Annotated in this window: 70 protein-coding genes (2 of these 70 running past the window's edge); 10 read left to right on the top strand and 60 right to left on the bottom strand. The window is 40.1% G+C overall.

The window, feature by feature from the left end; all coding sequences use genetic code 11:
* From nuoL to ABVT42_RS07285, 20 genes are all read right to left on the bottom strand, one after another.
* Positions 1-508, bottom strand: the 5' end (the start) of a protein-coding gene (gene nuoL / locus ABVT42_RS07190; protein ID WP_353874098.1) for an NADH-quinone oxidoreductase subunit L. It extends 1,460 nt beyond the left edge of the window; the window shows 508 of its 1,968 coding nt (coding positions 1-508); the start codon lies at positions 506-508; the stop codon falls past the left edge of the window.
* Between the two features lie 8 nt (positions 509-516).
* Entirely contained in the window at positions 517-822 is a 306-nt protein-coding gene (gene nuoK, locus ABVT42_RS07195; RefSeq protein ID WP_353874097.1) for an NADH-quinone oxidoreductase subunit NuoK, read from the bottom strand.
* Positions 819-1,469 carry an NADH-quinone oxidoreductase subunit J gene (locus ABVT42_RS07200; RefSeq protein WP_353874096.1) on the bottom strand — a complete coding sequence of 217 codons (651 nt, stop codon included), beginning with the start codon at positions 1,467-1,469 and terminating at the stop codon, positions 819-821. The genes nuoK and ABVT42_RS07200 overlap by 4 nt, the downstream gene beginning before the upstream one ends.
* 118 nt (positions 1,470-1,587) lie before the next feature.
* Complete coding sequence (gene nuoI / locus ABVT42_RS07205) at positions 1,588-2,079, bottom strand: NADH-quinone oxidoreductase subunit NuoI (protein ID WP_353874095.1); 492 nt, start codon at positions 2,077-2,079, stop codon at positions 1,588-1,590.
* 23 nt (positions 2,080-2,102) lie between these two features.
* Positions 2,103-3,155: an NADH-quinone oxidoreductase subunit NuoH gene (gene nuoH / locus ABVT42_RS07210; protein ID WP_353874094.1), complete on the bottom strand. Its 1,053-nt coding sequence runs from the start codon at positions 3,153-3,155 to the stop codon at positions 2,103-2,105.
* Positions 3,152-5,341 (bottom strand): NADH-quinone oxidoreductase subunit NuoG, encoded by a 2,190-nt coding sequence (gene nuoG, locus ABVT42_RS07215; protein WP_353874093.1) that lies wholly within the window; start codon positions 5,339-5,341, stop codon positions 3,152-3,154. Before nuoG ends, nuoH begins: the two co-directional genes overlap by 4 nt.
* Before the next feature lie 7 nt (positions 5,342-5,348).
* Entirely contained in the window at positions 5,349-6,620 is a 1,272-nt protein-coding gene (gene nuoF, locus ABVT42_RS07220) for an NADH-quinone oxidoreductase subunit NuoF (protein WP_353874092.1), read from the bottom strand.
* 3 nt (positions 6,621-6,623) lie between these two features.
* Entirely contained in the window at positions 6,624-7,202 is a 579-nt protein-coding gene (locus ABVT42_RS07225) for an NADH-quinone oxidoreductase subunit NuoE family protein (RefSeq protein WP_353874091.1), read from the bottom strand.
* Positions 7,202-8,455, bottom strand: a complete 1,254-nt coding sequence (locus tag ABVT42_RS07230) for an NADH-quinone oxidoreductase subunit D (RefSeq protein ID WP_353874090.1) — start codon at positions 8,453-8,455, stop codon at positions 7,202-7,204. Before ABVT42_RS07230 ends, ABVT42_RS07225 begins: the two co-directional genes overlap by 1 nt.
* A gap of 355 nt (positions 8,456-8,810) precedes the next feature.
* Positions 8,811-9,452, bottom strand: a complete 642-nt coding sequence (locus ABVT42_RS07235) for an NADH-quinone oxidoreductase subunit C (protein ID WP_353874089.1) — start codon at positions 9,450-9,452, stop codon at positions 8,811-8,813.
* A gap of 10 nt (positions 9,453-9,462) precedes the next feature.
* A complete protein-coding gene (locus tag ABVT42_RS07240) occupies positions 9,463-9,978 on the bottom strand; it encodes a NuoB/complex I 20 kDa subunit family protein (RefSeq protein ID WP_353874088.1) in 516 nt (171 codons plus the stop codon).
* The gene (gene ndhC / locus ABVT42_RS07245) at positions 9,969-10,325 is read right to left on the bottom strand and encodes an NADH-quinone oxidoreductase subunit A (RefSeq protein WP_353874087.1); all 357 of its coding nucleotides are present in this window, start codon (positions 10,323-10,325) and stop codon (positions 9,969-9,971) included. The genes ABVT42_RS07240 and ndhC overlap by 10 nt, the downstream gene beginning before the upstream one ends.
* A 290-nt stretch (positions 10,326-10,615) precedes the next feature.
* On the bottom strand, positions 10,616-12,169 hold the full coding sequence (gene lnt, locus ABVT42_RS07250) for an apolipoprotein N-acyltransferase (protein ID WP_353874086.1): 1,554 nt from the start codon (positions 12,167-12,169) through the stop codon (positions 10,616-10,618).
* Positions 12,170-12,257: 88 nt separating this feature from the next.
* Complete coding sequence (locus ABVT42_RS07255; RefSeq protein ID WP_353874085.1) at positions 12,258-13,112, bottom strand: HlyC/CorC family transporter; 855 nt, start codon at positions 13,110-13,112, stop codon at positions 12,258-12,260.
* A gap of 173 nt (positions 13,113-13,285) precedes the next feature.
* Complete coding sequence (locus ABVT42_RS07260; protein WP_353874084.1) at positions 13,286-15,922, bottom strand: TonB-dependent receptor plug domain-containing protein; 2,637 nt, start codon at positions 15,920-15,922, stop codon at positions 13,286-13,288.
* A gap of 265 nt (positions 15,923-16,187) precedes the next feature.
* The gene (ybeY, locus tag ABVT42_RS07265; protein ID WP_353874083.1) at positions 16,188-16,661 is read right to left on the bottom strand and encodes an rRNA maturation RNase YbeY; all 474 of its coding nucleotides are present in this window, start codon (positions 16,659-16,661) and stop codon (positions 16,188-16,190) included.
* Positions 16,662-16,680: 19 nt separating this feature from the next.
* Complete coding sequence (locus tag ABVT42_RS07270; RefSeq protein WP_353874082.1) at positions 16,681-17,694, bottom strand: PhoH family protein; 1,014 nt, start codon at positions 17,692-17,694, stop codon at positions 16,681-16,683.
* 78 nt (positions 17,695-17,772) lie between these two features.
* Positions 17,773-19,101: a tRNA (N6-isopentenyl adenosine(37)-C2)-methylthiotransferase MiaB gene (gene miaB / locus ABVT42_RS07275; protein ID WP_353874199.1), complete on the bottom strand. Its 1,329-nt coding sequence runs from the start codon at positions 19,099-19,101 to the stop codon at positions 17,773-17,775.
* Between the two features lie 328 nt (positions 19,102-19,429).
* Entirely contained in the window at positions 19,430-19,705 is a 276-nt protein-coding gene (locus tag ABVT42_RS07280; protein ID WP_353874081.1) for a hypothetical protein, read from the bottom strand.
* 119 nt (positions 19,706-19,824) lie between these two features.
* Positions 19,825-21,351, bottom strand: coding sequence for a S41 family peptidase (locus ABVT42_RS07285; RefSeq protein ID WP_353874080.1), 1,527 nt, complete (start codon positions 21,349-21,351; stop codon positions 19,825-19,827).
* 273 nt (positions 21,352-21,624) lie between these two features.
* Here ABVT42_RS07285 and ribA point away from each other — a divergent pair, with 273 nt between their 5' ends.
* The 7 genes from ribA (at position 21,625) to panC (ending at position 27,976) form a co-directional block, all read left to right on the top strand.
* Entirely contained in the window at positions 21,625-22,209 is a 585-nt protein-coding gene (gene ribA / locus ABVT42_RS07290) for a GTP cyclohydrolase II (RefSeq protein WP_353874079.1), read from the top strand.
* Between the two features lie 68 nt (positions 22,210-22,277).
* Positions 22,278-23,579, top strand: coding sequence for an aminopeptidase PepB (pepB, locus tag ABVT42_RS07295; protein WP_353874078.1), 1,302 nt, complete (start codon positions 22,278-22,280; stop codon positions 23,577-23,579).
* 19 nt (positions 23,580-23,598) lie between these two features.
* A complete protein-coding gene (gene pcnB, locus ABVT42_RS07300; RefSeq protein ID WP_353874077.1) occupies positions 23,599-24,957 on the top strand; it encodes a polynucleotide adenylyltransferase PcnB in 1,359 nt (452 codons plus the stop codon).
* Positions 24,957-25,517 (top strand): 2-amino-4-hydroxy-6-hydroxymethyldihydropteridine diphosphokinase, encoded by a 561-nt coding sequence (folK, locus tag ABVT42_RS07305; RefSeq protein WP_353874076.1) that lies wholly within the window; start codon positions 24,957-24,959, stop codon positions 25,515-25,517. The genes pcnB and folK overlap by 1 nt, the downstream gene beginning before the upstream one ends.
* Positions 25,514-26,170, top strand: a complete 657-nt coding sequence (locus ABVT42_RS07310; RefSeq protein WP_353874074.1) for a deoxynucleoside kinase — start codon at positions 25,514-25,516, stop codon at positions 26,168-26,170. The genes folK and ABVT42_RS07310 overlap by 4 nt, the downstream gene beginning before the upstream one ends.
* Before the next feature lie 37 nt (positions 26,171-26,207).
* Entirely contained in the window at positions 26,208-27,008 is an 801-nt protein-coding gene (gene panB / locus ABVT42_RS07315) for a 3-methyl-2-oxobutanoate hydroxymethyltransferase (protein WP_353874073.1), read from the top strand.
* A 116-nt stretch (positions 27,009-27,124) separates the two neighbouring features.
* Positions 27,125-27,976 (top strand): pantoate--beta-alanine ligase, encoded by an 852-nt coding sequence (gene panC / locus ABVT42_RS07320; protein WP_353874072.1) that lies wholly within the window; start codon positions 27,125-27,127, stop codon positions 27,974-27,976.
* A gap of 89 nt (positions 27,977-28,065) precedes the next feature.
* Here the strand turns inward: panC and ABVT42_RS07325 are convergent, their stop codons facing one another.
* On the bottom strand, positions 28,066-28,830 hold the full coding sequence (locus ABVT42_RS07325; protein ID WP_353874071.1) for a complement resistance protein TraT: 765 nt from the start codon (positions 28,828-28,830) through the stop codon (positions 28,066-28,068).
* 105 nt (positions 28,831-28,935) lie between these two features.
* Complete coding sequence (locus ABVT42_RS07330) at positions 28,936-29,268, bottom strand: hypothetical protein (protein ID WP_353874070.1); 333 nt, start codon at positions 29,266-29,268, stop codon at positions 28,936-28,938.
* A 369-nt stretch (positions 29,269-29,637) separates the two neighbouring features.
* On the opposite strand from ABVT42_RS07330, the gene phaR reads away from it, so the two are divergent.
* Positions 29,638-30,075, top strand: a complete 438-nt coding sequence (gene phaR / locus ABVT42_RS07335) for a polyhydroxyalkanoate synthesis repressor PhaR (RefSeq protein ID WP_353874069.1) — start codon at positions 29,638-29,640, stop codon at positions 30,073-30,075.
* 495 nt (positions 30,076-30,570) lie between these two features.
* On the opposite strand, the gene ABVT42_RS07340 is transcribed toward phaR, so the two are convergent.
* The 3 genes from ABVT42_RS07340 to ABVT42_RS07350 form a co-directional block, all read right to left on the bottom strand.
* Positions 30,571-31,335, bottom strand: a complete 765-nt coding sequence (locus ABVT42_RS07340; RefSeq protein ID WP_353874068.1) for a DedA family protein — start codon at positions 31,333-31,335, stop codon at positions 30,571-30,573.
* Positions 31,336-31,963: 628 nt separating this feature from the next.
* Positions 31,964-32,377, bottom strand: a complete 414-nt coding sequence (locus tag ABVT42_RS07345; RefSeq protein WP_367023579.1) for a helix-turn-helix domain-containing protein — start codon at positions 32,375-32,377, stop codon at positions 31,964-31,966.
* Positions 32,378-32,383: 6 nt separating this feature from the next.
* Positions 32,384-32,647 carry a hypothetical protein gene (locus ABVT42_RS07350; protein WP_353874066.1) on the bottom strand — a complete coding sequence of 88 codons (264 nt, stop codon included), beginning with the start codon at positions 32,645-32,647 and terminating at the stop codon, positions 32,384-32,386.
* Between the two features lie 332 nt (positions 32,648-32,979).
* Between ABVT42_RS07350 and ABVT42_RS07355 the strand changes: the two genes are divergently transcribed.
* On the top strand, positions 32,980-33,741 hold the full coding sequence (locus tag ABVT42_RS07355) for a prolipoprotein diacylglyceryl transferase (protein WP_353874065.1): 762 nt from the start codon (positions 32,980-32,982) through the stop codon (positions 33,739-33,741).
* 31 nt (positions 33,742-33,772) lie between these two features.
* Here ABVT42_RS07355 and rplQ read toward each other — a convergent pair whose 3' ends face one another.
* The 29 genes from rplQ to ABVT42_RS07500 form a co-directional block, all read right to left on the bottom strand.
* The gene (gene rplQ / locus ABVT42_RS07360; protein ID WP_353874064.1) at positions 33,773-34,174 is read right to left on the bottom strand and encodes a 50S ribosomal protein L17; all 402 of its coding nucleotides are present in this window, start codon (positions 34,172-34,174) and stop codon (positions 33,773-33,775) included.
* A gap of 153 nt (positions 34,175-34,327) precedes the next feature.
* Complete coding sequence (locus ABVT42_RS07365; protein ID WP_353874063.1) at positions 34,328-35,314, bottom strand: DNA-directed RNA polymerase subunit alpha; 987 nt, start codon at positions 35,312-35,314, stop codon at positions 34,328-34,330.
* 19 nt (positions 35,315-35,333) lie between these two features.
* A complete protein-coding gene (rpsD, locus tag ABVT42_RS07370) occupies positions 35,334-35,954 on the bottom strand; it encodes a 30S ribosomal protein S4 (RefSeq protein ID WP_353874062.1) in 621 nt (206 codons plus the stop codon).
* A gap of 27 nt (positions 35,955-35,981) precedes the next feature.
* Entirely contained in the window at positions 35,982-36,368 is a 387-nt protein-coding gene (gene rpsK / locus ABVT42_RS07375; protein WP_142893540.1) for a 30S ribosomal protein S11, read from the bottom strand.
* Between the two features lie 5 nt (positions 36,369-36,373).
* Positions 36,374-36,730 (bottom strand): 30S ribosomal protein S13, encoded by a 357-nt coding sequence (gene rpsM / locus ABVT42_RS07380; protein WP_353874061.1) that lies wholly within the window; start codon positions 36,728-36,730, stop codon positions 36,374-36,376.
* Between the two features lie 142 nt (positions 36,731-36,872).
* Positions 36,873-36,986, bottom strand: a complete 114-nt coding sequence (gene rpmJ, locus ABVT42_RS07385; protein WP_142941389.1) for a 50S ribosomal protein L36 — start codon at positions 36,984-36,986, stop codon at positions 36,873-36,875.
* A gap of 27 nt (positions 36,987-37,013) precedes the next feature.
* Positions 37,014-38,354 carry a preprotein translocase subunit SecY gene (gene secY, locus ABVT42_RS07390; RefSeq protein WP_353874060.1) on the bottom strand — a complete coding sequence of 447 codons (1,341 nt, stop codon included), beginning with the start codon at positions 38,352-38,354 and terminating at the stop codon, positions 37,014-37,016.
* A gap of 11 nt (positions 38,355-38,365) precedes the next feature.
* On the bottom strand, positions 38,366-38,803 hold the full coding sequence (gene rplO / locus ABVT42_RS07395; protein ID WP_353874198.1) for a 50S ribosomal protein L15: 438 nt from the start codon (positions 38,801-38,803) through the stop codon (positions 38,366-38,368).
* A gap of 19 nt (positions 38,804-38,822) precedes the next feature.
* The gene (gene rpmD / locus ABVT42_RS07400) at positions 38,823-39,008 is read right to left on the bottom strand and encodes a 50S ribosomal protein L30 (protein WP_353874059.1); all 186 of its coding nucleotides are present in this window, start codon (positions 39,006-39,008) and stop codon (positions 38,823-38,825) included.
* A gap of 3 nt (positions 39,009-39,011) precedes the next feature.
* A complete protein-coding gene (gene rpsE, locus ABVT42_RS07405) occupies positions 39,012-39,518 on the bottom strand; it encodes a 30S ribosomal protein S5 (RefSeq protein ID WP_353874058.1) in 507 nt (168 codons plus the stop codon).
* 11 nt (positions 39,519-39,529) lie between these two features.
* Entirely contained in the window at positions 39,530-39,883 is a 354-nt protein-coding gene (gene rplR / locus ABVT42_RS07410; protein WP_353874056.1) for a 50S ribosomal protein L18, read from the bottom strand.
* Between the two features lie 9 nt (positions 39,884-39,892).
* On the bottom strand, positions 39,893-40,426 hold the full coding sequence (gene rplF / locus ABVT42_RS07415; protein WP_353874055.1) for a 50S ribosomal protein L6: 534 nt from the start codon (positions 40,424-40,426) through the stop codon (positions 39,893-39,895).
* 12 nt (positions 40,427-40,438) lie between these two features.
* Positions 40,439-40,834 carry a 30S ribosomal protein S8 gene (gene rpsH / locus ABVT42_RS07420; protein ID WP_353874054.1) on the bottom strand — a complete coding sequence of 132 codons (396 nt, stop codon included), beginning with the start codon at positions 40,832-40,834 and terminating at the stop codon, positions 40,439-40,441.
* A 17-nt stretch (positions 40,835-40,851) separates the two neighbouring features.
* A complete protein-coding gene (gene rpsN, locus ABVT42_RS07425) occupies positions 40,852-41,157 on the bottom strand; it encodes a 30S ribosomal protein S14 (RefSeq protein ID WP_353874053.1) in 306 nt (101 codons plus the stop codon).
* 10 nt (positions 41,158-41,167) lie between these two features.
* Positions 41,168-41,707, bottom strand: a complete 540-nt coding sequence (rplE, locus tag ABVT42_RS07430) for a 50S ribosomal protein L5 (RefSeq protein ID WP_353874052.1) — start codon at positions 41,705-41,707, stop codon at positions 41,168-41,170.
* 29 nt (positions 41,708-41,736) lie between these two features.
* Positions 41,737-42,054 carry a 50S ribosomal protein L24 gene (gene rplX, locus ABVT42_RS07435; RefSeq protein ID WP_353874051.1) on the bottom strand — a complete coding sequence of 106 codons (318 nt, stop codon included), beginning with the start codon at positions 42,052-42,054 and terminating at the stop codon, positions 41,737-41,739.
* Between the two features lie 10 nt (positions 42,055-42,064).
* Entirely contained in the window at positions 42,065-42,433 is a 369-nt protein-coding gene (rplN, locus tag ABVT42_RS07440; protein WP_353874050.1) for a 50S ribosomal protein L14, read from the bottom strand.
* Positions 42,434-42,561: 128 nt separating this feature from the next.
* Positions 42,562-42,822, bottom strand: coding sequence for a 30S ribosomal protein S17 (gene rpsQ, locus ABVT42_RS07445; RefSeq protein WP_353874049.1), 261 nt, complete (start codon positions 42,820-42,822; stop codon positions 42,562-42,564).
* Entirely contained in the window at positions 42,822-43,031 is a 210-nt protein-coding gene (rpmC, locus tag ABVT42_RS07450) for a 50S ribosomal protein L29 (RefSeq protein ID WP_353874048.1), read from the bottom strand. Before rpmC ends, rpsQ begins: the two co-directional genes overlap by 1 nt.
* Positions 43,031-43,438 carry a 50S ribosomal protein L16 gene (gene rplP, locus ABVT42_RS07455; RefSeq protein WP_353874047.1) on the bottom strand — a complete coding sequence of 136 codons (408 nt, stop codon included), beginning with the start codon at positions 43,436-43,438 and terminating at the stop codon, positions 43,031-43,033. The genes rpmC and rplP overlap by 1 nt, the downstream gene beginning before the upstream one ends.
* A gap of 11 nt (positions 43,439-43,449) precedes the next feature.
* Complete coding sequence (rpsC, locus tag ABVT42_RS07460; protein ID WP_353874046.1) at positions 43,450-44,142, bottom strand: 30S ribosomal protein S3; 693 nt, start codon at positions 44,140-44,142, stop codon at positions 43,450-43,452.
* An 11-nt stretch (positions 44,143-44,153) separates the two neighbouring features.
* Positions 44,154-44,486, bottom strand: a complete 333-nt coding sequence (gene rplV / locus ABVT42_RS07465; RefSeq protein ID WP_353874044.1) for a 50S ribosomal protein L22 — start codon at positions 44,484-44,486, stop codon at positions 44,154-44,156.
* A 9-nt stretch (positions 44,487-44,495) separates the two neighbouring features.
* A complete protein-coding gene (rpsS, locus tag ABVT42_RS07470) occupies positions 44,496-44,771 on the bottom strand; it encodes a 30S ribosomal protein S19 (RefSeq protein WP_353874043.1) in 276 nt (91 codons plus the stop codon).
* A gap of 11 nt (positions 44,772-44,782) precedes the next feature.
* A complete protein-coding gene (rplB, locus tag ABVT42_RS07475; protein ID WP_353874042.1) occupies positions 44,783-45,610 on the bottom strand; it encodes a 50S ribosomal protein L2 in 828 nt (275 codons plus the stop codon).
* 16 nt (positions 45,611-45,626) lie between these two features.
* Complete coding sequence (gene rplW / locus ABVT42_RS07480) at positions 45,627-45,920, bottom strand: 50S ribosomal protein L23 (protein WP_353874041.1); 294 nt, start codon at positions 45,918-45,920, stop codon at positions 45,627-45,629.
* Positions 45,917-46,534, bottom strand: coding sequence for a 50S ribosomal protein L4 (gene rplD, locus ABVT42_RS07485; protein ID WP_353874040.1), 618 nt, complete (start codon positions 46,532-46,534; stop codon positions 45,917-45,919). The genes rplW and rplD overlap by 4 nt, the downstream gene beginning before the upstream one ends.
* Positions 46,535-46,546: 12 nt before the next feature.
* Complete coding sequence (rplC, locus tag ABVT42_RS07490) at positions 46,547-47,179, bottom strand: 50S ribosomal protein L3 (RefSeq protein ID WP_353874039.1); 633 nt, start codon at positions 47,177-47,179, stop codon at positions 46,547-46,549.
* A 116-nt stretch (positions 47,180-47,295) separates the two neighbouring features.
* The gene (gene rpsJ, locus ABVT42_RS07495; RefSeq protein WP_353874038.1) at positions 47,296-47,607 is read right to left on the bottom strand and encodes a 30S ribosomal protein S10; all 312 of its coding nucleotides are present in this window, start codon (positions 47,605-47,607) and stop codon (positions 47,296-47,298) included.
* Between the two features lie 519 nt (positions 47,608-48,126).
* Positions 48,127-49,257, bottom strand: coding sequence for a tetratricopeptide repeat protein (locus tag ABVT42_RS07500; RefSeq protein WP_367023589.1), 1,131 nt, complete (start codon positions 49,255-49,257; stop codon positions 48,127-48,129).
* Positions 49,258-49,625: 368 nt separating this feature from the next.
* Between ABVT42_RS07500 and ABVT42_RS07505 the strand changes: the two genes are divergently transcribed.
* On the top strand, positions 49,626-50,138 hold the full coding sequence (locus ABVT42_RS07505; protein WP_353874036.1) for a zinc ribbon domain-containing protein: 513 nt from the start codon (positions 49,626-49,628) through the stop codon (positions 50,136-50,138).
* Positions 50,139-50,186: 48 nt separating this feature from the next.
* Here ABVT42_RS07505 and ABVT42_RS07510 read toward each other — a convergent pair whose 3' ends face one another.
* From ABVT42_RS07510 to ABVT42_RS07535, 6 genes are all read right to left on the bottom strand, one after another.
* Positions 50,187-51,503 (bottom strand): ATP-binding protein, encoded by a 1,317-nt coding sequence (locus tag ABVT42_RS07510; RefSeq protein WP_353874035.1) that lies wholly within the window; start codon positions 51,501-51,503, stop codon positions 50,187-50,189.
* Between the two features lie 3 nt (positions 51,504-51,506).
* On the bottom strand, positions 51,507-52,211 hold the full coding sequence (locus tag ABVT42_RS07515; protein ID WP_353874034.1) for a response regulator: 705 nt from the start codon (positions 52,209-52,211) through the stop codon (positions 51,507-51,509).
* A gap of 40 nt (positions 52,212-52,251) precedes the next feature.
* Positions 52,252-52,689, bottom strand: a complete 438-nt coding sequence (locus ABVT42_RS07520) for a DUF3019 domain-containing protein (protein ID WP_353874033.1) — start codon at positions 52,687-52,689, stop codon at positions 52,252-52,254.
* Positions 52,679-53,767 (bottom strand): MipA/OmpV family protein, encoded by a 1,089-nt coding sequence (locus tag ABVT42_RS07525; protein ID WP_353874031.1) that lies wholly within the window; start codon positions 53,765-53,767, stop codon positions 52,679-52,681. Before ABVT42_RS07525 ends, ABVT42_RS07520 begins: the two co-directional genes overlap by 11 nt.
* A 214-nt stretch (positions 53,768-53,981) precedes the next feature.
* A complete protein-coding gene (locus ABVT42_RS07530) occupies positions 53,982-56,138 on the bottom strand; it encodes a TonB-dependent receptor plug domain-containing protein (protein WP_353874030.1) in 2,157 nt (718 codons plus the stop codon).
* 162 nt (positions 56,139-56,300) lie between these two features.
* A protein-coding gene (locus ABVT42_RS07535; RefSeq protein WP_353874029.1) for a GNAT family N-acetyltransferase crosses the window boundary here: on the bottom strand, positions 56,301-56,687 show its 3' portion. The gene runs 186 nt beyond the window's last position; 387 of the gene's 573 nt are visible here — the last part of the coding sequence; the start codon falls outside the window, past its right edge; it ends in the stop codon at positions 56,301-56,303.

Consider the following 56,687-nt stretch of genomic DNA (forward strand, 5'->3'; position numbering starts at 1 on the left):
TTAAATTAGCAAAAGTGGCCGTCGTTTTTTTATACCAAAAACCAATGAGCAAATAAGAAACAACCCCTACCGCTTCCCAGCCAAAAAACAATTGTAGAAAATTATTTGCCATCACCAAAGTCAGCATGGCGAAGGTAAATAGCGAAATATAAGCAAAAAAACGCTGATAGCCAGGATCATCTTTCATATAGCCAATCGTATAAATATGTACCATCAACGAAATAAAAGTGACCACTGACATCATTACCGCTGTCAATGCATCAATTAAAAATCCAATTTGAATAGTTAAATCACCAAGTTTTGCCCAAGTGTATAAAGTAATATTCAGTGGCTCTCGAGCAGTACCTACAAATACAATTGCAACATTCAGCGACAATAAACAAGACAAGCCAACCGCAAAAATGGTTACACGATGAGCCATTTTTCGACCTATCCAATAACCAGCAAAACCCGCAATAAGTGCGGCAATTAAAGGCAGTAAAACAATTGCAATCAGTTGATTTTGCATAAAGTCAATTACCCCTTTAATTGATTGAGCTGTTCAACATCTATAGTTGCACGATTTCTAAAAAGCACCACTATGATGGCTAATCCAATTGCGGCTTCTGCTGCGGCAACAGTTAAAATAAAAAAGACAAAAATCTGCCCAGCGGTATCATCTAGAAAATAAGAAAAAGCAATAAAGTTAGTATTGACAGAGAGCAACATTAGCTCAATGCACATCAGTAATGTTATGACGTTTTTACGATTAATAATTATACCCGCAACACTAATGGCAAAGAGTACGGCGCTTAACATCAAGTAGTCAGATAATCCAATCATTTAGCTTTCTCCTGCGCTATATTTTCCTGAGGCGGTTGAGCAGGCTGAGGTTTAACGGCTTTCACTTCAACAATACGTAATCGGTTATTTTTGTTGGCCATTAATTGCTTATTGATATTTTGTGTTTTGCGATTTCGTCGCCCCCTAAATGTCAGTGCAATCGCCGAAATAATTGCCACCAGCAAAATAACCGCAGCAATTTCAAAAGCGATAACATACTCAGTATAGAGTATTCGCCCTAATGCTTTGATATTTGAATAGTCATCAGGTTTAGCAACCGGGTTTGAAAATTTATCAACCGAAAAAACACCACTGGAAATAAAACCATATAAGATAGCAAAGAAGCCAAGTGCTATTAACAGCGCTATTGGCAGCTTTTTAACAAAGCCTTGTCTGAGTGCGGCATAATCCACATCGAGCATCATCACCACAAACAATAACAAGACCATAACGGCACCAACATAGACAACAATCAAACTGATTGCTAAAAATTCAGCTTCCATCATCAACCAGATGGCTGAAGCCGATGCAAAACACAGCACTAAAAATAGGGCAGCTTTGACTGAATGTTTACTACTTACCACCATCAATGCTGAAAAAATCAACAAAGCGGCAAAACTGTAATAAACCAAAACTTGAAAACTCATTCGCTAGTCTCTACTCATTTTTTAATATTTAATTTTTCTTTTTAAAAAAGCAATCATCGAAACGTTATCGACTTATTTTTAACACGCCGCTCTAATCTTTTTGTATTAACCACCACTTTTAGCGATACTTTGCATCAGCCTCTCTATCAGCAGCAATCTGTTGTTCGTGTTTATGTCCCAACTCAAGTAATTTCTCTTTAGTCAGTATGTTTTCACCTTGATTTTCAAAATGATAATCAAATACTCGAGTCTCAACAATGGAATCCACCGGACAAGACTCTTCACAAAAGCCACAAAATATACACTTGAACAAATCAATTTCATATTTGGTGGTACGTCGTGTACCATCACTTTCTCGCTCTGCTGTTTCAATAGTAATTGCGGCAGCAGGACAAACGGCTTCACACAGCTTACAGCCAATACAACGCTCTTCTCCATTAGGATAAGAGCGAAGGGCATGCAATCCGCGAAATCGCGGTGACTGAGGCGTTTTTTCTTCGGGGTATTGAATCGTTATTTTTTTTCGAAACATATTTCCCCAAGTTACTTTTAACCCTTTCAGTAACTCAATTAATAAAAAACTATTAAAAAACTGTTTAGCGTTTTTCATATAAAGCACTCATTCGTTTTTAATTAGTTAAATGGCCAGACATTAGATTTAATCCAGATAGCCACTACCGGTAACCAGACCAGCGTTACCGGTATAAATATTTTCCAACCCAGACGCATTATCTGGTCATAGCGAAATCGCGGAAATGTTGCACGGATCCATATTAGTCCAAACAGAAAAAATGCTGACTTTATCAACAGCCAAATGGTTCCGGGTATCCACGCAGTTATTGTGTCTAAAAATCCATACCCTTCAAAAGGAGATAGCCAGCCACCAAAAAACATTAATGCCGTTAAAAATGAAATTAAAATCATATTGGCATACTCAGCCAAAAAGAACAGAGAAAACGCCATGCCGCCATATTCAACGTGAAAACCAGCCACAATTTCAGATTCACCTTCGGCCATATCAAAGGGAGCCCGATTAGTCTCTGCAACACCCGAAATCCAGTAAACCACTAACAGCGGGAAAAGCGGAATCCAAAACCATTGTCCAATACCACCGGATTGAGCAAGCACTATTTCACCAATATTCATACTCTGTGCGCACATTAATACACCGACTAACGCAAATCCCATTGCAAGCTCATAAGAAACAATTTGCGCTGCTGAACGCATCGCCCCTAAAAAAGCATATTTAGAATTCGAAGCCCAACCAGCAATAATAACGCCATAAACGCCGATGGATGTCATTGCCAAAATATACAATAACCCTGCATTAATATCGGCCAAAACGATACCCGCATCAAATGGAATCACAGCCCAGGCAGCAAAAGAAGGTCCAATAAATAGTACTGGCGCAATAATAAAAAGTGTCTTGCTGGAACCACGCGGAATTATGATTTCTTTCATAATCAATTTGACGGTATCGGCAATTGGTTGCAACCAACCTTTAGGTCCAACGCGGTTAGGTCCGAGGCGCAGTTGCATATAGCCGATTAACTTTCGTTCAGCATAAGTGGTATACGCCACCGCTAAAATTAAAGGTAGAATAATTGCGACAATTTTCATAACTATCCAGGCTAGATTTTCAATCCAACCTAAAATATCAATTCCCATTAACCCTGCCTCACTCATGTTTTTACCGGCGAAATACTAATAGGATGGGTCGATGCCTTAGGCGTTCGCTGCAAGGCTTTTGCTCGCCTGACCATTGAGTCAACCATATAAAGCCCCAGAGATTGTCTAGCGACTTCATGTTCTTCCAGATTTTGTAAAGGCGCAGGAATCTTTCGAGACACTTTTGCCTCGCCGACCGCATCAAATTTTTCTCTTAACTCTTCAATCACTTGCTTTGAAGATTCATACTCAAACCCTGGCAGGTCAAGTAAATTGGCTAGTACGCGTAATACCTTCCATGCAGGTCTGGCTTCTCCAGGGGCATTGACTGCCGCCGCAAATGTTTGCCATATTCCTTCAACATTGACATAGGTACCAGATGTTTCATAACAGCCCGCAATGGGTAACATAATATCGGCATACTCTGGTACTCGGCCATCGGCAAAAGGCGTCAGGACAATCACACAGTCAGCTTGATTTAAATGGTTAAGTGATTCTTGCGGCCATAAACTTTCTACATCGGGTTCACAGTTGATCAACATATATCCCTTTAAGCCTTCAGTTAACATTTGCCGCGCATTTTTACCACGCTCTGACTTTCCACCAACAGCAGATTGACATGGCACAGCACCAGCAATTTTATTTCCAGCAGCATTACAACCTTGAGTCATATAGCCCCAATCTGACTGAGTAACCGTAGCTAATAGTTCAGCTAACCAGTTAATCGTTTCAGCTTGCGGATGCTCTTGCACAAAATTGCCCATTAAAATACATGCAGCTTGCGCATCAAATAGACATCTTGCTATTGCTTCGTGGGTTTCCGAAGGAGAAAAAACAGACAACCATTCTTTGGTTTCCGCATTTAAAATATCTGGCTTTAATTTATCAGCAATTGCAACAACACAAGCAAACTCGTGGGCTAACCGATTGGCAGCGGGCTGAATTTCTTGATGAAGTCGAAAATTATACTCACCATCAAAAGGATTAATCGCCATGACTTTTCCAAATCCGGTAGACTTTCTAACGCGCAATGTTGTTAATGGTTGTTCATGTCGTAAATCGGCTGCAACTAATAGCGTAGCATCCATAGTATCAAGATTCGCCATTGGAAAATTTAATCCGGAGCGAACACTTCCTCTGTCATCACCACTGAAGTCACGCCGCCGTGTTCTAAAATCAATATTATGACAACCTGCACCACGCATTAATTTTTGAGCTAAATATGCCTCTTCAGTCGTTACATTGCTACCCGTTAACAGGCCAAATGATTGCCCATTAGAACCGCCAATTATGCGCTTCATTTGTGTAACGACAGTGTTAAGAGCCGTTTGCCAATCGGTATCTTGCCAGCGACCATTTTGTTTTATACGAGGCTTTAATAGACGCTCTCCTTCGGTCAATGCCTGATAAGAAAAACGATCACGATCTGATAACCAGACTTCATTAATTGACTCATTTTCTTTCGGGACGACGCGAATAATCTCTCCGCGTCGATGATGTATATGAACATTAGAGCCAAGGCAATCATGCGCGGCAATTGAATCAGCTTCGGTTAGCTCCCAAGGGCGAGCTTTAAATCGTGAGGGCTTAGCCGTTAATGCACCAACAGGACACAAGTCTATGATATTGGCTGACACTTCAGACTCCATTGATGCTTCAATATAAGTACCAATCTCCATATGCTCACCCCGCCCTGTAGCACCAATTTCTCTAATGCCAACAATTTCCTGGCCAAAACGAACGCAGCGGGTACAGTGAATACAACGAGTCATATCGGTTGCGATTAATGGGCCGAGATCTTTATCCTCAACCGCACGCTTTCCTTCTGTAAAACGGCTCACATCTTCACCAAATTCCATGGCCAAATCTTGTAGTTCACACTCCCCCCCCTGATCACACACGGGACAATCTAACGGGTGATTAATTAACAAAAACTCCATCACGGCTTTTTGAGCATCGATTGCTTTGTTAGACTGAGTCTTTATGACCATACCTTCGGCAACCGGCGTTGCACAGGCAGGCACAGCCTTTGGCAGGTTAGCCACTTCGACCATACACATGCGGCAATTGGCCGCCACTGATAATTTTTTATGGTAACAAAATCGAGGGATATAAACATCGACAGCGTCTGCCGCTTCGATAATCATCGAACCAACTTCTGCTTCGAGTATTTGTCCGTCAATTTCTATTTTCACTTTGCCCATGATAATTCTACCCTTTGACCAGACTTCGCTTGTGCTCAATCATATATTCAAATTCATGGCGAAAATGTTTGAGAAAACCTTGCACAGGCATTGCTGCCGCATCTCCGAGTGCACAAATGGTTCGTCCCATAATATTTCCCGCGATACGATCCAGATTATCCAAATCTTCTGCGCGACCTTCCCCATTTAATATTCGATCAATCACTCGAGACATCCAGCCCGTACCCTCCCTACAAGGCGAACATTGACCACAAGATTCTTCATAATAAAAATGCGCAGTAATCGCAGCAATTTCTACGATACAGGTTGTCTCATCAAGCACCATGACCGCCCCTGAACCGAGCATGGATCCGGCTTTACCAATTGCGTCGTAATCCATGGTTAAATCCAACATCGCATCAGCCGGTAAAATGGGCGAAGAAGAACCGCCAGGAATGACGGCTTTTAACTGTTTTCCGCCCAATACACCGCCAGCTAATTCAAGCAAGGCTTTAAACGGCGTACCCAAATTAATTTCAAAATTGCCAGGATTATTCACATGCCCCGAAACTGAAAAAATTTTAGTTCCGCCATTATTGGGTTTACCCAATTCAAGAAACCATTGACCACCATGTTGCAAAATTGCGGGAACTGACGCATAGCTTTCGGTGTTATTCACATTAGTCGGCCGACCAAACAAACCATAATTTGCCGGAAATGGAGGTTTAAACCTAGGCTGTCCTTTTTTACCTTCAATCGATTCAATCAATGCAGTTTCTTCGCCACAAATATACGCACCTGCTCCTAAATGATTGTACAACTCAAAACAAAAATCGGAGCCTAAAATATTATCGCCCAAATAATTTTTTGCTTTCGCCTCGGCAATAGCAGCTTCCATTCGGCTAAAAGGTTCATAAAACTCACCACGCATATAGTTGTATCCTACCGTGGCATTCATCACATAACCGGCAATTATCATCCCTTCAATAAGTTGATGAGGATTGTAACGTAAGATATCTCTATCTTTAAATGTTCCCGGCTCACCTTCATCAGAATTGCATACCACATATTTTTGTCCTGGCATATTGCGCGGCATAAAACTCCATTTCAAACCTGTAGGAAATCCTGCACCACCTCGCCCACGCAAAGCAGATAGTTTTAATTCATCAATAATCGTATCGTAAGAAAGTTCACCGGCAATAATTTTTTTAAGTACCGTATAACCACCAACACTTTCATAAGATTCCAGTGACCAAGGAGTATCGAGATGTAAAGTTCGAAAGCAGACTTCATTTGCCACAGGCTACTCCTTTGAGTCAGGAGAGTTTGATTCTCCTTTGTCTTCAGTGGATTGATTTAGCTCTATTTGCGCTATTTCTGAAAGAATCTGATCAACTTTTTCTTCAGTTAAATTTTCATAGTAAACTTTATTAACTTCTAGCATTGGCGCGCCACCACATGCCGCCATGCACTCAACAGTTTGAATGGTGTATAAACCATCTTCTGTTGTTTCACCCACTTTAATATTTAACCGATTTTGTAAATGCTGCAAAATCTGATTGGCTCCTCGCAGAGTACAAGAAATATTATTACATACGGATATCACATGCTTGCCAACTTTGTTTAAATGAAACAAGGTATAAAAAGTAGCAACTTCGTACACGGCAATATGTGGTACATCTAAATATTCTGCAACAGCCTGCATCATTTCATCAGTCAAATAATTACCGTTATGTTGTTGCACAACTTTAAGTGCAGCCATAATAGGTGGACGTTTTCGTTCCGCTGGATATTTACTTATCCAGTGATCAACTTCTGCGATTGCTTCAGGTGGAACGATATTTTTTAAATGTAATTTGTTATCGTAAGTTAAATCGGTCATCAGCGATCTATCTCTCCAAACACAATATCCATTGTGCCAATAATGGCAACAACATCAGCGAGCATATGTCCTTTACTGACTTCATCCATTGCAGCTAAATGAGCAAATCCTGGCGCTCTGATTTTTAAGCGATAAGGTTTGTTGGCACCATCTGAAACCAGATAAATACCAAACTCCCCTTTTGGATGCTCAACAGCAGCGTAAGCTTCACCTTTAGGTACACAATAACCTTCAGAAAATAATTTAAAATGATGAATCATGGCTTCCATATCATTTTTCATCACTGCACGTTTTGGTGGCACTATTTTGTGATTATCAATAATCACTGGCCCCGGATTTTGTTTAAGCCACTGGATACATTGTCGAATAATTTTATTTGACTGGCGCATCTCTTCAACACGAACCAGATATCGATCATAACTGTCGCCATTTCGTCCAACAGGAATGTCAAAATCCAATTCAGCATACACATCATACGGCTGCATTTTTCGTAAATCCCAGGCAATTCCCGATCCGCGTAGCATAGGTCCAGAAAATCCCAACTGAAAAGCACGTTCGGGCGATACGACGCCAATTCCTACCAGCCGCTGCTTCCAGATTCTATTTTCAGTTAATAAAGACTCATACTCATCGACACTGGCATCAAAAGTCTGGGTAAAATCCCACAAAAAGTCGAGTAAGGATCCTTGCCGGTTTGCATTTAGTTCGGCCAGTTTTTTTTCATTTCGCCAAGGGGATTTTTCATATTTTGGCATTTCATCAGGTAAGTCGCGATAGACGCCACCAGGTCGAAAATAAGTCGCATGCATTCTCGTGCCCGACACCGCCTCGTAGGCATCCATTAACGGTTCACGATCTCGAAAACAATATAAAAACATAGTCATGGCACCGACATCGAGTCCATGAGCACCGAGCCACATTAAATGATTTAATATGCGAGTTACCTCAGCAAACATACAGCGAATATATTGCGCACGAATTGGCGGTGTGATACCTAGCAGTTTTTCAATCGCTAAAACATAAGCGTGTTCATTACACATCATTGATACATAATCGAGTCGATCCATGTAACCAATACTTTGATTATAAGGTTTGATTTCGGCTAGTTTTTCTGTAGCTCGATGGAGCAGACCTATATGAGGATCGGCTCGCTCAATCGTTTCGCCGTCCATCTCTAAAATCATCCTCAGGACGCCATGAGCGGCAGGATGTTGTGGACCGAAATTAAGCGTGTAATGTTCAATATCTGCCATATTTTATTGACTACCTGATTAGCTGAAACAGAAACTTCTTTTGCTACTACGATCGCACCAATAGACTGGAGCATCATTTCTGTTTAACTTATAAGTTTAATTTGAGTCTATTTTTTATATCTGCTTTTAAAATCAGTTTTTTTACATCAGTTTTTAAAGTCTGTTTTCATCTATTGGTTATTGTAAATTTAACTATCTGTCACAGGTGAAGCCAAACAGGTTTGAAATTTTTTCAGCTTATTTTTACTATTGCTAATCAAAATTACAACACCCAATGCGCCACGAAAACACAATGCAGCTTCAATACCTCAAGATAAAAGTCAGTCGTCCATTGAGTGATTAACTTGCAGTCCTATTAACTTTGACGAATAACTTTAGGTACCAATATTCGCTCTTCTATTGATACGGGCTCGTAAATACATTGCTTTTTTTCTTCATCGTAGCGCATTTCAAGATTACCCACGACCGGAAAATCCTTTCGAAATGGATGACCAATAAAACCATAATCAGTGAGTATTCTTCTAAGATCAGGATGCCCCTCAAATAACAAACCAAATAAATCAAATGCTTCTCGTTCAAACCAGTCTGCACAATTCCAAATTTGAATAACACTCGGAATCATTAAACTGTCTTCTTCTACGAAAACTTTCACACGCAACCGCTGGTTTAAGGTAATTGAAAGCAAATGGTAAACCACTGCAAATCGCGGTTTTTCCCATTGATTGGTTTTTTTTCGACTTTTTCGTCCCCGACCAAACCCACTGGAAGAGGCCATTCTGGTTGACCATTCATCTTGCCCATAAGTTAAGTAATCAACCGCACACAGGTCGCTTAACTGTTCAAACTGAAATTCATCTTTATCTCTAAGTAGCTTGGCAATTTCTAATAAGCTTTCTTTTGCAATTTCCAGCGTTAATTCGCCAACATGTTCGGTTAAAGAAAGAATCTGTTCACCAAGTATATCGGATAAAGCTTGTTGTAATTTGTCAATTCCCATAATGTCTACTCTAGACTTGTCGAGCAATTGTATTGGTTCGTTTTATTTTCTTTTGTAATTGAATAACGCCGTACATTAACGCTTCTGCTGTAGGAGGACAACCCGGTACATATATATCAACTGGGACGATACGATCGCAGCCTCTGACAACGGAATAAGAATAGTGGTAATAACCGCCACCATTAGCACAAGAGCCCATAGAAATAACCCATTTAGGTTCTGGCATCTGGTCATATACCCGGCGGAGTGCGGGTGCCATTTTATTGGTCAGTGTGCCCGCAACAATCATCACATCAGACTGTCGTGGACTGGGTCTAAAAACAACACCAAAGCGGTCAAAATCATAGCGAGACGCACCTGCTTGCATCATTTCAACAGCACAACAGGCAAGCCCAAATGTCATCGGCCACATTGAACCAGTTCGCGCCCAATTGACTAGCGTATCAATGCCGGTAACCAGATAACCTTTACCTGCTTGTTGCACACCAGAGCCTTCAACAGCGGGCAGATTTTGTTCTACTCCCATTCCAATGCTCCTTTTTTCCATTCATAAATGAATCCGACAACCAGTAGTCCTAAAAAGACGCCCATTGCACCAATTGCAAACCAGTCGAGTTCCTGAAATACAACCGCCCAAGGAAAAAGAAACGCGACTTCAAGATCAAATATTATAAATAGAATAGCAACCAGATAAAAACGAACATCGAATTTATGACGGGCGTCTTCAAATGCATCAAAGCCACATTCAAATGGCAGCAGTTTATCTTCAACTTCTTTTCTTGGTGCAGCGAAATAACCAGCAAGCTCAAGAAAGGCACCAAGTCCCAGACCGATAGCGATAAATACCAAAATAGGTAAATAATTTTCTAACATGTCGAACCCCAGATAGATGTATGCGCTTTGCCGCCCTTTTTAAAAGACTTTGATCAAAATAGCAAGCACCTGCACTGATTTATATCAACAAGAGTACAGATCCCGAACTCGTTAATCTCATTGATTGATAGTGTTATCAGAAGATATTGATTTAAATAAGCTTTCTTCTCTTATTTTATATAGGCTAAGATTCAAAAAATAGCGAGTTCAATCGGGCTTTAATTCAATATAGGCGATAAAGTTAACCCCAATCAAGTGATGCATATTGCACCGCAAAGTTATCTTGATATTTATTTCTTATTGAGAACAGTCCAAGCAATTATTGATAAACTGACTAATATTATAATTAATAACCCAGACCACCCCACATAACGATACACGGTCATGCGATTTTGTAGTACCAGATCATACTGCAAACTATCTTGTTGGTAACGTGGTAAAAGTTTTTTGACTTTGCCATAAATATCAACAACTGCTGTTATCCCATCATTAGTTGAACGAATTAAAGGCAGTCCAAGTTCTAAAGATCGCATACGCGCCATTTGCATATGCTGATAAGGCCCAAATGAATCACCAAACCAAGCATCATTACTGACGGTTAAAATTATTTGGGGCTTATTTGGGTCAGCCTTAACAGACAGATCACGAATAATTTTAGGATACGCTATTTCATAACAAATCGCAGGTATGATGGTTGCCGAAGAATATTGCATTGGCTGTTGAGCATGCGTTGCAGGTGTAAATCCTGACATGGGTAAATCAAAAAACTTGATCAATCCACGTAACCATTTTTCGAGCGGCACATATTCGCCAAATGGCACGAGCACTTGCTTGTGATAACTTTGTTCAGTTTCACCAATACCAACTAGCGCCACGTAGCTTTGCTGAGTTTCGGCTTGATATTCAGGAACACCTAAAATCAAATTAGACTGGTTTTCTTTTGCCAGACGAGTCAGTTCAAATAAAATATCATCAACCTGATGCTTATAGGCTGGTATTGCGCCTTCTGGCCAGACAATAAAATCTGCGCCCCATAAAGTGCTGGTTTCATGAAACAAAACATCAATAATTTGTGCAAAATATTTCCGATCCCATTTCTTATCTTGTGCAATATTTGGCTGTACCAATGCCACTTTTACCGTTTTTGAATTGGCAGATAACGCTGTGCCATTATTTAACCCCAAATGATTATGTACATTAATCAGCACCAACATACAAATCACACTGGCGATTAAAACTAAATGTTGCCTGCGCTGCGAAATAATCCACATGGCTAGTGCCGATAGCAACAAAATTAATACCCAGCTAATCCCATAAACACCTAACCAGGTGGCCACACCGCCAAATGGTGAATCAATCTGGCTATAGCCAAGTAACAACCAGGGAAAACCGTTAAACACGACCGACTGAAGCGCTTCACTGACTAACCAACATAATGGTAAAACAACAATTAACACTTTACCGCGGGTTAACCAATTCAAACGAAAAAATAAGTATCCAAAAAAACCTTTAAATAGTGCCAAAAATGCAACAAAAATAACAGTTAATGCCGCAGCACCAATAACAGGTACAAAACCAAACTCATGGATGCTCACATATACCCAGCTCGCGCCAATCGAAAAAGCCCCTAACCCCCAGCAGTACGCCAATTGAAATGCGCTAAGGATAGTAATGCGTAACAGTGCCAAAATCAGACATAAAACAGCAACAATTGCTATCGGCCAAAATTCAAAAGGCGCAAAACCCAACGGATAAATTGCCCCGCTTAAAAACATGGCAATACGGGCAGACCAAGAATGGTTGTGTACACGAGCAAGTGCACGATTAGCAGTAGCCAGAACCAAAGCTTACGGTTCCTTTTATGATTTTATGTTGCAGGAGTGCTTATTATGCCACGAAATATCATAAATTGTAGGTTAAAAGCTGATAAAGTTACTCAACCAGCTTTTTCACTTTTTTTACGCGCAGGAGTTTAATGCGACGGGTATCGGCTGAGACAACTTCAAATTTCAGATCACTGATAATCGCAGACTCACCGCGCGCTGGCATATGACCAAATGCTTGCATCAAAATTCCACCAATCGTATCGTACTCATCATTACTCAGAGAAGACTTGAAGTAATCGTTAAATTCTTCAATCTCGGTGCGCGCCTTAACATTGAAGCTGTTATCAGCAATTTGATGAATATTGTCGTCATCATCATCAATATCATATTCATCTTCGATTTCGCCGACAATTTGCTCAAGCACATCTTCAATAGTCACCAACCCCGCAACACCACCATATTCATCAACAACAATTGCCATATGGTTGCGATTAGCTCGAAATTCTTTTAATAGCGTATCGAGACGTTTACTTTCAGGAATAATGACAGCGGGTCTTAAATAGTCTTTCAAGGTGAACTTACAGTCAGGATCGGCATCTCTTTCGGCAACAAACCTTAATAAATCTTTTGCCAGTATAATACCTTCAATATCGTCACGATTATCACCAATAACAGGAAAACGAGAATGGCGTGAATTGACAACACTTTGCAATATTTCTGAGTAAGCCATTTCATCATCAATCACCACCATTTCAGGTCTGGGAATCATGATATCTCGAGCTTGTAATTCCGAAATATGCATCACGCCTACCATCATCGATAACAGCTCGGGATTTATCAGGGTGTTTTCTTCGGCGGTCTTGAGAACTTCAACCAGTTGCTCTCTATCTTGAGGCGTATCTTGGAAAATCTGGGTAATTTTATCGAACCAATTTCTCGAGGGAGGTTTATCGGAACTCATTCAACTTTGCTCTTGTCGCAGTAAACCCTTTTAGTCTAACAAAGGGGGCAGATTTCGCAATACAAAATTAACACTTGCGATAAAAATTAGCACAATCAGTGCCAATTTTTATCATAAATGACCAAGTCATGAATCAATCATGACAAGGTCATTAAACTAAGGTTAACTAATGATTAGAAAGTATAATTTGCTTTCAAATAAACAAATCGACCATTAAAGCCCAATGGTGATTTAAGTGCATATTGAGCACCAGCGACACCAGCATATGAGCCCTTGCTGACATCACCATCAATGTAAACATCTTCTAATGAGTCGGGTGTTTCATCAAACAGGTTATTTGCACCAATTGAGAACTTCAGATCGTCAGTAACTTTATAACCCAATTCCATATCTACTGAAACTTCAGTACCTGGGTAAATAGGAAACGCTTCACTTTCCAAATGATCCTCATAATATTCGCCGTAATAACTGATACGAGTCAGTAAGTTCCAGCTATCTTGTGAGTGATTCATCGTCAGTGTTGCGCGATCTTCAGGTACACCACGCTCGAGTAATTCAACCTTTACATTGCTGATAATATCTGGACTAAAGCGGTCAACAGTGGTTTCAGTGTGATTTAATGCAAGATTGAAGTCAGTTTTTCCACCCCACATATCAGCAGAATAACTCACCACTAAATCAAAACCTTCTGTTGTGGTATCAAAGTCATTGGTAAAATATCGAACACTAGTAAAGCTGGTTGCATCATTAACTCCTAACGCCAACAACGCATCGATGTCCGTTTGTGTTAAATCCAATGGTGATGTTTGACTGATACGATCTTCAACTTCAATATTGAAGTAGTCTAGCGTAATAAACAGATCGTCCAAATCAAATACCGCACCCAATGTAAACGCAGTTGACTCTTCGGGCGTTAACGGCTCACCACCTTTTTGAATTGCAATTGGATTGGTCGGTGGTAAGGTTGCCTGATCTTCAAGACCATTCGCACCAAAAGCCGTTGTCACGTTAATCACGTTTGACTGACCAACAGTCGGAGCACGGAAGCCAGTACTAGCCGAACCACGAATAGCAAACGTTTCAGTTGCCTGGAAATGGCCTGAAATTTTACCGTCGAATGTTGAACCGAAGTCAGAAAAATCTTCATAACGAACCGCAAATTCCATCATAAATTCATCAGTGAAGTAAGTTTCTAAGTCGGCATAAAAACCGATATTACGACGGGTAAATACGCCCGCAGCTCGAGGTTGGAAGCCAGGGAAACCATTTGAACCAATACCAAAACCTTGAGCCGCTAAAGGACCAACTTCAAAAGAAGCCTGCTCACCGGGTTTAACTTCAAAAGAATCTTCACGCCATTCAAATCCGGCAGAAAATGTCATTCCGGCCAATGAACTAGTTTCAAACTCTTTAGAAACATCATAGTTCAACGCTTTTTCTAACTGAACATAACTACCTGGGTAGAAATCAGTTGGCGTATCTGGCCCAAGAGAAGGGTTGATGGTATTACGAATCGCAAAATCGACAGCGCTTCGGCCAAGGCTCATGCTGATATCGTAATTCATACCACCACTATATTCGCCTTTGGTTCCCATTGTTATCGACGTATCGACAACTTGTCCACCAAATCGAGGTGTAAAGCCGCCAGGGAATAGCGAGTTAAAGGCAAAACAATTTGCGCCTGCCAGCGAAGCCAGAGCCGCTTCATCAACCAGCCCATCAACAACCATTACGCGCGGACAATTCGAATTATCAGTCGCGCCCGGCGTCAAATCACCGGTTAAAATACTCGGTGTTGCATCGTCCCATAATGCTTGTCTTGTTGGGTCATCATCGCCAGGACGAGAAATCCAGACGCCATTAACTAGACGAGGTCCTTGAAAGACGCCACTTCGAGTTTGTGGATTACGATAGTAGAAGCCGCCATCAACTTCACGCTGAGAGTAGTTACCCCAAAGATAAGCTTCTTTATTATTGCCTAAATCAAGGCCAATATTAACAAATAATTTATAATCATCTTTTACTTCTGGCATCCCCCAGATCTGTGCAGGATTTTGCACTGCCAGATTTCCTGCCGTAATCAAACCAGCCGCATCATCACGTTGAACACTACGTGAAGTTGCCTCACGATCGTTATATTCAAAGCTGAAATTTGCGAAACCTCTTTCGGTAAATGGCATACCCACATTACCTGAGAATAATAACGCTTTGCCATCACCTTCTGAAAACTCACCTGACTTAACAGTAAACTCGCCACCATCTGCGTTGTCTTTTAAAACAAAGTTAATGACCCCGGCAATTGCATCAGAACCATACTGTGCGGAAGCACCGTCACGTAAAACTTCAACTTGTTTAAGTGCGGTTGATGGAATTGCAGATATGTCAGGACCTTGAGAACCATCAGCAATACCACCACCGATAAAGGTAATTACTGCCGAACGATGACGTCTTTTTCCATTCACCAGAATTAAGGTGCTATCAGGAGATAGTCCACGCAGGTTGGCAGGACGAACCATGGTTGCAGCATCACTGATTGGTTGCTCATTAACCGTAAATGAAGGTGCCACACTTGCCAATAACGAAGTCATATCACTTGTACCACTGGCAGTTATCTCTTCCGCAGATATTACATCAACCGGTACAGGTGAATCAGAAATAGAGCGAGGTGCAGCTCTGGATCCGACGATTACCATTTTGGTTGCTTCTTCGTCACTATCGCTTCGTTGCTCTTCAGCTGCATACAGCGTAGGTGAACTGAGAGCCATTCCCATTGCTAGGAATAAACTACACTTTTTAAAGTTGTTAGCCATATTTTCTTATCCTGTATTTACTTTACAATTTTTGTTATATCACTTACTTACGGTCTACCTCAAAATAAGCGTTACATGTTATAAACAGATCAAGAAAATTTGTAAACAGTCTACCTGTTCATTCTTTATGAATTTGGCAACATATCTCGAATTAAAATAAAGAACAAGTACTTACTATCCGCATAAAAGAGCAATGATGCGGCATTGCAGCATCACAGTTAGAAAATTATCGTTGTAAAAAAGCGTAAAAGCAGGCTTAAAATTATTAGTAAGGATTGGCAATACCTAGCGATTTTAGCGCAGCAATTTCAATTGCTTCCATCACTTCAGCTTCTTCAGAATCAATATGATCGTAACCCAATAAATGTAAAGTGCCATGAATAATTAAATGTGCCCAATGATTTTCTGGAAGTTTTTTTTGTTCTTCTGCTTCGGCCATCACAACATCTAAACAAATGACTAAATCTCCCAGCAAGTTACAGGGAATTTGCGGCGGTGCTTCAAAAGGAAATGAAAGAATGTTGGTAGGATTATTTTTATTTCGATATTGAAAGTTAAGCGACTGACTTTCCTGTTTGTTAACAACTCTAACGGTTAACTCCACTTGCGGCTGAGAATATTCTGCCATTGTTAACGCAGTTTTTATCCAGTTTTCAATCAAATTGCGAGCAGGAATCTGCGTTGATTGCAGCGTATTTTGAATTTCAACATCAATGATCATGGCTATTTTATTTTGCAAAATATAGTCGTTAATCTAGCTATTCAGTAGCAATTATCGAGTTATCGACAGGTTTATTGACAGATTGTTCAAAACGGCTTTTGCTATCAGCCAATTCATAGGCTTGAACAATACGTTGCACAACAGGATGTCGCACTACATCACCCGCTTGAAAGAAAGAAAACTTAATACCTTTAACATTATCTAAAATATCAATAGCCTGTCTCAAACCAGACATTTTTCCACGAGGCAAATCAACTTGAGTAATATCGCCAGTAATCACTGCACGAGAATTAAATCCAATTCGAGTTAAAAACATTTTCATTTGTTCAATAGTCGTATTTTGACTTTCATCCATAATAATAAATGCTTCATTTAATGTTCGCCCACGCATGTAAGCCAGCGGTGCGATTTCAATAATATTTCGCTCAATCAATTTGGCAACCCTTTCAAACCCAAGCATCTCATACAGCGCATCATATAAAGGACGCAAATAAGGGTCGACTTTTTGGTTTAAATCACCAGGTAAAAAGCCAAGCTTCTCACCAGCCTCAACCGCCGGTCGAGTTAATAAAATTCGTCTAACTTCTTGACGTTCAAGTGCGTCAACCGCTGCCGCTACAGCTAAATAAGTTTTACCTGTTCCTGCCGGACCTATACCGAAAGTGACATCACTGGAGAGCATATTCTCAATATAAATGCGTTGATTTTGCCCACGAGGACGAATTTGTCCTCGCTTTGTATTGATAACCAGATCGGTATGATTTTTATCGATAGTCTGTGTTAGATCTTGACTAAATGATTGTACGATTACGTGCAAATCTTCGGCAGAAAGCTGACGATGAGCCTGAACATGTTGATACAACTCACGTACCACCGATTCGACAACCGGCAAGTGAAGCGCATCACCAATGACTTTAAAAACATTTGCCCGGTTATTCAGCTCTACACCAAATCGCCTTTCTAGCAAACGGTAGTTTTCATCCAGATGCCCACCTAAAACAGCCAAGTATTCATTTTCGAAAGGATCAATTACAAATTCAATTGTTGCCATAATAAAGCTTTTCCAATTTAAAACGGTTACTGCAAAATCAACTTCTAAAACCCTATTAAAACAGGCAACAACAATTCACTAACTGCTAACGACTTGACCACGTAATGAATTAGGTAAAACTTCAGTTATTACCACATCAACAAATTGGCCAATCATTGAGGGTTGCCCATCAAAATTTACAATACGATTATTTTCAGTTCGACCAGCCAGTTTCATTGGATCTTTTTTTGACGGTCCTTCAACCAAAATTCGTTGTGTTGTGTTGAGCATTCTTCTTGCGTGAGCCTGCGCTTGTTGATTCAGTCGCTGCTGTAATAAAGCCAAGCGTTCTTTTTTAATTTCCAGAGGAGTACTATCATGAATTTCAGCCGCAGGCGTTCCTGGTCTTGGGCTATAAATAAAACTAAAGCTCAAATCATAATCAATCGCAGCAATTAAATCCATTGTATCTTCAAAGTCCTGCTCGGTTTCACCTGGAAAGCCAACAATAAAGTCAGACGATAAATAAATATCAGGTCTAATTTTTCTTAACTTGCGAATTTTAGATTTGTACTCCAGTGCGGTATGTCCTCGTTTCATCGCATTTAAAATGCGATCAGAGCCACTTTGTACAGGTAGATGTAAATGACTAACCAGTTCAGGAACTTTGGCATACACATCAATCAGACGCTGTGAAAATTCAACTGGATGCGAAGTCGTGTAACGAATGCGATCAATGCCATCAATCGCAGCAATCAACTCAATTAAAGCAGCTAAATCAGCCTCACCACCATCATGTGTTTTGCCTCGATAGGCATTAACATTCTGGCCGAGTAAATTCACTTCACGCACACCTTTCTCAGCCAAATCAACAACATCGGCAATAACATCATCAAACGGTCGACTGACTTCTTCACCACGTGTGTAAGGTACAACACAAAATGAACAATATTTGCTGCAACCTTCCATAATTGAGACAAAAGCCGTAACCCCTTCGACTTGCTGTTCAGGTAATACATCAAACTTTTCGATTTCAGGAAAAGAAACATCAATTACTGGTGATTGATTTTGAGTGACAGCATTAACCATATTCGGTAAACGATGAAGTGTTTGCGGGCCAAATACCATATCAACAAATGGCGCTCTTTTGCGTATTGCATCCCCTTCCTGACTGGCAACACATCCACCAACTGCGATTAGCAGGTCCGGTTTATTTTGCTTAAAATTTTTCCATTGACCGAGTTGAGAAAAAACCTTTTCCTGTGCTTTTTCCCTGATTGAGCATGTATTTAGCACTAAAAGATCGGCATCTTCAGGCTCTTGCGTTAAATCCATACCATGTGTCTTTTTTAACAGATCGGCCATACGAGATGAATCATATTCATTCATCTGGCAACCCCAGGTTTTGATATAAAGCTTTTTGGTCATATTTTTGATTAAAATCGATTCGTTAATGTCTGCCCAGCATTTTCGCTGATTAACAGCGAAAATCAGGATTAGGTATTCGTAAAGGGCGCGGATTATAACATTGGTCAAAAGGTAAACACCAGAGATAAAGCGAGATTTTAAGCTGTAAATAACCCGCTTTTTTGTGTATTAATGAACGAATGAACAATATGTGCTCAAAAGAGAGAGAAATATCTTGTTTAAGAATAAATAACCTTATATTTCAGAGTGTTATACGGCAGCATTTCAGCAGTTTATTAGCAACGGACAGGCTTATATAAATAATGTTGCTAGCTATAACCTGTCACTATTAACGGATTGGCCTCAATCGTGTCAATTCATCAGCTGTTTCATCCGTTTTTTGCTTTTTATTTTTTTCGGATTTTGCTTCTACCGCATCATCCAGGCTCCACCCTCGCATCTGACTTTTTGTTTTCACTGCCGCATGATTCATTGCTTCGTTGTTCAATTGTGCAAAACCGTTCATTAAAATTGTCAACTGCAAGCGATCTCTATCGTCGGTATAAGGCACTTCATTAATTCGATGAAGCAATTCCTCCAGCCTTTCAGTTACCCACTTAGCCATAAAACTCTCTCCGTTAGCCGTACCTACGGCAATTAATACCAATCATTAAAACTCAACTCAAATTACTAGAGAAAATCCAAAATTTTCAAAAATAACTCGGCTATTTTAGAGTTTAGACGCTATTTGGAAGTTTTGCCTGATTCAGACAAAATAACGCCTTCGGCCTCGCGTAAGGCATGATTAAGCACCGGATCAATCCGTTGAGTGATTTGCTCTACGGTACGTTGAATGACAAGCTGTGGACGATTGGCACTTTCATTGTTTACCGCATTAAACTCAAGACGCATAGCAGGCAACACCAGTGAAAGTCCTGAGTGAGGCAAAGTCATTTCAATCGGATAGGCGAACTGATAATTTGCTCTGCTACCGGTTTCTTCTCCCACAGTTTTAGCCAGCTGATGATGGTTAACATTCACAACAAAAAGACTACAAGCCGAATAGCAAAAACCATTGGTTAGTACCCAAATATTAGACGGACGATAGTTTTCAGCAGGATTCACTTGCTCCAGCGACAAAGGTATTAATTCGCCCCTCTCCCCCCAATAGATTGCATGTTGCAGATAATCCGTCCATTCCAGCGGTAACCATTGTAATCCCCAGCCGTATTTATCTTCACGCCTGGCCTTGGTTTTTCTAACATAATGCTTTTTAAGCTCTTTACTTAATTTCAATACGCCCTGGTTTGCCCAGCGAATTGGCCTATCCGTCATGCGACTCAGCAAACTTTTTAAGTTTTCCGACAATCCCCCCTGATTATATCTGACATCGATAATGAGATTATCCACCTGATCTTGTTGCATCAACGCAAATTGCTGTGTCAAATAATCATCAAACTTTTCTGGATTTTCATTAAAATCATTTAACCATAAAAGTGCTGTAGAATCTGTCAGTTGAGAGTATCCATAATAGGATTCTATCGCAGTAACCACAGGCTCTTTTTTAGCCGCAATAACGATGGCTTTCAGTGATTGCTGATACATTTTTTGTTGCCAGCGATAACCAATCGAATATTCACTCGAAAGATGTCCCATTGCTGCTAACAACCAGGGAAAATCCAGTTGTATCCGGCGATTTTGACCGGCTTCCGTTTCGCGCGCAGTTAACCGTCGCATCGTTTTTAGTAAATAGCCAATTGGAGCCTGATTAATCGATATAATCTCCGCACCTGCTGGAATTAAAGGAGTATCGGACAAATCTGCCGCCACAAATACCTGATTTTGCTCAACTAAAATTGCCAGTGGAAAAATACCGTGTTGCGAATTTGAATTTATTTCATTGGTTTTTGAAGGTAATTGAATATAGCTGTGAATATCACCTAATTGAGCAACGACTGGAGCGACTTGCAAGTAAAATTCCATTTTCGATAGTGGATAGTTTATCGCTTGCTTTAATGCGGCAAATTGAGCACTAAAAGCAGATTCAGTTACTTGAATAAATGGTTGCGGATGAATCTGGAGAATTTTCTTTTGTAGCAACGTGATATCTTCTTGCAATAATGCGGGACTAATCAAAGTGGAAACGTCAGCTTTTGGCGGCAAAACTTTTTTTTGATGATCAAGTAGCGGAGAAGTTGGCTGACGAGTTACACAAGCCGATAACAGCAAAAGTATTATCAGCAAGGCAAAAACAGGCAAATATCTTGTCATTAATATTCTTTATTGATTCAAGCACTGCAAACCATTGTACCTTTGAATGATATAAGTGTTAAATAAAAAACTGAATATTCATATATTTACCAATTTTTTCAAACCGTTATTTTAAGCTGACGATTTAGTCAATTGCTCTCATCACTTTTTAATATGAACAGGCAACTTGAACTATCCCCGATTAATCCATATTAATCCGCTTCGAGATAAGCTAAAATATTCCATTCAGCCAGTATTTGCAGTAGATATCAGCAATATTTAGAATTATTGAGAATGATGCCACAGACCATAAACGCAAAACTCCCGACCCAATGGGGAGAATTTACAATTCATGCTCTCGAAAAAATGCCTGATGGAAAAGAACACATCGCACTTTCAATGGGAAACATTCAAAGTGACCCCCCTGTTTTAGTGAGAATTCACTCAGAGTGCCTGACAGGTGATGCATTTGCGAGTTTACGCTGCGACTGTGGTCCTCAGCTTGAAGCTGCACTGGAAAAAATCGCCACCGAAGGTCGTGGTATTTTAGTTTATTTAAGACAGGAAGGTCGTGGTATTGGTCTGGTCAACAAAATCAAGGCTTATGCGCTACAAGATCAAGGGCAAGACACGGTCGAAGCCAATATTAACCTAGGTTTTAAAGCAGACCAGCGAGATTTCACAATCGCAGCCAATATTTTAGATATTTTAGATGTCAAAAAAGTTCGTCTAATGACCAATAATCCCCGCAAAGTCAGTGCACTAGAAACTGCAAATATCGAAGTTGTCGAGCGAGTCCCACTAAAATTTGGACGAAATCCACATAATGAAGCCTATCTGTTAACTAAACACGGTAAACTCGGACATTTGTTGGACTAATTTCAGCAACCCAATATAATCCCGTAAAGTTGTTATAACGTTGCGGTAAAATAACAGGATACCTCACCATGAATCAGACATTTCAAGTTCTATTATCCTCTTCAAAACTAAGTAGTATATGGGGAGAAGAAGGCGCGCTGTCTTTTCACGAATCTGGCGCAACCATCCATATTGAAAGCCTAACTGACTCACCGGTAATACTCGAAAAAATTCAAAAAGCCGCCCGTCAAATTGCATCAATGAATGTCCCCAGAGTGAGTCTGGTTGGTAATTGGCCCCTTGAGGCTCAGTGGCATTTCTGGCAAGGTGCATATTCGCCTAAACCTGGCATCATAATTGACTTTGCCCAGCTACCGGCTGATGAAAACCAAATACTGAATAATCGAGTAACCGTTTTAAGCTGGGTCCGACAATTAATCAACCAAACACCTGAAGAGCTTTCCCCCGTTGAGTTGGCTGTTCAATCTGCAGAATTTATCAAGCAGTTTTCACCAAATGAAGTAAGTTATCGCATTATCAGTGGCGAAGAGCTGGCTGAAAACGGTTACACAGGTATTTTCAGTGTGGGCCGCGGCAGCGACCGTCCACCGGCAATGTTGCAACTTGAGTATACTCCCGCAGGTTGGACTGAAGATCATCCCGCTGCGGCACTAGTTGGAAAAGGTATTACCTTTGATAGTGGGGGATACAGTTTAAAAGCCTCAACCAGTATGCTGCATATGAAATCGGATATGGGCGGCGCAGCAACCGTAGCTGGCGCACTGGCGCTTTCGATTGCTAATGGTTTGCACAAAAAAGTTAATTTGTACTTATGCTGTGCCGAAAACTTGGTGAGTGGCCATGCATATAAATTGGCCGATATTTTAAAATATCGAAATAATGTTTCAGTCGAGATTGTCAATACCGATGCCGAAGGACGTATTGTCTTGGCAGATGGCTTAATCGACGCGAGCAATTCGGGAGCGCCTATCATCATTGATGCTGCGACTTTAACAGGCGCTGCAGTCGTTGCCGTGGGCGTCGACTACAATGCAATATTTTCAATGGATGATGAACTGGCAACTCAGTTTAGCGCAGTTGCAGAGGGAGAAAATGACTTGGCCTGGCGACTACCTTTAACCATGCAACACCGCAATAAATGTCCTTCACCATTTGCAGATACTGCCAATAGTCGCCCTCAACCTGGCGGTGGAACGGGCGCAGCGAGTAATGCCGCAGGCTTTTTGTCGCGCTTTGTTAAGAACCCAGAAACAGGCTGGTTACATGTTGATTTAGCGGCTTGTTATAAAGATTCGCCTGACAGTCTGTGGTCTGCAGGCGCAACAGGTCGCGGAGTCAGAAGTATTGCCGCATTCTTAAATCAACTTTGATCGTTAAAAATCGGATTTTATGATTTCCAAACTCTGGCAACGATTACGCGGAAAAAAGTCAGAAGATTTTACTGGCACTCCCTTGGTTATCCCAAGGGATCAGCATAATGTATCACGTAAAAATATCAGCAAAAATGCATTGAAAGTTTTATACAAACTTAACGATGCGGGCTATGAAGCCTATCTGGTCGGTGGCAGTGTTAGAGATATATTATTAGGTTTATCACCAAAAGACTTTGATGTCGCCACCAATGCAACCCCCGAGCAGATTTGTCAGGTATTTAAGAACAGTCGTTTAATTGGTCGACGTTTTAAACTGGCACATGTTGTATTTGGTCGAGAAGTAATCGAGGTCGCAACATTTCGCGGCCATCACGGCGATGGAGACACTCAACACGCACAAACATCAAACAAAGGCATGTTGGTTAGAGACAACGTCTACGGAAGCCTTGAAGAAGATGCGTTTCGCCGCGACTTTACCGTTAATGCGCTGTATTATTCGGCGAAAGATTTTACCGTGTTTGACCACACAGGCGGCTTGGCAGATCTCCAAAAGCGTCAGTTAAAATTAATTGGTGATCCACAAACACGCTATCAAGAAGATCCGGTCAGAATATTACGTGCCATTCGACTGTCTTGCAAACTCAATCTTACAATCGAACCGCTCACCGCCGCACCAATCCAAAAATCAGCAGAAATGCTTGGGCAAATATCTCCTGCACGCCTGTGGGATGAGTGCAACAAACTGTTTTTGTCAGGACATGCCTATTCAATCTGGCAACAGATGCTACACTTTGGTGTGATGAAATACTTGTTTTATCAAACTGACCAGTACTTGAAAGGTGCAGATGCAGCACTATTTAATCAGTTTATCGAGTCCTCATTAAAGAATACCGACACTCGTATCAAGCAACAACAACCAGTCACTCCCGCCTTTTTATTTGCCGTATTTTTGTGGCAACCTCTACAAAAAGAAACACAGGTACAAATAAAAAAAGGCGTTCACACCTATGAAGCCTCTCAAAAGGCAGCCATAAAAGTGGTTGATAAACAACGCTCAACTATTGCGATTCCAAAACGTTTTTCAACGGTTGCTAAAGAAATTTGGAGCTTGCAGTATCGGCTGCCTAATCGGAAAAAACGAAATGTTGATAGCCTAATTCAGCATCCGCGCTTTAGAGCAGCATATGATTTCTTATGTTTACGCGCAGCAGGTGATGCCAAACTGCAAGAAATTGCCAATTGGTGGACCAGCTTTCAAGAAGCTTCAGCGCCAGATAAACACCAGTTAATCAAGCAGGTTAACGAGGGACATTCACGCTCACATAAACGTAAGAAAAGACAAAATAACTATTCTCGCCGTGCCAGGAATAACTAATGAGTAAGCAAAATGAAAGCGTAGCGGTGCCTTCGATGAATAGTTATTTAAGCAATCCAACGACTCACCTATTGGAACATCAAGTCAAAGTATTTATCGGGTTAGGTGCCAATTTGGACTCACCACAGGCCAAACTGAATTCAGCAATCAATGAACTTGCAGCATTACCTGAAACACAGCTTGTTGCGCAATCAAGCATATACCTTTCTCCACCAATGGGACCACAGGATCAAAACGATTACCACAATGCGGTTGTAGCTATTCAAACCCGCTTGATGCCACTCGCTTTGCTTGACCAGTTACAAAACATAGAAAACCTACATGGTCGGGTTAGAAAAGCGCAACGCTGGGGTCCAAGAACACTGGATCTTGACATCCTTTTATACCATGATAAAACCATTGAAAATTCTCGATTGACTATTCCTCATTATGGGCTTGAACAAAGAATCTTTGTACTCCAGCCTTTATTTGAGATAGCACCTGAATTAGTATTACCCAATGGCAAGTCAATCAAGACATTATTACAATCCATTGATAATCAAAGGATCCAGAAATTGTGACAAATCTAGAGCAATCGAGTAACCATCATTTTATTGCGGTAGAAGGTCCAATCGGCGTGGGCAAAACGACACTGGCTAAAAAGCTGGCACAAACATTACAGGGAGAACTGTTGCTCGAAGCAGCAGAAGAAAATCCTTTTTTAGAAAAGTTTTATCAAGATCCTAAGTCTGGTGCACTGCCAGCCCAACTTTATTTTTTATTTCAGCGTACTCAGCAGCTCAAATCTCTTATTCAGACAGATATGTTTATCAGCAATCGTGTTTCTGACTTTTTAATGGAAAAAGATCGATTATTTGCTCGGGTAACACTGGATAAAGATGAATTAAACTTATATGAGCAGGTTTATCAAAATTTAACAATTAATGCCCCGACACCTGATTTGGTTATTTATTTACAAGCACCCGTTGATGTTCTTTTAAAAAGAATCAGAAAGCGTGGTGTACAGATGGAATTCACTATCACCGAAGAATATCTTCAGCAACTGAGTAGTGCATATACTGATTTTTTTCATTATTACGATGCATCACCGTTACTGATTGTAAATGCCTCAGGAATCGATCTGATTAATAACGAAGAACATTATGGGCAGTTACTTGAACGAATAGCCGACACCACCAGCGGCAGACACTATTTTAACCCTACCGTTATTTAGCTGTATCTTATGCGGTCAAACTGGATTATTCCGTCATATGAAAAAACAAACAATTGGCAGTTTACTAAAACTTAAACAACGCAACGAACCAATTACGGTGTTAACCGCTTACGATGCTACCTTTGCCAAACTAGTTTCTCAACAAGGCGTCGAAGTTATTTTAGTTGGCGATTCATTAGGTATGGTCATGCAAGGCCATACAACGACAGTTCCAGTCAATATCGAAGAAATGGTTTATCATACCCAATGCGTTAGTCGCGGTAATCAAGGCGCATTAATTGTCAGCGACTTTTCTTTTATGTCTTACGCCACGCCCGAGCAAACCTATACAAACGCGCAGCGGCTGATGCAAGCTGGCGCCAATATGGTTAAGCTGGAAGGCGGTGAATGGTTACTCGATACGATTCGAGGACTCACCGAAAGAGGCATACCTGTTTGTGCTCATTTAGGATTAACCCCCCAGTCGGTTGATATTTTAGGTGGTTATAAGATCCAGGGACGTGACGAAGAAACTGCAGAAAAAATTTACCAGGATGCAATAGCACTGCAAGCCGCGGGCGCTAAACTGTTAGTGTTAGAATGTATTCCTCAATTATTATCTGAAAAAATATCTAAAGCACTCACCATACCAACGATTGGCATTGGCGCCGGTAAGCAGACAGATGGACAAGTGCTGGTACTGCAAGATATGTTGGGTATGGATACCAGCTTTTCTCCAGCGTTTGTTAGAAACTTTATGCTCGATCCTTCGGTAAATTCTATCGCAGATGCCATTAAATGCTATGTCAATGAAGTCAAACAAGGTAATTTTCCGGCAAGTGAACACTGCTTTGATTAACCCGATTCAAACAGTTATTGAAGGCAGTCTCATTTAGTTTTGTCATTTACATTGATTGCTTTGAATATTGAGAGTTTCAGTCAAATCGAACCCAATAATACGTTTAAATAATCGCTATGAAAACAATTCATTCTCCCGAAGTATTACAAACTGAATTACTCGCACTAAAACAAAAAGGTTTGCGGATTGGCTTTGTACCAACGATGGGTAACCTTCATCAAGGACACCTTTCACTGGTACAACTTGCCAAAGAAAAAGCTGATATTGTAGTTGTCAGTATTTTTGTCAATCCAATGCAGTTTGGTCCAAACGAAGATTTTGACAGTTACCCAAGAACGCTCATTGATGATTCAAATAAACTGGAAAACTTAGGTATCGACTATTTATTTTTACCAGAAATCAATTCAATTTATCCCTTGGGTCAAGAGCAGCATACTACAGTTTCACTACCACGCTATACCGACAAACTCTGCGGAAAAAGTCGTCCCGGACATTTTAGCGGCGTTACCACTGTGGTTAATATTTTATTTAATATCGTACAACCCAACCTCGCCATTTTTGGCAAAAAAGACTTTCAACAATTATTAATTATTCGTTCAATGGTAAAAGATTTGATAATGCCGATTGAAATTATTGGTGGCGAAATATTTAGAGAATCAAATGGTTTAGCGATGAGTTCGCGCAATGGTTACTTATCGATAGAAGAAAAAACACAAGCTAGTATGTTAAGAAAAATCATTTTAGATGCAGGTAATCAAATAACATCTCGCAGCCAACCACTCCTGACGATAGTCAACCAAGCAAAACAACAACTGATGGATGCAGGATTTAAGGTTGATTACTTTGAAATCGTTCGACAAGACGATATTGCTACGCCTAAAGACTCAGATCAACATTTATTAATTGCTGCGGCTGCATGGCTTGGTAAACCCAGACTTATCGATAATCTGGAAGTAACCCGTCAATAATTTTTTGCAATAAAAAAGCAGACAAATACATTAATTTTGCCTGCTTTTAACAAAGTATTTGTAGCCAGTTAAATACGATTTTTTAGCTTTTAGAAAAAACCAGCCATGGCATAAGCAGTCTTCTTAAACATAAGATCAATCGCTTCATTGAGTTCTAAATTCGCTTGATTTGCTGTCGTAACGATTCTTGTACGGTACTCTTTTTTATTAGACACTTCAGAATATGTTTGACGACTAGAGCCCGCGTCAGAGACTTTTGCATCAACCTGGCTATCTTTTCGTACATAAACACCTTTACGCGCCTTTTCTTTAATTTGCACATCAGCAACCAACATATAAGTCACATCTTTGACCAGACTGCCAGAAATAAATTCGGCAGCACCACCAAGAATACCACCAGAAACTGCGCCACGGTATGGACTGCTATTATTAGCAATTGCGCCAACAGCAGCACCACTGGCAACGGCACCGCCTAGATACCCTTGACCAAGTGCAGCTTCAGCCGCAGTTGGTGAAGCTTTTTCTAAATTTAAAACATAAACAATCATTTGAAATTGCGCAGCTTCTGGATCATCAACCAGGACATAACCAGAACCACCGGGCTGAGTAAATTGTTCGGCCACAAATGTTTTAAAATGATTACGATTGAATTCCATTACCCCGCTGCGAATATCAAGAAAAATAGTTCGCTTATCTTGTGCAACAGGATCGACAAAAATAGCGGTACTAGTGCGGGTTTGCACATCAAGATCTTTTTTCGACAACAAAACCTGAGTAGCAGAACAACCTGCAACTAAACCAACGATCAGACCAATAATCCCCAAACGGAGTAAGTTATTTGATAACAATTTCATTTGTTATTCTCCAAAATATGAAATGACAACTAAACAATCGCCACTATTAAATGACGAGAAAAATAAATCAGATAAATTTAATAAATTATTTTGTTTCGAGAGTAATTAGAACCAATAACGTCCATAATAGTGTCGATAGTAACGACACGAACGATAATAATTCCAACCATAGTGATAAATATCAGCACAGCTATAACCGGGTCGCCAAAAGTCAGGGGCTTTCTTTTCAGGCTGTAAATCTTTTTTCATTGAAGATTTAATGTAGTCATCAATCTTCTTTTCATCTGCGACTGAAAATGGTTTTTCCATGACTTCTGCGTTCAGGCGCTTTTGCATTTCTGCCATTTCATCCTGCTGGTTGTCTGCAGCATTGACCGTCGAAAAAGCTGTCATTGTGGCAAATAAGACAATGCAGGTTAATTTGATTTTTTTATTCATTGACTAACTCTAAATGCGTTTAAAAATAAATCGTTCAAGTATTACAATCATATTGATGAACTTAAACTAAGAGAGATAATATTACGTTTCTCGATTTGGGATATTCTATGTAAATTGTTATATAAATACAATCAAAGGTAAAAAATGTGAACTTATTTGCATTTTTATCCATGAATCTCAGAAAAAAGGTCTATATTCAATAAAAATGTCAAACTTGTTGTGGGTTTTTGTTGTTTCGCAACAAGACTTCCTGTTACACTGAATTCGTTTAGATTGCAAATAATAATATCGCCTAAGTAGTTATACTTTAGTTTTATTAATAATTCTCAGGTATAAATAACTCGGGTATAAACAAAGGACCAAACTAACATGTCGGAAATAAGAATCATCAAGAAATACCCTAACCGCCGTTTATATGACACACAAATCAGCAGCTATATCACGCTTAATGATGTCAAAGAACTGGTAATGTCTTACAGTGACTTTAAAGTTATCGATGCAAAATCAGGAGAAGATCTCACGCGCGGAACTTTAATGCAGATTATTTCAGAAGAAGAAACCGCTGGCCAACCTTTACTGACTGCGGAAATTCTCAAAGAGTTCGTGCGCTTTTATGGGGACTCAATGCAAGCTATGATGAGCCGTTTTCTAGAACACAGCGTGAAGCACTTCATGGAAAAACGAGCAGGTCTGAAAAGCCCGTTAAACACCATTCTAGGAGCAAACCCTGTTTCGTTAATGCAAAGTATTGCAGAACAAAACATGGACTCATGGAAAGCGAAATCAAGCAGCCTGAATCAAAAATAAGCGTCTTTAATAGCTGCCTGGACATGATACATTGCTATCATTGCGGTATCCTGGCTCTATTAGCGTCTTTAACCAAGATTATCGATAGATAGTTCCATTATAAAACTAAGAGCGCAATAACGTTTGTGGTGTCTATTCAGTAATATAATGGTAATTGAGTTTATTGATTTTGATCATCGTAAGTGATCATCATATAAAGAGCTTACTTGAAATTTTAGAGCGATAGATTTTGAGTTGATATTTATATATCAGCACCATACAGTTGGCCACCTAAACATCTGTGTGTATACACTAGTTCAAATTACTTTATAATTTGAATTCTCAATCAGTAGAAAATATTAAGTCAATTTTGTACATTCTACGTTTACAAACAGAATAGTTCTTTTGTTTTACCTTATTATTAGCGCCTAAGTTAACGCAGTCGAAACTGGTTAGCTCTACCCGAACGATAAAATAAAACAGATCAATTAGTTTTCTAAACTAAAGCGCTTGGCTCTATAACTTACGCCAAACAATCTGCAAAATCTGTAGTAATAAATCAAATAGCGGTGACAAAACGAAAATTGTCATCACGCAAAGCAGTATGAGCCAAACCAGACAAAATTTAATCCAGTGCCATTTTAATGCATTTGCATGGCTTTCCACTTTGCTTTTACTTTGGGCCTTAATGAGTCGACGCGTTGTATTCACCGCATAAGCACCAAATAGCATAATCAAGGCAATTACTAACACAAGCTGATAACTGACATCTTTTTCTAGAGAAAAAGCGGCTCCGATTAATATCCCCGGAATCAAATAAACAGGCACCCATAAAATACCAGAAATGACATTCACCCAGAAAAATGTGTGCTTATTCATCTCTGAAATTCCGGCAACCAAAGGAATCACGGCACGACTCGGGCCTAAGAAACGACCAATAAACACGCCACTTACCCCATACCGATGAAAGAAATTACGCGAGTTTTGAATAAGCGCATCATGTTTGGCAACAAAGCGCCAAGATAGAATTTGATGATGGTAATGGTATCCTACCAAATAACTCAGGTATTCGCCTAAAACAGCACCAATGTAAGCTGCAATGGCCATTGGGTAAAATGACAAGACATCTGCGCCAATTAATGTACCAACACCAACCAACAAAACCCAACCAGGCATGAGAATACCAATAATCGCGACAGACTCTAGAAAAGCAATGATAAACACAATTAACATTGCCCACTGACTATGCTGCTCAATAAAACCTAAAATACTTTCTGACATCGTTCTTAATTATTGGCTATTGTTCTATCGTAGAATTACTTTCAACTACCAAAGTATTTTAAATAAAATTGTTTAAACAGTTCGAGCGACACAACAAAATATTTACAAATGATTGGCTTTCAATTGTAATCATTTTCCTACATGTTAGAAACAAGTACAAATTATTTATTCTTGTTCAACAATTTTTATTCAATTAAGCGAAAAGGAAATAGTAAATATCGAATTAAATCGAGAGACCTGAGAAGAAGAATACCAATACAAAAACCATAATCTTTTTAAAAATTTGTTTAAACTTTAAATTTTAAAAGATCTTAATACTTACTGATTTAGTTTTTGTAAAAATAGAAAACAAAACGGTTAGTTAATTATTCAGTCTCAGCATCTTCTATTTAATTCGATTAAAATTCTAAGCACAAATCTTAGTCTTTTAATTGAAAAAGTAACTTCTTTCATATTTCAATTGCGACTTTTAATATTTAGTACGTAACTTTTTAGCCAACAAGTTTAATAGAAAGTAATACAAGCCCACATTTATATTATGGAATAAAATAGATGAAGATGTTTTAGGAAAGAAATGATTTTAGAAACTGAGAGACTAGTAACAGCCTCTCAATCAGTTGAAGAGACTTTAGGCGTCAATAAAAACGTTAGGTGATACATTGAATTTTTTTGCTAACTCTTTAACGTGCCTCAGTGTTAAAGTGCGCTTTCCGCTTAAAATTTCAGAAACAACACCCTGACTACCGACTTCTTTCAATTCAGATTGTTTGATTCCGTGAAGTTTAATCAGATAACGCAAAGCAAGTAATGCACCACCTTGGTTTTCTAACAGCGACGTACCTTCGTATTCTTTAGCTGCACGAGCCATAGCCTTAATTAATCCCGATAAAGGACTATTTGGCCTGTTTTCAACTAAAGTCATAGCGTCTCGAAGATTGACTAATAAGGTTTCGTAGTCTTCCTGATTTTTAGGTGTATCTATAACCGGTGAGACCAGATTCCAATGTTGTACCGCTTTTTCTAGTGCCTCATGCATATCCATTTCCTCCTAATGATTGCCAGGCTTTATTTCTTCTATGTAAGCTACTTGAGATTCAAAATTAATTAACGTGTGAACAAGTAATGTTGTTTCAGGTATGGGAAATTTGTACTGATAGTTAAATCCACGCATGTCGCCAAATGTCTCTCGTAAATCCTGCTCAGAATAGAAATCGCTATTACTGAGAATTTGGAGCCAGCCGTTTAGATGATTATGAGCTGCAGGATACCGCACCTGAGCTTCTTTCATTCGATTTACAGCAACAACTTTCACTTTAACCCTCCTTGATTTTTTTGTGTTAGACCAACTACAAAACTAATTTTGAAAACTTAATTTTATAGTAAGAGGTAAGAAGATTTCGTTAATCGGTGAGTTAGAAAATAGTCCATAAAGAAAGAAATTTCAAATGACAAATTGACAAAATTTCTAATTTCCTTTCAAAATTAGACCTATTTCAAATTAAACGTGTTTTTATTATCAACCATAATTAATTAATTGCAACCATTCCATTCAATAAAAATTAAAATAAAAATTTACGGTATCTTTATTTACACTGAAAATTTTAAACCCTACACTGTGTTTTTAATTTTTAAACAATAACTTATATGTTTCCTTATCTTTATCAATCAACAGCTCTGACCATTGGAACTTATGGTGTAATGTTAGCCTTAGCTTATCTTGTTGGACGCCATATTTATATTGCAGAGTTAAACCGAATTGATAAAAACATTAATGTCGAAATTTTTATTTTGAGCTTACTTATTGTAGGGGTTATTGGTGCCAAACTTATGTTCCTATTTAAAAATCCCGACAAAGGTTCGCTAACACAATTGAGTAGTCTAACTTCAGCCACAGGTTTTTCGAGTCAAGGAGCAATACTCGGCGCAATTATTGTGACCGTCATTTTCTCTAAAATTAATCAAATTAAATTAAATCTGTTACTCGATTCAGCAGCACCAGCAGCAATTGTAGCTTATGCTATTGCGCGCGTAGGTTGTTTTCTTTCTGGGGATGATTGTCATGGTATCGAAAGTGATCTACCTTGGGCAATGACGTTTCCTAATGGACTATCAAAAACAGAGGTGCCAGTTCACCCTGTACCACTTTATGAAGTCATCTATTCCATTTTCATTTGGCTTTATTTATTGCACTCAAAGAAAAAACCATTACGCCCTTACCAATTGTTTTTTACCTTTATTTTTCTGTGGGGAGTATGTCGATTTTTAGTTGAATTCGTAGCAGCGAATCCAATTAAAATTATAGGCATGAGCGGTTCGCAATTCGGCGCATTATTGATGTTTATCAGCGGTTCAATTTATTTTTTCAGGCTCTATCTAAACCAAGCTACCAAAAAAAAGCCGGGATAAACCCGGCTAAATAATTCGTAATGTCAAACTTTTACTCTTCTTCAACTACTGCCGCTTCATCTTCATCATCAATGATTGGACGATCAACCAGCTCAACATAAGCGATTGGTGCTTTATCACCAGCTCTAAAACCGGCCTTGATTATACGCAAATACCCACCAGGTCTCTCTTGATAACGAGGCCCTAGCTCATCAAATAGTTTACCAACAGCAGCTTTGTTACGAGTGCGAGAAAAAGCCAAGCGACGATTAGCAACAGAATCTTCTTTAGCTAGCGTAATGAGAGGCTCGACTACTCGACGCAACTCTTTCGCCTTTGCAAGCGTTGTCTTGATTAACTCATGCTCAATTAAAGAAACAGACATATTGCGAAACATAGCCTGACGATGACTAGAATTTCTATTTAATTGACGACCACTATGACGATGACGCATTTTAAATTACCTATTTTAACTTACCAGCCTGCTATAGTACTGGTATTATTTGGTTTATGTTATTTAGCAAGCTTAAATTACACTTGCACCTTTTATAAATAAGAAAACCTTATTCTGTAAAGAATAAGGTTTTCATTAATAAGCGTTACAGAATTAGGCGTCTTCAAGAATACTTGAAGGTGGCCAGTTTTCCAAGCGCATTCCAAGAGAAAGACCTCTTGAAGCTAAAACATCCTTAATTTCTGTTAAAGATTTCTTACCTAAATTAGGTGTTTTAAGCAACTCAACTTCTGTTCGCTGAATCAAATCACCAATGTAGTGAATATTTTCAGTTTTCAAACAGTTAGCACTTCTTACAGTAAGTTCTAAATCATCTACAGGACGCAGTAAAATTGGATCAACTTCTGGCTCTTGTGTTTCTGGCTCAGCTTGTTTCTCATCTTTCAGATCAACAAAAGCACTTAGCTGTTGCTGCAAAATAGTTGCACAACGTCTAATCGCTTCTTCTGGCTCTATAGTACCATTAGTTTCCAAATCAATTACCAATTTGTCGAGGTTAGTACGCTGCTCAACCCGAGCAGAATCAACAACATAAGAAACTCGTCTGATTGGACTGAAAGATGCATCTAATTGCAATCGGCCAATTGTGCTGTCTTCATCTTCGCTACGTTTACGAATAGCTGCAGGCTCATAGCCTCGGCCTTTCTTGACAATCAATCGCATACTGATTGACCCTTTGTCAGTTAACGTTGCAATATGATGATCAGGATTGACAATTTCAACGCCTGCCTGAGGCTCTATATCTGAAGCGGTTACTGGGCCTTCACCATTTTTCTGCAAAATCAGTGTAGCCTCATCTTTATCTTCAAGCTTAATTGCTAAACCTTTAAGATTTAGCAGGATATCAATGACATCTTCTTTTACACTTTCAATAGTGGTGTACTCATGAAGTACACCATCAATTTCCACTTCAACTACTGCGCAACCGGGCATAGACGAAAGTAAAATTCTACGTAGAGAGTTACCTAAAGTGTGTCCAAAACCTCTTTCGAATGGCTCTAATACAACTTTAGCTTTTCTCTCACCTTGACTTTCCACTTTTATCTGACGTGGTGTCAGTAGTTCAGTGACATTACCCATATATAATCCTCTTCAAGTATTACTTGGAGTATAATTCCACAATTAGATTTTCATTGATGTCTGATGGCAAATCAGTACGCTCAGGAGTCGCTTTGAAAGTGCCTTCCATCTTCTTATCATCAACTTCAACCCAAACTGGACGTTCTTTTTGTGATGCCAGCTCTAATGCAGCAATAATTCTTGCTTGTGTCTTAGACTTTTCACGAATTGAAATCACATCAGAAGGAGACACCTTATATGATGGAATGTTGACCATTTCACCATTAACCAATACGGCTTTGTGACTAACTAACTGACGAGCTTCAGAGCGAGTAGAACCGAATCCCATACGATAAACAACGTTATCTAAACGAGACTCTAATAATTGAAGAAGGTTCTCACCCGTTGCACCTTTTAAACGCGCAGCTTCTTTATAGTAGTTTCTGAACTGTTTTTCCAGTACGCCATAAATACGGCGAACTTTCTGTTTTTCACGCAGCTGTAAACCATAATCGGAAAGACGAGCACGTCTTGCGCCATGGAATCCAGGAGCTTGATCAATTTTACACTTATCTTCAATAGCACGAACGCCGCTTTTCAGCATTAAATCAACGCCTTCACGACGTGCTAACTTAAGTTTAGGTCCAATATATCTTGCCATGTTTTAATCTCCAGCAATACCTATAAGTTACACGCGTCGCTTCTTGGGAGGGCGACAACCATTATGCGGGATAGGAGTTACGTCAGTAATATTCGTAATCTTAAATCCAGCGTTATTCAGAGCTCGAACGGCTGATTCACGACCAGGTCCAGGTCCTTTAACAAATACTTCCATGTTTTTCATACCCATCTCTTTAACCATCTCAGCAACGCGATCTGCAGCTACCTGAGCGGCGAATGGGGTACTTTTACGTGAACCTCTGAATCCTGAACCACCAGCAGTAGCCCAAGCTAGAGCATTCCCCTGACGATCAGTAACGGTAACAATAGTATTGTTGAATGAAGCATGAATATGTGCCATTCCATCCACTACATGCTTTTTAACTTTTTTACGAGAACGAGGTGACTTTGCCATTTCGCTTACCTCTTAATTGGTTTACGCGGACCTTTACGTGTACGCGCATTGGTTTTAGTTCTTTGTCCACGGACAGGTAAGCTTCTTCTGTGACGAATGCCACGGAAACAACCTAGGTCCATTAAACGTTTAATATTCATTGAAACTTCACGTCGCAAATCACCTTCTACGGTGAATCTTGCAACTTCTGTGCGAAGTGATTCAATTTCAGACTCGTCTAAATCACGAATTTTTCGACTTTCTTCGATTTTAGCGTTTGCGCAAATTTCTTTAGCGCGAGTCTTACCAATGCCGTAAATTGCGGTCAACGCAATTACCGAATGTTTATTAACTGGAATATTAATACCAGCGATACGGGCCATCTAATTAACTCCCAAATTTCAGTTTCAACTACCAGTGTTACGAAAAAGCGCGACATAATAGCGTTGAAACGATTAAAAATCAACCTGTTAATGTAATTTGTTAATCTCTCTTATAATGAGATATGTTAAGGAAGTCCTCAAATCAACCCTGACGCTGTTTATGGCGAGGGTCAGAACAAATCACACGTACACTACCGTTTCTGCGAATTACTTTACATTCACGGCACATTTTCTTAACAGAAGCTCGAACTTTCATTTTCGTACTCCAAAAACGCTTAAGTTTCTACCGGGTGGAACCGGAAGTACCATAGTTCTTAAAATTTGCCTTTTTCAGTACCGACTCATAGTCACGTGAAATTAAATGTGCTTGAACTTGCGACATGAAATCCATAATAACAACAACAATAATCAGTAATGACGTTCCACCGAAGTAGAAAGGCACTTGCCAGAATAAGATCATAAATTCAGGTAACAAACATACAGCGGTAATATATAACGCGCCGACGAGAGTCAATCTGGTCATAACCTTATCAATGTATTTGGATGTCTGCTCCCCAGGACGAATCCCAGGAATAAACGCTCCAGATTTTTTAAGTTGATCTGCCGTATCACGCGGGTTATAAACTAACGCTGTATAGAAAAAGCAGAAAAACATAATGCCGGCACCATAAATCAAAATGTAAAGCGGGTTACCAGGTTGCATTTGCTGTGCAATGTTTTGCAACCATAACCAATCATCACCTTTACTGGCACCAATCCACTGGGCAATTGTGCCCGGGAATAAAATAATACTTGATGCAAATATTGCAGGAATCACCCCTGCCATATTGACTTTAAGCGGCAGATGCGAAGACTGAGCCTGATACATTCTACGACCTTGTTGCTTTTGCGCGTAATTGACGACTATACGACGTTGTCCACGCTCCATAAAAACAACAAATGCGGTAACCAACAGTACAACAGAAAAAACCAGCAATAATGCAAGGATATTCAAGTCTCCTTGTCTGGCTTGTTCAAAAGTGTTACCTATCGCAGTTGGCAATCCTGCGACAATACCAATAAAAATTAATACTGAAATACCATTACCTATTCCGCGCTCATTGATTTGCTCACCCAGCCACATTAAAAACATGGTCCCGGTAACCAAACTAACAATTGCACCAAAATAGAAGCTAAAGCCAGGATTAGGTACTAAACCTGGCATTAGATTTGGAAAATTAGATGCTATTCCAATCGCTTGTAAACAAGCCAGCACAAACGTTAAGTAACGAGTATACTGATTAATTTTTCTTCTACCAGCCTCACCTTCTTTCTTGATTTCTTGAAGTTTTGGTTCAACAAAACTCATCACCTGAAGGATAATTGATGCTGTGATATATGGCATTATTCCAAGAGCAAAAACGCTCGCTCTTTCCAACGCACCACCAGAAAATACATTAAATAATGCGAGTATTGTTCCTGACTGTTGTTCCATTAATTGAGACAAGACACTTGAATCAATACCCGGTACAGGAACAAATGATCCTAAACGGAAGATAATTATCGCAGTCAAAACAAACAATAAGCGTTGTTTGAGTTCTGTCAATCCACCGCCGGATTTTTTTTCTACTGGAGCTTTAGCCATTTTTTTAACCTTTAAGCTTGTACTTTACCGCCTGCAGCTTCAATCGCAGCTTGTGCACCCTTTGAAACTCTGATGCCATCACCAATAGTCAGTGCACGATCAATTGAACCAGAAAGCATTACTTTAACTTGAAGAATATTCTTGTTAATAACACCAGCTGCTCTTAAAGATAGCAGGTCTACTGTATCACCTTCTACCTTGCTCAATTCGCCTAAGCGAACTTCCGCAGATACCAGTGACTTGCGTGAAGTAAAACCAAATTTAGGCAAACGCTGTTTTAAAGGCATTTGACCACCTTCGAAACCTGGCTTCACTTTACCACCTGAGCGAGACTTCAGACCTTTATGTCCACGTCCGCAGGTTTTTCCTAAAGTAGAACCAATACCACGTCCAACCCGTTTTGCTTTTTTCTTTGCACCTTCACCAGGGCTTAGAGTATTCAATCGCATGATTTCTTCACTCATTGGATTAATCCTCCACTCGAACCATATAGTTTACGGTATTAACCATACCTCTGGTAGCAGGTGTATCTTCAACCTCTACAGTATGGCCAATTCGTCTCAATCCCAACCCCAAAAGACAAGCTTTATGATTTTTCAACCTGCCATTTGATGATTTGGTCTGAGTGATTTTCATATAAGTCTTCTCAGCCATGACCTACTCCATAATTTCGGCAACAGATTTACCACGCTTTGATGCGACAGCCTCTGGAGAGAACATTTCACCTAAACCGCGAATAGTTGCACGTACGATATTAATTGGATTAGTAGAACCGATACTTTTTGCCAGTACGTTTTCTACTCCAACCACTTCAAATACACTACGCATCGCACCGCCGGCAATGATACCGGTACCTGGAGATGCAGGTTGCATATAAACTTTTGATGCGCCATGTCTAGCATTAATTGGGTGCTGCAACGTATGGCCGTCTTTTAATTCAACTTGAATCATATTACGACGAGCCTGTTCCATTGCTTTTTGAATAGCAGCAGGAACTTCACGTGCTTTACCACGTCCAAAGCCAATTTTACCGTTTCCGTCTCCAACTACAGTCAAAGCGGTGAAAGAGAAAATACGTCCACCCTTAACCACCTTAGAAACACGGTTAACATTGACTAACTTTTCAACCAAACCGTCAGCGTTGTTTGTTTCTTGTCTAGCCATATTCTTAACCCTTAAAACTGGAGACCATTTTCACGTGCGCTATCAGCTAATGCTTTAACACGACCATGGTATTTGTAACCAGAGCGATCAAATGCAACATTTGATACGCCAGCTTCTGTTGCTCTTTTAGCAACTAAAGCACCTACCGCTTTTGCGGCTTCAACATTACCTGTAGAAGCACCGGCACTTTTAATATCTTTTTCTACGCTTGAAGCAGCAGCGATGACTTTACCGCCATCAGCAGAGATAACCTGCGCATAAATATGACGTGGAGTACGATTCACAACCAGACGAGTGGTACCCAACTGCTTCATTTTGATGCGACTTTTTGTCGCACGACGTATTCTCGCTTGTTTTTTATTCATTACGCTACCCTACTTTTTCTTGGCTTCTTTACGACGGATAGTTTCATCCGCGTACTTCACACCTTTACCTTTATAAGGCTCTGGTGGACGATAAGCTCTGATGTTAGCGGCAACTTGACCGACAGCCTGTTTATCAATTCCTCTAACTACGATTTCTGTATTAGAAGGTGTTTCCGCAGTTACGCCCTCTGGTAATTCGTAGACTACAGGGTGTGAAAAACCAAGCGTCAAATCTAATTTATTACCCTGTGCTTTAGCACGGTATCCAACACCTACCAGTTCAAGTTTCTTTTCAAAACCTTGTGAAACACCGGTTACCATGTTATTCACTAGTGAACGCATAGTACCAGACATGGCTTTACTGCCTTCGATGCCGTCTCGACCAACAAAGGTGATTTGGCTATCTTCAACATTAACATCAACTGATGGATGTAGGTCTTGCTTCATCTCTCCTTTGCTACCTTTGATTGCAATGGTGTTGCCTTTTAAATCAACGGTTACGCCTGAAGGAATGACTACTGGATTTTTTGCTACTCTAGACATTTTCGGTTCTCCTTAAGATACGATGCAGAGAACTTCGCCGCCGTGTCCAATGCTTCTGGCTGCACGGTCAGTCATAACCCCTTTAGAGGTTGAAACGATCGCGATACCTAAACCATCTAGAACACGAGGTAGCTCGTTAGATTTTTTATAAATACGTAACCCAGGACGACTAACACGTTTAATGGTGTCAATTACAGGTCTGCCCTGATGATACTTTAATTCAATTGTTAATTCAGTTTTTCCATCATCTACTGATTTTGCATGGTCAGAGATGTAACCTTCTTGCTTAAGTACTTCTGCGATAGAAACCTTAACTTTAGATGAAGGCATAGAAACAACTTTTTTGCCTGCAGATTGACCGTTTCGAATACGGGTCAACATATCTGCAATTGGATCTTGCATGCTCATATTGATTCTCCCAACAATTACCAGCTAGCTTTAACTAGACCAGGTACATTACCCTTCATCGCTTGCTCACGTAATTTGTTACGGCATAAACCGAATTTACGCAGGTAAGCATGTGGACGACCAGTTACACGACAACGATTTCGTTGACGAACCGGGCTAGCATCACGTGGCAATTTTTGCAGAGCCACTTGAGCTTCCCAGCGCTCATCATCACTTTTGTTGAGATCGACAATTATCGCTTTAAGTTCTGCACGTTTTTGAGCATACTTTGCGACTGTGCGAGCACGTTTTGCTTCGCGCTGTACCATAGATACTTTAGCCATAATTTACCCCTTAGCTTTTGAGCGGGAAGTTAAACGCGTTTAATAATTCGCGTCCTTCTTCGTCTGTAGTGGCAGTGGTGGTAATCGTGATATCCATTCCGCGAATTTTGTCTACTTTATCGTAGTCAATTTCGGGGAATATGATCTGCTCTTTAACGCCCATGGAATAATTACCACGCCCATCAAAAGACTTAGGATTTAATCCACGAAAATCACGAATACGAGGGATAGCAATAGAAACCAGACGCTCCATAAAATCCCACATACGCTCACCACGAAGAGTGACTTTTGCACCAATAGGGTAGCCATCACGGATTTTAAATCCAGCGATAGATTTACGGGCTTTAGTAACAACAGGCTTTTGGCCTGAGATTGCTGCCAGGTCATTACAAGCGTTCTCTAGAACTTTTTTATCCCCAACAGCTTCACCCAGACCCATATTTAATGTGATCTTGGTGATTTTAGGGACTTGCATGACTGATTTGTAACCAAACTTTTTAGTTAAAGCGTCGATTACATTTTGCTTATAGTGGTCTTGCAGTTTCGCCATTTCTTACACCAACAATATAATCAATGAAATTAATCAACAAGCTCGCCATTCGACTTAAAAATTCGAACACGCTTGCCATCTTCTTGCACTTTAATCCCAACGCGGTCAGCTTTGCCGGTTTTAGGGTTAAAGATTGCAACGTTTGAAATATCCAGCGGAGCTTCCTTCTCTACGATACCACCCTGGATACCTGCTTGTGGGTTCGGTCGAACATGCTTTTTAATCATGTTAATACCTTCAACCACAACTCGGTTCTTGTCGGTAATTATCTTTTTGATTTTACCGCGCTGTCCATTGCTCTTACCTGTAAGAACGATGACATCATCACCAGTCTTTAACTTTTGCATGTTAAATCTCCTACAGTACTTCTGGCGCCAAAGATACAATCTTCATAAACTTGTCACCACGTAATTCACGAGTAACAGGTCCAAAAATACGAGTACCTATCGGCTGTAAGTTATTGTTTAATAGAACTGCTGCGTTTCCATCAAAACGGATCAATGATCCATCAGGACGACGAACACCTTTACGAGTTCTTACAACAACAGCGTTAAGCACATCACCTTTTTTCGCTTTACCGCGAGGGATAGCTTCTTTAACGCTGACTTTAATCACATCTCCAATTCTTGCGTAACGGCGGTGTGAGCCTCCAAGAACCTTAATACACTGTACTCGACGCGCGCCGCTGTTGTCGGCAACATCAAGCGTTGTTTGCATCTGGATCATTGGTCTTCTCCAATCGTTCCCACTCTAAAATTGCACGCGATTTGAACCGTCGCAACACAAAAGGAGCGGGAGTATATCATTATTCAGTTGATACAGCTAATTAAATTGTTTGCTTATTAACAAACGACCTATTTTGCTCTTTCAACAACCTCTACTAACTGCCAGGTTTTTGTTTTAGAAAGCGGTCTGCTTTCTACAACCGTAACAGTGTCGCCTATTTTGCACTCGTTGGTTTCGTCATGTGCATGTACCTTGGTAGATCGTTTCACGAACTTTCCATAGATAGGATGCTTAACTTGACGCTCAACTTTGACAGTAATGGATTTATCCATTTTGTCACTGACTACTTTACCGGTCAGAGTACGCTTAATAACTTTTTGCTCGCTCATTAGCTAACTCCTTCCGATACAGTATTCGCTTTCTGATTTAACACAGTTTTTACGCGTGCAATGTTGCGGCGTACGTTTTTTAACGTATGAGTCTGATTCGATTGGCCAGTAGCTCTTGCCATACGCAGATTAAATTGTTCTTTGCGTAGTTCAAGCAACTCGCTTTGCAGTTCCTCAACGCTTTTGTCTCTCAACTCTGAAGCATTCATTACAATACCGTCCGCTTAACAAAAGTTGTTTTAAATGGAAGCTTTGCCGCAGCTAATGCAAATGCATCGCGCGCCAACTCTTCTGCAACCCCTTCAACTTCAAACAACATTCGTCCTGGTTGAATTTGTGCAACCCAGTATTCCACACTACCTTTACCTTTACCCATCCGTACTTCTAGTGGCTTTTTAGTAATAGGTTTGTCAGGAAATACTCGAATATATACCTTACCTTGACGACGCATATGGCGAGTCATCGCTCGACGAGCAGCTTCAATTTGTCGAGCAGTCATTCGACCTCGAGCAGCAGCTTTTAAGCCGAATTCGCCAAAGCTTACGCTATGGTTAACAACACCACGGTTGCGACCAGTGTGCTGTTTACGAAATTTCGTTCTTTTTGGTTGTAACATGGTCTACTCCCCTACTTTTTCTTAGCTCGGGCAGGTTTCTTTTTTGGCTTTTCTTCAACCACTGCTTGTGGTTCATGACCAAATACCTCACCTTTAAATACCCAGACCTTCACACCAATAATTCCATAAGTGGTTGCAGCTTCTGCTGTCGCGTAATCGATGTCAGCACGCAGCGTATGCAGCGGAACACGACCTTCGCGATACCATTCGGCGCGCGCAATATCTGCACCACCTAGACGACCACTTACTTGAACTTTGATACCTTCAGCGCCAGCCCGCATTGTATTTTGTACAGCACGCTTCATCGCTCGACGGAACATAACCCGACGCTCTAATTGCTGTGCGATACCATCCGCAACTAATTGTGCATCAAGCTCGGGCTTACGCACTTGCTCAATGTTAATTTGCGTTTGTACGCCAGTCATTTGCGTAATTTGTTTACGCAATTTTTCGATATCCTCACCTTTCTTACCAATAACAATACCAGGACGAGCCGTGTGTACTGTTACTCTAAGAGCTTTGGTTGGACGCTCGATATCAATCTTTGACACTGAAGCTCGTGATAGCTCTTTCATTAACCATTCACGAATCTGGATGTCACTCGATAGAAAATCCGCATACTCACCGCGCTCTGCATACCAAATAGAGCTATGCTTCTTGACGATGCCGAGACGGATACCATTTGGATGTACTTTTTGACCCATGGATCTTTCTCCTAGTTATCCGAAACTTTAACGGTGATGTGACATGATCGTTTAAATATACGATCTGCTCTACCCTTAGCTCGCGTTTTGATACGCTTTAGCGTTGGGCCTTCATCAACAAATATTGTTGAAACTTTCAGTTCGTCGATATCAGCACCGTCGTTATGCTCAGCATTTGCGATGGCAGAATCTAAAACTTTTTTAATTAAGTCAGCGGCTTTTTTGTTGCTGAATTTCAGCACATTAAGCGCTCTCTCAACCGACATTCCTCTCACCTGATTAGCAACTAAACGGGCTTTTTGAGGAGAAATACGTGCATGACGTAAAACAGCTTGAGTTTCCATCATTGCCTCCTATCGTTTAGCTTTCTTATCTGCGACATGTCCTTTGTAAGTACGAGTCGGTGCAAATTCCCCCAACTTGTGACCTACCATGTCTTCGTTAACCAATACAGGTACATGTTGACGCCCATTGTGGACGGCAATAGTCAGTCCAACCATTTCTGGATAAATAGTAGAACGGCGAGACCAGGTTTTAATCGGCTTTCTGTTATTTGAGGCGACGGCATCTTCAACCTTTTTCAATAAATGAAGGTCGATAAATGGGCCTTTTTTAAGTGAACGTGGCACGATTGCTTCCTCTATTTACGATTACGGCGACGGACAATCAGCTTGTCTGTACGCTTGTTACTACGAGTCTTCTTGCCCTTAGTTGGTACACCCCATGGAGTTACAGGATGTCTACCACCTGAGGTACGTCCCTCACCACCACCATGTGGATGGTCGACTGGGTTCATAGCAACGCCTCGAACAGTAGGTCGTACACCACGCCATCTGGTTGCACCCGCTTTACCGAGTGAACGTAGCATATGTTCAGCGTTACCAACTTCCCCAACGGTTGCGCGACATTCAGATAATACCTTACGCATTTCACCACTACGTAGACGTAGTGTTACATAAGCACCATCTCGTGCAACCAGTTGGACGTAAGTACCAGCACTTCGTGCAATCTGAGCACCTTTGCCAGGCTTCAGCTCAACACAATGAATAGTGGTACCCACTGGAATATTTCTCATTGGCAAAGTGTTACCGACTTTAATCGGCGCATCTTGACCAGATTGAATTACATCTCCAGCACTTATACCTTTGGGTGCAATGATATAACGACGCTCACCATCGGCATAAAGTACTAACGCAATATTTGCACTTCGATTTGGATCATATTCCAAACGCTCAACTTTAGCAGGAATGCCATCTTTGTTACGTTTAAAGTCAACAATACGATAGTGCTGTTTGTGACCACCACCAACATGACGAACAGTAATTCGACCGTTGTTGTTGCGACCACCATTTTTAGATTTTTTGTCTAATAAAGGCGCATAAGGAGCACCTTTATGTAAATCAGGATTAACCACTTTGACAACAAAGCGACGACCTGGCGACGTTGGTTTAGCTTTCATTAGAGCCATTAGTATTACCCCTCGCTTACTCGGCGCCTACAAAGTCAATGTCCTGCCCTTCTTGCAGAGACACGTAGGCTTTTTTCCAATTAGAACGACGTCCAGAAATCGCGCCTGTGCGTTTGGTTTTACCCTTTACCACTGCAGTTCTGACGTTTTCTACTTTTACTTCAAACATCATTTCTACGGCTTTTTTAATTTCTAACTTTGTCGCGTTGCTTGCCACTTTGAAAACAAACTCACCACGCTCAGCGGCGATGCTTGCTTTTTCAGATACATGAGGAGCAAGTAAAATATTCATAATTCTTTCTTGGTTCATCCCCACATCTCCTCGAATTTTTTCACTGCATCGACAGTCATGATGACTTTATCGAATGCAATTAAACTAACCGGGTCGCATGCCTGTACATCACGAACATCAACTTTATGTAAGTTGCGTGCTGACAAATATAAGTTTTCATCAACATTGGTCGAAACGATTAATGCGTCAGTTAAACCAAATTCAGCCAGCTTTTTAACTAGCTCTTTGGTTTTTGGTGCATCAACTGTAAATGACTCTACAACTAATAAACGATTTTGACGATTTAGTTCAGACAAAATGCACTGCATTGCGCCGCGATACATTTTGCGATTTACTTTTTGCGAATAGTCTTGAGGCTTGGCAGCAAAAGTAACACCACCAGTACGCCAGATTGGGCTTCGAATAGTCCCTGCTCGAGCACGGCCAGTACCTTTTTGACGCCAAGGTTTAGAGCCACCACCACTAACTTCGCTACGAGTTTTTTGTGCTCTGGTACCAGAACGCGCGCCAGCCATATAGGCGACTACAACCTGATGAACCAGTGCTTCATTAAACTCACGTCCAAAAGTTACTTCAGAAACTTCTACAGATGATGATTGTGCACCATCAGTAACAGCTAAATTAATTTCCATTAAAAAATCCCCCTAAACCTTAACTGCTGGACGAACGATAACATCGCCACCAGTTGCGCCAGGAACTGCGCCTCTAATTAGAAGAATATTGCGCTCAACATCAACACGTACAACAGAAAGATTTTGTGTTGTTACACGCTCAGCACCCATGTGACCAGACATTTTTTTGCCTTTGAATACTTTACCGGGTGATTGGTTTTGACCGATAGAACCAGGCGCACGGTGAGAAAGCGAGTTACCATGAGTGGCATCTTGCATTCTGAAATTCCAGCGTTTAATTGCGCCAGCAAATCCTTTACCTTTTGATGTTCCGGTAACATCGACAATTTGGCCTGCTTCGAAAATATCAACTTTGATTTCACCGCCAGTTTCAAAACCTTCTAGTGAATCAACGCGAAATTCCCATAGTCCACGACCAGCTTCAACACCAGCCTTTTTAAAATGACCTGCTGCAGGACGATTAACGCGACTTGTTTTACGCTCACCAGTTGTGATTTGTAGCGCTTGATAACCGTCGTTTTCTTGTGTTTTAACCTGAGTGATGCGATTTGGTGATACCTCGATAACAGTTACCGGGATAGATTCACCACTTTCATCAAACACTCGGGTCATGCCGCATTTACGGCCAACGATTCCGATTGCCATTTTTTAAACCCTCTCAAAACGTCGTATTGTTTTTATCGACAATACAACAAACCCTTGTTGACCGCTGTTAATACGAGTTACCAGTCAATCAACCTTTAATCAACTCTCAAACTGCCTTAAGAAAGACTGATTTGAACATCAACACCCGCAGCTAAATCCAGTTTCATCAATGCATCAACTGTTTTTTCTGTTGGCTCTTCAATATCTACCATTCGCTTATGAGTTCTGATTTCGTACTGATCTCGCGCATCTTTATTAACATGCGGAGAGATCAAAACTGTGTAACGCTCTTTTCGTGTAGGTAATGGAATCGGTCCACGAACTTGCGCACCAGTACGCTTGGCAGTATTAACGATCTCAGCAGTCGAAAGATCAATCAGTTTGTGATCAAACGACTTTAAGCGTATTCGGATTCGCTGCTTAGGCATGCTAAGATTCTCCAAAAGTTAGAAAATTAAACGTGTAAAAACTGCCTCTTCTCTTCTCGAAGAGTGCAGTCAAAATTCTTTTCGACCACAATCAGGTCGGTTGTCGAGGCAAATTTTGCTAGATTATTTGCCATTTCATTGATGAATTTGACCTTATTATTTAGGGCACAAAGTTCACCAAGACCCAAACGGCACTCAGCCAAATTGGGAGCGGCATTATAATGAAAAGTAATTCAAGATACAACTGCAATTCAAAAGAAAATTAAAATTTGATTACAACATGAAGAAAATATGAGGTAGATATTTTTTCGACTATTGCGTCATATATCATGATATGCAAAATAATATGCCAATCAATGCTAAAAAGCGACCTATTTTTGGTGGGTTCCAGATTATATACAAATGCAACTAGCCATTAATACAAAGAATACATAACCAAGTATCAACTCATTCTTCCAATCTATACACTTTATATACGCACTTAATCCTTATCAATAGACAGTTCAATAGTTATTGTAGTCAGTTAATGTAATGGTTTGTATAGTAAGCAAGCGCTTTTAATTTTGCACGATACAATACTTGGGCCTCATCATCGAAAGCAAGTTCCAGTGCCTTTTCATATGCTTTTTTGGCTCGCCAAGTGTTTCCCTTCAAAAACTCCACTTTACCTCTGCCAAAATAGCCGTGGTGCAAATAAGGCGCAAGTTCAATGGCCTTATCGTAGTACTTGAGTGCGGTATCTAGTTCACCTTTGCGGAATGACTGCTCCGCGATATCCAACCAGTCAAATGGGTTAGGTTCATTTATTTCAGCAATTTTTTCTTTAATTTGGTCAGCTTCCGCAAAACGTTCAAACCGCTTTAGGTAATTATAATAATTGCTCAACAACTCCAGCTTTTCTACAGAATGCTCAATTCCATAACGGTAAAGATTTTCAGCATCTTCATGAAATCCAGATTTGTCATAAACTAAAGCCAGCATATTAATAGCATGAGCATTATTTTCTGAGTATTTTAATGATTCCAAGGCAAGCCAAAACGCACTTTCAAACTGTGCCGCAATAATGGCTTCAGCAGCACGATTTTGATAAAACATGGAAATAAATTCCGACTCTTCAACTTTGCGTTTAACCATAGCGCCGCGAGACGGAAAATAGTCGATTTTAATAACCGGTCTGACCAAAAACACAAATCCTGCTTCACTAACTACATCCGGCTTATAGAGCAAGCTACGTACGTGTTGGGAGGTTAAAATAGTATTTCCTTTTTTCTGATAAACCGGCGGGGTTTGCATCAGCTCGTACCCAACCTCAATATCAGCAACCCTTGCTAGTGCAGAAGTAAGAATAGCCAACGACAGACAGTTTCCTTGCTTTTTATCAGCAGCAGTACTCGCCGTATAGGTGTCACTATGATAGTTAAATCCAGAGATTATTTTTTGCAGGTAGTTAGATACCAATTGATGTCGTGGAATCTCATGGTTAGCAATATGTTCGAGATAACGGGTAAAATGCCGAGTTTGCTCATCGGTGAGCCGAAAGATTTCCTGTTCGGTCTGCATCGCTGGTGGTTGACCAAATTCAGCATACATGACAATTGGAAGGGGCTGTTTCTCTTCAACAGTGACTTGTTCAACTTTAGGTACGCTCATGCATGATGCCAGCAACTGACTCGTAAGCAAGAACAAACAAAGTCGAATTGTAAGCTGTTGAAAGTATCGCATATTTCTCTCCCGTTAATCACTAGCCCCTTTATTGAGTGTACAATTAATATTCGAAAACACAATACATTTGAGATGAACTGGCCGTTTTACGGTACTAAACAGGCAGATTTCTCAACGTTCTCTCTCTCAATCACTTTAACAGGAGTTATGAAAAACATCCTCTAACTTATTAATACTTAAATACTTTTTAATATTTTTTATTTTTGAGAACAAATTTTGGTATTCCACCGAATTCTGGATTATGTTTAATTTATTCGAAATTTAAATATATTGAAAATATTAGTTAGCGCAAAGCGATGAATAACAATACTTACGATCATTATAATGTCGAATTAACCGGAGAGTTAAACTCAGAGCCATCCCGCTCTCAAATCATCGATAAAATAGCAACCACATTTAATTTGCCAAAAGAGAAAATCAGTCAGTTGCTAAACGGCAAACCGCAGATTATTCGCAAAGATATTCCACATAAGGAAGCCTATCAAATTCAGCAAGCGCTAATACAATGTGGAGCGCAAACTCGACTGGTTCGAATCAAGGTACAAGAAAAACCTGCTTCTTTTTCTTTAGTACCAGAGGGTGAAGAGCAAACATCATTCCAAGACTTAACTCAAAAGATTACCGAAGGGACACTAGTCGAATGCCCCCAATGTCATAATATTCAACCGCCATCATCATTTTGTGTTCACTGCGGCAGCGCTTTATCTGATACCGAACCTAGCCCGACAAAGCATTCGAAAAAGATACTCTATCTCGGCGTTGTATCTGTTTTAATGGCAATGGTTATCATTGCTTTTATATTGTGGTAGTTAATTTTTATACGATGATAGTCCGATTGTTCGCCAAATAAAACGGTATCAGCAATTCAGCAGTTTAAAACGCATAGAAAAACATGCTCCATTCAATTGCGCCGACTGACAAACAGAGACTTGACCGCGATGCCAATTAACAACGCGAGCAACAATCGCTAAGCCAAGTCCAAAATGATTCGCTTGCGTCCGACTTTTATCAAGCTTAACAAATGCCTTAAATATATTTGTCATTTCATTTTGTGGAACTCCCTGTCCATCATCTTCAACAACTATTTCAATTTGATTGTGACTAAGGTAGCAACTTACTTTTACTCGATTGTTTGCATAATCAATCGCGTTGGTTAGCAAATTTGTCACCGCTCGCCCAATCCAAAAAGGGTCCATATTCAGCAGTGGGATTTCATCGGCTGAAACCAGTGCGGACTCTATTTTCACCTGCTTTTTTTCAGCCAAAGGTTGACAAGCTGTGATTACAGACTGAATTAATTGAATTAAGTTAGTATTCGTTTTTATTAACTCAAATCGTTTTCTTTCAAGACTGGCATAATCTAAAAAGGCTTCCAGCATTTTTTCCATGCGATTTAAGTCATCATCCATTCGATTTAAATAATAGTTTTTCTTTTCCAAATGATTTGCATCAAGCGCAGCATCAACGCCAAACCGTAAACAAGATAGCGGCGTTCTTAAATCATGAGAAATACTTCCAGCAAGAATTTTATTTTCATTAATCAGCTCTTCAATTTGTCCCGCCATTCGATTAAAGCTGATTTCCAAATCTTCAATATATGAAAACCTTATTGGTTCAATACGGCGCGACAAATCCCCTGCACCAAATTCAGAAGCTAATCGATTTAATTTAGACAACCGTCGTGTTAAGGGGAAAGCCCAAATCAACAATACAAGACAAAAGCTCAAATAGAAAAATATGGTAAGCCAAAACTCTAAGTCAGCTACATCTGTCGATTGAAATGCGGGCAAGTAGTCGATATGCAAAACTAACAACCACTGAGGATGGTTTTCAATTTTTCGTAAAAGTTGCGCGCCGCTGTCTGAATCAATTAATAACCCATTTTCAGTGCTCAGCTGATGCTCTAATTGTGAGCTAAAAGATAAATGAGTTAACCGTTCTAACGATAAGTCAATTTTAAACTGCTGTTCTAATAACTGAATTTGACTCTCTAGTTGGGACTCCGAAAAATGGCTTAAAATATCAGCAGCGCCAGCGAGTAGTTTTTTTTCAGTCACAAACTCTTGACTCTCGGCCATTTCATTTTGCGCATCAAAAACACCATCGATTAGTCGCCCTAACAAAAATAATGAAATTAATGCCGTAATTAAAATACTCAAATAGATACGCTTCACCAATTAGCTCCATGCATCAGCGACAAACAAATATCCTTTTCCCCAAATAGTTTTTATTTTTTGTGGGTTTTGTGAATTATCATCCAGCTTTTTTCGAAGCACGGAAATCATCAAATCAAATCGACGATCCTGGCCATCATATTCACGGCCTTTAAGTGCCATAAAAACTTGATCCCGATTAACCGCCTGCCCTGCATTTTGAGCAAGAAACCATAAAAACTCAAACTCGCTCGACGAAAAGTTAATTTCTTTATCGCCATAAGTCACTCGTTTAGCATTTGAATCAAGATTAAGTTGACCAAATTTTAGAACATTGGAATTGATGGCTAACTCACTGTGTTGATTACTGCGTATTAGCGCTTTAATACGTGCCAGTAACGCTCTTGGTCTAACGGGTTTTACAACATAGTCATTAGCGCCGACTTCCAGACCAATCACTTCATCCAACTCATCACTGCGTGCGGTCAGCATAATAATGGGAGCTTGACTAAAAGTTCGAATTTCACGACAAACTTCAACCCCATCCATTCCCGGCAGCATAACATCAAGCAAAACCAGATCAGGTGATTCTTTTTTAAAAACATTGACAGCCGTATCACCTCTTTCTACATGTATGAGCTGATAACTATGCTCCTGCAAATACTCCTGAATCCATTGTGCCAAGGACACGTCATCTTCAACTAACAGAATTTTTCCGTAACTTTCCACAATAGCACCTCACCCCATTTCAACAAAACAACAACATTGCTCAAAAGACGCGCCAGCGACCTTTTCGTTTGCGTGATTGATAAACCCAGCCAACGGAAATAGAAGCGCTGATAATTTTTTTTTGAGACTCCTGGGATATCAACTCAAGCACTTCCGGATTTTTTGAACGAAAAATATAAGCAAACTCACCACTAATTTCTGCTTGCCAACAATTGATTATCATTTTATCAACCTGACGACGCAAACAGTAATTTCCAGCTTGAGTTACTTGCCAGTAAACATTAATACGCGCAAAACATTCTCGCCCTTTTCTTAATGCAACACACTTTTTAGGCATAATATCCAGTGTTGTTTTTGATATCGATTGTGGTTCATTCGCATTTTTTAATTTTTCAGCAGCCTGTAGTTCGGCAGAGATAATTGCCAATAAAAGAAGCAATCCAATATTGAGCAGCTTGTTACTGCTACTAAAAAACATAACCAAACCCTATCAAAGCGGTCAGGACATCTTGATTAATTACCAGAGGACTACGATACAGATTATCAGACAGCCAGCTATAGTTAAGACCAGCTTCAAATACCCAGTTTTCGGAGACAGGATATTGCGCCGAAAACTCAATATTCAAAGTATAGCCGCTACCTGTTTTATAAGGATATATACCAGGTAAAACTTCGGCAGGCTTCACTCCAACATAATAATCGCTGACATTTTGTGATACCCATGTGTGCCCAATTCCATAATTTACATCCCAGTTGCCCCAGGAATTAACTTTACCAATATAGCTGTCTAACACCCAGCCATGATGAGAAAGTCCAACTAAATCATAGACTAATTCGCTAGACATATAGGTTGAGCCAGTTAATCGACTGAAGCGAACACCAAAGTTATAATCATCCCGGCGCTCTTTAAGGTTTACCAATTCGGGAATAACATTATCATCAGCATCTTTTTTTTCAATGCCGGGGGCATAATTGCCACTAACAATATCGAGCTGATTTTCTTCATCTTGCCAAAGGTGATAACCAATTAATACACGACCAAGTACCGCACTCAAACGGTTCTTTCGATTTGACTCAAAGAAAAAATCTTTATAACCCAGATCAACTGTTAACGCGATTGCCGGAGAAAACCCAGTTTCATCGTTGCCAAGATAGAGCTGATTGTAATAGGCAGCGCCAACTGAAAACTGAAAATCATAGTAAAATGCTTTTTCTTCAGACAGCTCCTCATTAGTTGTTTCAGCTGTATCAATATAACTCGATGAATGACTTGCTGTTTGAGTTGATGTGGAGGCAGCGGTGGGATTTTCAGCCGGTACCATTTCTTGATTTACGGCCTCAATCGCTAACATAGACTCAGACTTCGAGGTGAACTCTGAGAATATATTAATTTCAATCAACTCAAGCTCAGTTGCACCAAACAGTTTCCTCTCCACACCATCAGGCCTAGCCAGCAGATGATTGTCTGCATTAACTTCACCACAGGTAAAACCAATGATGATGAGCCCAAGTATGCGATTTAACAACCTAACTTGCCACTTAAATTCCACATTCATGCGTTATACCATTACTCATTCAATGCTTTTCATTCTCTGCTTTTTTTGACAGTTTTATATACTATCTGATTATCACTGATGTTTATTGCTTAATTAATTTGTTACTGCTAGAAATCTGCAAAAGAATGATAACAAATCAACCAGCAGGAAACTGAGCAAAAGCTGTCTTTAATTTGTCAGAAATTGTAGCAAATGCCAAGAACACATCGAATAATTAAAAGTGTAGCTTAAACCCGATAGCAGGAAACATCTCAATTCCTTCTTGTTCTTCAACTTTAAAATTATCCAGAGATTCATTACCGTCAGGCGCAAAGAAGTAGCCTTCTACATTTTTATGACCCAGCGCATTTATCACAGCAAAGGTCAAAGCGGCATCCATTCCCCACATCGCAAATTGATACTCGGCTTGTATATCAAGGCGATGATACAAAGGTAGTGTATTTCCATTTAGTTCGCCATAAACGGGCAAATAGTGACCTTCGAAGCTATCGTTTGGCCGCAAACCAATAATCGGCGTATATTTTTGTCCATCTCGAATTGTTAAGCGGATTCCCATATTCCAGGCTTCATGCCATTGATAATTAGCCACAAGGTTAAATATCAAAGGCGTATCCAAATAATATTCTTTAGTTTCTCCGGTTCTGTCATTTGTTCGCTCCGACTGGGACCAGCTCAAAGAGGCCCAAGCATACCAGTCATCAGCCTTGTCACGCTCAAGCAAAATTTCAATTCCCTTCGCTTGCCCTGACATTTGATTTACATAATGTAAATCATAGTCAGGATCGTCATCAGATAATGCCAAAGGTAAACGCGACATATCTTTTACATACAAATCAAGTTTAAGCGCCCATAACGCTGAAAATTGATAGTCGGCTCCTATCGAAAAATGATTTGCCAATGGCGAACGAATTTGAGGATTCCCTAATAATCTTATAGCCGTTTCAGCATCGGGAAATCGGGTATATTTTCCAAGCTTGGTATTAATTGTTAAATCGTTGCTAACAAACCATTTTAATCCGGCTCGCGGCATAAATATATGCTCTTTGGTGTAATCGTTATATTCTGCTCGTGCACCAAAATCAAATGCCCAACTATCGCTGAATTGCCATAGGTTTGTAGCATAAAGCGCTTGTGTCGTTTGTTTCAATTTTGCGGCATCACGAATCTGAGTCCCGCGCTGGCTTTCACAATCCTGCTGATGATCGGTACAAAAATAAGGAACAATATCGAAACGGTAATCAAAATCAAACTGACGTAACTCTACGCCCATTGTCAACTTTTGCTTGCTCAACCAATTACGCTGATAATAGCCGCGAAAAAACTGCTCTTGATAAGTCTGATCAATATATTGGCCATCACCATAAGTGAGTAATTCCTGATCATTAAGCAGCGAAAATGCCACACTCAAATAGCCACCGTTTTCACCAAAATGCTCCCACCGAAGTCCTTTACTATCAAAGTTTTCATCATAATATATATCCCCAATAAACTCAGGATCAGCTCGTCCCATTTCTGACTCCCTGGCAATATTGGCTCTGGTGTAATCACTGGCCCCATTAGCTGAAATGGTTAAACGTTGATTGTTGCCAATTAACCACTGGTATTTGGCCTGATAATCATCTGACTGGGGCGCCTCATAAAATGTCAGTCCATCCTCATCTTTTTCATTTTCTTCAATAAATAAATGCAGCAGGCTTTTTCTATAAGACAAATAAAACGCCTGACTATCGGATAAACCTGACTCAACCATCATTCCGGTTTGTAACAGACTCCAATCAAATACACCAGCTAGCGCTTGATTGCGTGGATCACGCAACGAAACATCAATAATACCGCCAGTTGCTTCGCCATATTGCGCATCAAATGCTGCTGGCAGCAGTTCAAATTTCTGTACTAGATTTTCATTAAAAATACTTGGGCCAAATGCGTGAAAAATATATCCGGCAGGCATAAAGTCAATGTAATAAGCGTTGTCATCTGGCGATGAACCACGAATGGCAGGTTGCCCACCATAGTCACCTCCGGCAATTACCACGCCGGGTAAGCTATAAATAGCCGCTAGCGGATCACCATTAATTCCAGGAACCTGTAATAATTTTTTAGTTTCTTCATCTACTTCGCTCAATGCTCTATTTCGCTGACCATAAATTTCAATTGTTTTTTCATGGTCGCGTTGATTAAGTTCACTACTGATCAATAATGCGGGAGTAGTTTCAGTTTGAATTTGATTTTGCTGTGTCTCGACACTTTCGCTTGAATAAACCAAAGTGCTTAATGCCAATACACCGACAATAATCTTGAATAAACCAATCAAACCATTGTTTAAAATGTAATAAATAAATCGAATAAAAGTGTGGATAAATCGATACATCAGCAGTTCCCCAAGGATAATTTTTAGCCATTATTTTGGGGAAGAGAAAACGTAATATCTGTTAACTTTTTGTAGAAAAAATGTAGTTAAAAAGCGATGAGCCTTGCTGCAGTTTTTTCAGCAAATCAAATCAAAATGCCACACCAACCATTAAGACAAAGATTACGTGACAGATTCAGAAAGGGGTTCACTTTCGGCATTAATTAAACCATCACTTGAGCCAACTTCATCAATAGGAATAAATAAACGGCTAAGTTGCTCACTCCCTGGCAGCTGAATGATTTGATCAAATCTTAAACCTATTTTTTCTAAAACACGGATAGAGCCGACATTTTCAACACTGGTAACGCCAAGAACACGCTCAATACTCAAGGCTTCTTTTGCAAAATCCAAAGTGGCTTTTGCCGCTTCTGAGGCCAATCCCAATCCCCAGAATTCGGGCATTAGCGCATATCCAACATCAGGACAATCTAATCCTTCTCGTTTGACCAACCCACACATGCCAATTGGCATACCAGTGGTTTTTAATTCGATTAAATACAATCCGAA

This window comes from Aliikangiella maris, assembly GCF_040719265.1.
Lineage (GTDB): Bacteria > Pseudomonadota > Gammaproteobacteria > Enterobacterales > Kangiellaceae > Aliikangiella > Aliikangiella maris.

Excerpts from the sequence above, each read along its gene's own strand:
- nuoK (WP_353874097.1), bottom strand. The coding sequence starts at position 822 with ATGATTGGATTATCTGACTACTTGATGTTAAGCGCCGTACTCTTTGCC.
- ABVT42_RS07200 (WP_353874096.1), bottom strand. The coding sequence starts at position 1,469 with ATGAGTTTTCAAGTTTTGGTTTATTACAGTTTTGCCGCTTTGTTGATT.
- nuoI (WP_353874095.1), bottom strand. The coding sequence starts at position 2,079 with ATGAAAAACGCTAAACAGTTTTTTAATAGTTTTTTATTAATTGAGTTA.
- nuoH (WP_353874094.1), bottom strand. The coding sequence starts at position 3,155 with ATGAGTGAGGCAGGGTTAATGGGAATTGATATTTTAGGTTGGATTGAA.
- nuoG (WP_353874093.1), bottom strand. The coding sequence starts at position 5,341 with ATGGGCAAAGTGAAAATAGAAATTGACGGACAAATACTCGAAGCAGAA.
- ABVT42_RS07225 (WP_353874091.1), bottom strand. The coding sequence starts at position 7,202 with ATGACCGATTTAACTTACGATAACAAATTACATTTAAAAAATATCGTT.
- ABVT42_RS07230 (WP_353874090.1), bottom strand. The coding sequence starts at position 8,455 with ATGGCAGATATTGAACATTACACGCTTAATTTCGGTCCACAACATCCT.
- ABVT42_RS07235 (WP_353874089.1), bottom strand. The coding sequence starts at position 9,452 with ATGGGAATTGACAAATTACAACAAGCTTTATCCGATATACTTGGTGAA.
- ABVT42_RS07240 (WP_353874088.1), bottom strand. The coding sequence starts at position 9,978 with ATGGGAGTAGAACAAAATCTGCCCGCTGTTGAAGGCTCTGGTGTGCAA.
- ndhC (WP_353874087.1), bottom strand. The coding sequence starts at position 10,325 with ATGTTAGAAAATTATTTACCTATTTTGGTATTTATCGCTATCGGTCTG.
- ABVT42_RS07255 (WP_353874085.1), bottom strand. The coding sequence starts at position 13,112 with ATGAGTTCCGATAAACCTCCCTCGAGAAATTGGTTCGATAAAATTACC.
- ABVT42_RS07260 (WP_353874084.1), bottom strand. The coding sequence starts at position 15,922 with ATGGCTAACAACTTTAAAAAGTGTAGTTTATTCCTAGCAATGGGAATG.
- ABVT42_RS07270 (WP_353874082.1), bottom strand. The coding sequence starts at position 17,694 with ATGGCAACAATTGAATTTGTAATTGATCCTTTCGAAAATGAATACTTG.
- miaB (WP_353874199.1), bottom strand. The coding sequence starts at position 19,101 with ATGACCAAAAAGCTTTATATCAAAACCTGGGGTTGCCAGATGAATGAA.
- ABVT42_RS07280 (WP_353874081.1), bottom strand. The coding sequence starts at position 19,705 with ATGGCTAAGTGGGTAACTGAAAGGCTGGAGGAATTGCTTCATCGAATT.
- ABVT42_RS07285 (WP_353874080.1), bottom strand. The coding sequence starts at position 21,351 with ATGACAAGATATTTGCCTGTTTTTGCCTTGCTGATAATACTTTTGCTG.
- ribA (WP_353874079.1), top strand. The coding sequence starts at position 21,625 with ATGATGCCACAGACCATAAACGCAAAACTCCCGACCCAATGGGGAGAA.
- pepB (WP_353874078.1), top strand. The coding sequence starts at position 22,278 with ATGAATCAGACATTTCAAGTTCTATTATCCTCTTCAAAACTAAGTAGT.
- pcnB (WP_353874077.1), top strand. The coding sequence starts at position 23,599 with ATGATTTCCAAACTCTGGCAACGATTACGCGGAAAAAAGTCAGAAGAT.
- folK (WP_353874076.1), top strand. The coding sequence starts at position 24,957 with ATGAGTAAGCAAAATGAAAGCGTAGCGGTGCCTTCGATGAATAGTTAT.
- panB (WP_353874073.1), top strand. The coding sequence starts at position 26,208 with ATGAAAAAACAAACAATTGGCAGTTTACTAAAACTTAAACAACGCAAC.
- panC (WP_353874072.1), top strand. The coding sequence starts at position 27,125 with ATGAAAACAATTCATTCTCCCGAAGTATTACAAACTGAATTACTCGCA.
- ABVT42_RS07325 (WP_353874071.1), bottom strand. The coding sequence starts at position 28,830 with ATGAAATTGTTATCAAATAACTTACTCCGTTTGGGGATTATTGGTCTG.
- ABVT42_RS07330 (WP_353874070.1), bottom strand. The coding sequence starts at position 29,268 with ATGAATAAAAAAATCAAATTAACCTGCATTGTCTTATTTGCCACAATG.
- phaR (WP_353874069.1), top strand. The coding sequence starts at position 29,638 with ATGTCGGAAATAAGAATCATCAAGAAATACCCTAACCGCCGTTTATAT.
- ABVT42_RS07340 (WP_353874068.1), bottom strand. The coding sequence starts at position 31,335 with ATGTCAGAAAGTATTTTAGGTTTTATTGAGCAGCATAGTCAGTGGGCA.
- ABVT42_RS07345 (WP_367023579.1), bottom strand. The coding sequence starts at position 32,377 with ATGGATATGCATGAGGCACTAGAAAAAGCGGTACAACATTGGAATCTG.
- ABVT42_RS07355 (WP_353874065.1), top strand. The coding sequence starts at position 32,980 with ATGTTTCCTTATCTTTATCAATCAACAGCTCTGACCATTGGAACTTAT.
- rplQ (WP_353874064.1), bottom strand. The coding sequence starts at position 34,174 with ATGCGTCATCGTCATAGTGGTCGTCAATTAAATAGAAATTCTAGTCAT.
- ABVT42_RS07365 (WP_353874063.1), bottom strand. The coding sequence starts at position 35,314 with ATGGGTAATGTCACTGAACTACTGACACCACGTCAGATAAAAGTGGAA.
- rpsD (WP_353874062.1), bottom strand. The coding sequence starts at position 35,954 with ATGGCAAGATATATTGGACCTAAACTTAAGTTAGCACGTCGTGAAGGC.
- rpsK (WP_142893540.1), bottom strand. The coding sequence starts at position 36,368 with ATGGCAAAGTCACCTCGTTCTCGTAAAAAAGTTAAAAAGCATGTAGTG.
- rpsM (WP_353874061.1), bottom strand. The coding sequence starts at position 36,730 with ATGGCCCGTATCGCTGGTATTAATATTCCAGTTAATAAACATTCGGTA.
- rpmJ (WP_142941389.1), bottom strand. The coding sequence starts at position 36,986 with ATGAAAGTTCGAGCTTCTGTTAAGAAAATGTGCCGTGAATGTAAAGTA.
- secY (WP_353874060.1), bottom strand. The coding sequence starts at position 38,354 with ATGGCTAAAGCTCCAGTAGAAAAAAAATCCGGCGGTGGATTGACAGAA.
- rplO (WP_353874198.1), bottom strand. The coding sequence starts at position 38,803 with ATGCGATTGAATACTCTAAGCCCTGGTGAAGGTGCAAAGAAAAAAGCA.
- rpmD (WP_353874059.1), bottom strand. The coding sequence starts at position 39,008 with ATGGCTGAGAAGACTTATATGAAAATCACTCAGACCAAATCATCAAAT.
- rpsE (WP_353874058.1), bottom strand. The coding sequence starts at position 39,518 with ATGGCTAGACAAGAAACAAACAACGCTGACGGTTTGGTTGAAAAGTTA.
- rplR (WP_353874056.1), bottom strand. The coding sequence starts at position 39,883 with ATGAATAAAAAACAAGCGAGAATACGTCGTGCGACAAAAAGTCGCATC.
- rplF (WP_353874055.1), bottom strand. The coding sequence starts at position 40,426 with ATGTCTAGAGTAGCAAAAAATCCAGTAGTCATTCCTTCAGGCGTAACC.
- rpsH (WP_353874054.1), bottom strand. The coding sequence starts at position 40,834 with ATGAGCATGCAAGATCCAATTGCAGATATGTTGACCCGTATTCGAAAC.
- rpsN (WP_353874053.1), bottom strand. The coding sequence starts at position 41,157 with ATGGCTAAAGTATCTATGGTACAGCGCGAAGCAAAACGTGCTCGCACA.
- rplE (WP_353874052.1), bottom strand. The coding sequence starts at position 41,707 with ATGGCGAAACTGCAAGACCACTATAAGCAAAATGTAATCGACGCTTTA.
- rplX (WP_353874051.1), bottom strand. The coding sequence starts at position 42,054 with ATGCAAAAGTTAAAGACTGGTGATGATGTCATCGTTCTTACAGGTAAG.
- rplN (WP_353874050.1), bottom strand. The coding sequence starts at position 42,433 with ATGATCCAGATGCAAACAACGCTTGATGTTGCCGACAACAGCGGCGCG.
- rpsQ (WP_353874049.1), bottom strand. The coding sequence starts at position 42,822 with ATGAGCGAGCAAAAAGTTATTAAGCGTACTCTGACCGGTAAAGTAGTC.
- rpmC (WP_353874048.1), bottom strand. The coding sequence starts at position 43,031 with ATGAATGCTTCAGAGTTGAGAGACAAAAGCGTTGAGGAACTGCAAAGC.
- rplP (WP_353874047.1), bottom strand. The coding sequence starts at position 43,438 with ATGTTACAACCAAAAAGAACGAAATTTCGTAAACAGCACACTGGTCGC.
- rpsC (WP_353874046.1), bottom strand. The coding sequence starts at position 44,142 with ATGGGTCAAAAAGTACATCCAAATGGTATCCGTCTCGGCATCGTCAAG.
- rplV (WP_353874044.1), bottom strand. The coding sequence starts at position 44,486 with ATGGAAACTCAAGCTGTTTTACGTCATGCACGTATTTCTCCTCAAAAA.
- rplB (WP_353874042.1), bottom strand. The coding sequence starts at position 45,610 with ATGGCTCTAATGAAAGCTAAACCAACGTCGCCAGGTCGTCGCTTTGTT.
- rplW (WP_353874041.1), bottom strand. The coding sequence starts at position 45,920 with ATGAACCAAGAAAGAATTATGAATATTTTACTTGCTCCTCATGTATCT.
- rplD (WP_353874040.1), bottom strand. The coding sequence starts at position 46,534 with ATGGAAATTAATTTAGCTGTTACTGATGGTGCACAATCATCATCTGTA.
- rplC (WP_353874039.1), bottom strand. The coding sequence starts at position 47,179 with ATGGCAATCGGAATCGTTGGCCGTAAATGCGGCATGACCCGAGTGTTT.
- rpsJ (WP_353874038.1), bottom strand. The coding sequence starts at position 47,607 with ATGCCTAAGCAGCGAATCCGAATACGCTTAAAGTCGTTTGATCACAAA.
- ABVT42_RS07500 (WP_367023589.1), bottom strand. The coding sequence starts at position 49,257 with ATGAGCGTACCTAAAGTTGAACAAGTCACTGTTGAAGAGAAACAGCCC.
- ABVT42_RS07505 (WP_353874036.1), top strand. The coding sequence starts at position 49,626 with ATGAATAACAATACTTACGATCATTATAATGTCGAATTAACCGGAGAG.
- ABVT42_RS07520 (WP_353874033.1), bottom strand. The coding sequence starts at position 52,689 with ATGTTTTTTAGTAGCAGTAACAAGCTGCTCAATATTGGATTGCTTCTT.
- ABVT42_RS07525 (WP_353874031.1), bottom strand. The coding sequence starts at position 53,767 with ATGAATGTGGAATTTAAGTGGCAAGTTAGGTTGTTAAATCGCATACTT.
- ABVT42_RS07530 (WP_353874030.1), bottom strand. The coding sequence starts at position 56,138 with ATGTATCGATTTATCCACACTTTTATTCGATTTATTTATTACATTTTA.